The organism is Methanimicrococcus hacksteinii, from assembly GCF_032714515.1.
GTDB classification, from domain to species: Archaea; Halobacteriota; Methanosarcinia; order Methanosarcinales; family Methanosarcinaceae; genus Methanimicrococcus; species Methanimicrococcus hacksteinii.
Genome location: NZ_JAWDKC010000024.1, coordinates 1 through 50049, shown reverse-complemented (window position 1 = coordinate 50049; position 50049 = coordinate 1). Strand labels below are relative to the sequence as shown.

Genomic DNA, 50049 nt, shown 5'->3' with positions numbered 1-50049 from the left:
TGTTTCGCGACTGTTTTTAAAGGCGAAGCCTCTAAAAATCGCGAAGCGATTTTTCTGCAAACACTGTCCTCCGATTGCCCATTGAAAAATTGCGAACAAAGTGAGCAATTTTTAGGCAAACGATTATTCACAGTCCCGACAACGGCGACATTGTGGAAATTACCGGGCTTTCGAATTGTGTTGTGAAACACGAATGATTGGCGGCACGACTTTGCTTGGCCTTACCGTTCTGTTTCGCGACTGTTATGAGAAAAGCGGACTGCGTTTTTTAAAAAATGTTGAGAAATGCGGCTCACGCGCGCGGCGACCGGCGCAGCTTTGCCGTGCCCCCGAAGAGCGGAACAATAATCGGGGCGGCGAAGCTCGCCCCGACCGCTTTTCCGCCCTGCCAAGTTTTCATTCCGCGACTGTATTCATAAACATCCGCCCCAATCGACAACGATGCCGCTGAAAGTCGAAGAGGCAGACCGATTCATTTTTATATAATTTATTGAATGATAACTGGATATATGGAAATTAGTTTTGAACCGACTCAATACTTATCATTTATGATTCCTTTTTTGCTGGCTCTTTTTCCTCTTTATTATATTATCCGAAAAGCTGTTCAAAAAGCAATGAAAGAAGCAACTGCCGAATTAAAAATCGAAAAAGAAAAAGATGTGTAAAAATGTTAATGGGTATAACTGAAATTTTAGTAATTTTCGTAGTATTGCTTTTGTATTTGGTTCCTGCCGCAATTTTTCTGACTGCCCTTTATTATATCATTAAAGGCGCCGTTAAAAAAGGGATTTTGGAGGCGGAAGACGAAAAAAAGAAAAAACCGGTTGCTTTGGAAAAAGATGAGACCATTCAGGATTGAAATTAAAAATTAATTAAAAAACAACGGAAAAATAACAGGAGAAATGAAATTGATATTCGGAGGCTTAGGACCCATAGAAATTATATTAATTATCGTGGTACTGATATTAATTTTGGTTTTATTCACAGGCGTTTTTTATTTAATCAACAAAAATAAAAACAGATTGTTTTGAATTTTTTCCCCCCATTTTATTTATCACCCTCCCCTGCCCAAGTTCTATCCCTGACTGTTTTTGACAGCTCTGCTCCTGCTAAAATCTGCAATCTGCAACTGTTTTTGCACTCTGTTCCTGCTTAAATTTACAATCTGCAACTGTCTTTGCAGCTCCGATCCGATTCAAATGCGGCGGCTGCAACTGCCTTTGCAGCTCCGACCCGGCTCAAATGCGGTGGCCGCAACTGTTACACACCGGCGAAGCCGCAAAAAATGTGAGCGAAGCGAACATTTTTCAGTAAACACCCCCCCTCCCATCGACGGCGAAGCCATAAAAATGTGAGCGAAGCGAACATTTTTCTGCGAGCACCTCCCTCCCCCCGCCCCTGAAATTTTGTGAGCGAAGCTCACAAAATTTGTTTAATACTTTCACCGAACTTCGCTTTTTTCTTTATATTCTCGCGTTTTAAAGAATTCTGCCTCCCAAAAAACCTACTCAAATCTATCCGAAAATAACCGGAGGTCTAAAGGAATGACAGATATGAATGAAACAGGACTTGCCGATTCAGCCGAATCGATTCAGTTTAATGAGACAAAAATAAATGCGTCAAACGATCTGACCGATCGCGTCATGACGATACAAAAAATGCTGACCGAGAACGGGGCGGATGTGCCCGCGGCCGAAATTGAAGAAAAGCTCAAAAATTTAACGGAAATTTTCAAAGTTCCGGCCGCCGAAGCGCAGCGAAGCGTAACAAATGCGTATTTGAAAAAATTCAATATTGCAAAACCCAAAGTTTTTGCCGGCAAAGGAACGGCTGTCACCAAAAAAGTGGCCGACATTTCGGCGATGGCGGGTTTGCCCGACACTTGGGTGAATCTCACGGGAAAAGTGATTCAGGTTTGGGAAAACAGTCATGAAAGTATCGCTCAGGCCGGTTTGGTCGGCGATGAAACCGGAATCGTCAAGTTCACGATTTGGAACGGTTCTGAAATTGAGCCGCTTGAGCTTAACAAAACATATGATTTTAAAAATGTGATTGTCAAATCCTGGAACGGCAAAGCCGGCATTTCTTTGAACAAAGCCGCGGTTGTCACCGGTTCCGAAGAAGAGATCACGGTTGTCAAATCCGGCGATTATGCGGCCGGCGAAATGAAAGAACGGGTCAATGAGATGCGGACCGTTTCCGAACTTTCTCAAAACGGTTTGTGGACGGATTTGAAAGCAAATGTCGTTCAGATTTTTGAAAAAACGCATGAAAGCATTGCGTTTGCCGGCATTCTCGGCGATGAAACCGGAACGATGCGCTTTACGGTTTGGAAAACGTCCGAAGTGGAACAGCTTGAAGCGGAAAAATCATATTTGTTCAAAAACGTGCTCGTCAAAGAATGGAACGGCAGCTTCTTTATTGAAGTGAACCGCGCCGGAAAAATCGAAGAAATTGACGAAGAAATCATTGCAAAGCCTTCTGTTTTTGAAGTCTGCGGCTGCGCTGTTGACATCCAGGCCGGATCCGGACTGATCCGCAGATGCCCGGAATGCAGCAAAGTCATGGCCAAAGGCATGTGTTCCGAACACGGCCGGCTGAAAGGAAAATATGATCTTCGGATTAAAGCCGTTTTTGACGACGGCACGCAAGCGCATGAAACAATCATCAACTGCGAGCTGACGGAAAAGCTGCTCGGCATGTCTTTGGAAGACGCCGTGTTAACGGCAACGGAAACATTGGATCCCGAATGCATCAACGATATCATCAAGAACGAATTCATCGGGAAATATTACACCGTCAGCGGCGCAAAAACCGACCGCTACATTATTGCCGAAAACGTTGAGCGGGCAGAGTCTGCCGATTTGAGCAAAGCGGTTTGGCTGAAAAGTTTGATTGCCGAAGAATTAAGTCAATCGAGCCAACCCGGCCGATCTGAAGAAGAAGAATCCAATGCCGATTCGACCGAAATGGAAAAAATCGAAAATTTCAGCGCCGAAGAGCTGAATGACATTTCGGAATTGGCTGAAACGCAGGAATTTGAAACACCGTCAAATTCCGATTTTGAAAAGTTTGAAAAAATGCTGAATTCGATGGACTCCGACGCCGGCAATGCCGACGACACGACTGATGAGTCCGAAGACGAAATTGAAGAAATCAAGGTGATTTAAAATGCCCGGATATTTCAGAGAAATTGCCGTTCGTATGTTTGCGAAAGAATTGAAGGATTCCGATTTGGTTTATCGGGAAGAAGAAGAACAATATGCTCCTCAGTACGTTTTAACGCCGACGGGTGCAAAAGCCAACCGCATCTTAATTTCGGGCGTTTTAACGGAAGTTGAAAACATCGGAACGGCGTCGGAATATTACCGCGCAAGAATTGCCGATCCGACCGGAACGTTTACGGTTTACGCCGGCCAGTACCAAGCCGAAGCAATGCGCTTTTTGGCAGAGGCCGAAACGCCCGCTTTCGTGACGGTCGTCGGAAAAGTCACCGCGTTTAAAGCCGATGACGGCAACACCATTCTTTCAATCCGTCCCGAATATATTCAAAAAACGGACGAAAAAGACCGGAACCTCTGGACGCTGGAAACAGCTGAAAAAACATACGAAAGAATTTCCGCCGCCGAGAATTATTTGCAGACAAACGAAACGGAAAATGAAAACATTCAAAATGCGCTGACTCATTACACGCCCGAATTTTCGGGATACAAGAAAATGATTGTTCAGGCATTAGACGCTGTTTTGTCGAATTAATTTTGTTTAAAATGCCGGAAATTCCAAAACAACCGGAATTTTTCGGCGTTTCAGCATTTTCATTTTGTTTTTTTATTTTTTGATTTTTTTTTCTATTTTAGTTTTATTTTAGTTTTATTTTTGCTTTATTTTTGCTTTATTTTTGTTCTATTTTTGCTTTATTTTGTTTTATCGTTCGTATGTTTGCCCGCCCGCGCGCGAACAGCTCAATTTTTAAAAAATGCCCAAAACCGGATGCTTTTTTTCAAATAATAATTAAAAAGAGAGAATCGGGATAAGATAATAAATAAAGAAATTCAATAGAAAATCATGAAAACTTATCTGCAGATTTGGTACAACAGCGACGGAACCTGTTCTCCGCCTTCGGAAGTGAACAGCCGCCTGATGTCCCTGGGATTTAATCTTGTTCGCGGGCCGTATGACTATGTTTACGAATGGGATTCAAACATAACGCTCGATGATGTTTTGAGACTCGGCGACAAAGTGCATTTGACATTGGCCGGAACGGGTGTTTTGTTCAAGATTGAAACGGATTAATCCGAAAAAAGCACGCGAAACACGGAGATTTTTCATGACAAGATGTCAGGCATGCGGAAAGGAAGAGCCGGCGCAGGCGATTTGCAGCGTCTGCGGAAAAACGTATTGTTCCGAACACGTTTCAAGGCAAAATCACAATTGTTTTGTCGATCCGAGAGGGGTGAATATGGGAGAAGGACAGGCGCGCGTTTACACCAGAACTTACGGTTCGGGCGCGTCCAAAGAAACAAATCCGCCGAAAGCCGATTATTACGACAAAGACCGGTTTGAACAGCAGCACGGTTATACAGCCGCGCGGTCGCCGCCGCTTTGGAAGAAAATCTTAAGCAGCCCGACTTACATGATTATTTTAATTTGCGCCGTCATGCAAATTATCGAATTGGGTGCAGTTCTGTTCCAAAATCCGATTTGTTTGATTATTTATGACATGTGTATCCTGCGCTCAAGCATTGATTACATCATTGCCCGGCCATGGACGCTGATTACGCATATGTTTATGCACAGCCCGACGGATATTTTCCACATTTTGTTCAACATGATTGTGCTGTATTCGTTCGGCCGATACTTGGAAAAGTTGATCGGAAACAAATCGTTTGTATTCATGTATTTGGTGTCGGGCATTGTTGCCGCACTCGGATTCATTTTGATTGAAGGAAACACGGGTGTCGGCCTGGTCGGCGCAAGCGGTGCCATTTACGGCGTATTGGGTGCGGTTGCCGCAATTAATCCGAACCTCCAAATTTATATGTTTTTCGTCCCGATTCCGATTAAAATCAAATACATGGTCTTGGTTTACGCTTTTATCAGTGTTCTCTTCATGGGAGGCGGCAGCCTGATTGCGCATGCGGCTCATTTGAGCGGTCTGATTATCGGATTGGCGTTCGGGTATTATTACCGCAATCGCCTGAAAGATAAAATGCGGCAGCAGAATAGTTATTGACAATTATGATGTTGAAAATGGATGAATATTGATAAAACATCGATATTGAAACATCAATATTGAAACAGATGATTGACATAATCGAGATGTTTGGAGTTTGAAATGACCGATTCGCCGTTTATCGGAAGAAATTATTTGAAACCGCCGGAGAACGAGCGTGTTCCGATTGTGGTCATTGATTTTAAAAAGATGTATGCCTGCTGGCTTCCGGGCCTGCGGCATACGCTTTATTTTGATGCCGAGCCGCAGACGGAAGAGCTGAAACGGATTCGGGAAATTGTTCTGCTTGAAGTTTTCAGCACGGATTCCAAATATTTGATTGAGCTGACGGCCGAAGATTTTGAAGAATTTGAGACGGCTTACGCGCTGTTTTCAACGTACGGCGGAGAATTGTTTTTTCACCGGAGAAAAGAAGGGCGCCGGATGAAGAAATACTTTGATTTTAAGCCGAAACAAAAAGTTCGATCAGCGATTCGGAAATTCAGTCTTTTGGAAAAGATTTGAACGCAACAGAATGAATCTGACCGAAATCATGACAATTCAAACGGAACAATCAAATAAGAAAAATAACAATTATCTTTGTACCAATATTTAAAAAACAGACGAGTTTTGGATTTGTTTGTTTTTAAATAGCGGTTATGATCGTTGTGCGCTGCGTGTTTGCAGTATTTGAGTATGTAATTATCAATTCAAGTATTAATTCAGTATTTATTGTAATTATTATAATTATTAATCATGTGTTAAGGTTGTACGGCCTGTGCCGCGTCGGGCGAGACCGTCAAGGTAATCATTATACGGGTCTTGAAATTATGGCGAATACAAAATCCGGATTCGGATCTATTACAAAATATTTATCTTCCAAAAAAGAAAACGAGCGGAAGAGAATCGGCCTTTTGGTTGACGGGCCGAACGTTATCCGCAAGGAATTCAACGTTGACCTTTACGAAATCAAAAACGTTTTGAAGGAATACGGCAACGTCAAAATCGGAAAGGTGTTTATCAACCAATATGCGTCCAACAAGCTGATTGAAGCGATTGAAAATCACGGTTTGGAGCCGATTATTTGTTCCAGCGACGTGGATGTCCGCCTCGCCGTTGAAGGCATGGAATTGGTTTACAACGAAAATATCGATACGATCGCAATCGTTACGCGTGACGCTGATTTTAAACCGCTTCTCAACAAAGCCAATGAGAAAGGAAAAGAAACGATTATTTTCGGCATTCAGCCGGGCTTTTCGATTGCCTTGAAGAATTCCGCCGACTATGTGATTCTGCTCAAAGATGCAAAAATGACATACGAAGACGAAGAAGGTCAAACTCATCTTTTGGCAGTCGATGAAGAAGAAGAAGCCGAAGATGTCGAGATCGGCAAAAAGAGCGAGGATGACAATGACAATCCTCTTGATGAGGCGCCGAAACAAAGACGATTTGAAGTGATTAAAAGCAAGGATGACAATCTTCATTTGGAAGACGTTTAATCCTTTGTTTCTTTTTTTTGATTTTTTCTTCCGTTCAAATTTATTTTTGATTTATTTTGTTTTTGACTAACTTAGGGTATGCATTTTTGGCCTGCATTTTATGACGGTCGGCGCAACAAGAAAACAAATTGCTGCTTGGTCAGCTGAATCTTAATGTATCTCTTAATGCGGCCTCCTTTTTAAGCAGCCGTTCGCTTCGCGAACGGGTCGCTGCTGCCGCCGTTGCCGCTGCTGCCGCCGTTGCCGCTGCTGCCGCCGTTGCCGCTGCTGCCGCCGTTGCCGCTGCTGCCGCCGTTGCCGCTGCTGCCGCCGTTGCCGCTGCTGCCGCCGTTGCCGCTGCTGCCGGCCGCGCGCGAGCTGCATAAATTTTTAAAAAAATCAAAAACGAACCGGAGATTTCTGTACAATTTAAAATTCCGACTTAAGTTTTGCATTTTAAAGTTCAAGCCCGTATCCCTGCCGGATTTCCCAGGCTGTTAAATCGAAGTTGACGGGAATTCCGAAAATATCTTTTTCGCCGAAAATGACGGCGCGGGCGATTTCGGCGCACCCGATTGCCGCCGCTTTGCTGCCGACGGATTCGACGGGTTTTTGAAGCAGCCGGCTGATTTCGCGCCGGACGCCGATGTCTTCGCCGCCGCTTCCGGCAATTAAAATGTCGTAGTCGGCAGCGTTGTAATCTTTCATCAAAACGTCTAAAGCGGAAATTTCCATTGCGGCAAAAAAGGCAAGCGCTTTTTTGTCATCGCCGACACCGGCATTTGAAAACGCTTCGTTTGCCGTTTGAATGCCCGAATCAACTTTTCGGATGGCATTGACATCCAACGGTCCGTGATTTTTGCCGGGCGCAAAAACGGCGGCATCGACGGCGCCGAGGATTTGGTCATCCGAAACGGCCAGCGTGACGGTGTTTGAGCCGATGTCCGAAAGAATGAAGCGGCGGTGGCCGAGAGATTTAGCATGAAATGCAATGCCGATTTTTTCCGGGCTTGCCTGATGGGAAAAGTGTTGCATTCGCGCGTCCGTCACGGAATTATTCTGATGCAGTCCCGGCAGAAGAACGGCGGGACAGATGTCGTTTGCAAAAATGTCATAAACTTTTGTGCCGGCGTTTGTTTGGATTCCGGCGCCGGTTGTGTCCAAAACACCGCGGTTTTGAACAAAACGGAGATCTTCGATTTGAGAAATGCCGTCGCCCATGGAATAAGTCAGACATGCCAAGTCGATGTCGGAAAGCGGCATTCCGAGATGATCTTCAATGAAGTTCTGAAGTTCTCCGACATCCATTTTGCCGGCATCCGCCCTCGGGATTTCAAACAAACGAATCAAATCGTCCGATAAAACCGCAAAGCGGATTGCATTTGTTCCGTGATCAACGCCTAAATAAATCAAAATGTGGTCTCCGATTGTTGTTTATTTTATCTGTTTAGTTAATTTGTTTATTTTATCTGTTTATTTTATCTGTTTATTTTATTGTCTGTTTATGTTAATTTTATCATTCGCCCAATTCTTTTTCAATCAAAGCGTTCAATTCGTCCGAAACAGCTTCGCCTTCCGCTAAATCAGCGGCGGTTGTCACAAGAATAATTTCCTGAAAACTGGTGCCTTGGGTAAATAAAAGTCTGAGATTTCCGCGGGCGTCGGGACGCAGAACTTTGGCGCGGAAAGAACCGCCGGAAGGTCCTTTGCTTTGAATGATTCCGGGAACAATTTTTTTAACGGATTCGTGAGAAGAAACGAGAGACGCGATTTTTCGGCCTTTACGGTCACCGATAATCGTTGTGTGAATTCCGCCGCGTTTGCTTTTCCAAGAATCAGGCTGTGGAGACATAAAATAAAACCGAAGAATTCAATCAAAATATAATAAAATAAAAAGAAAAATGATGCTGTCATTTTTCATTTAAGCAAATCATTAATGTTATATTTCATTAATGCCGTCATTTTTCATTTAAACAAATCATTAATGTTGTATTTCATTAATGCCGTCATTTTTCATTTAAACAAATCATTAACGTTGTATTTCATTAATGCTGCATTTTTCGTTTAAAGCAAATCATTGATTTCCAAAAGGGAAACGCCTTTGTTTTTAAGGAAATCAAGAGCGCTGTCCAAATCGCTGACGCGGACAATCAAAACGGCTTTTTGGTTTCTGCCGATAAAAGCGTAGGCGTAGTCAATATTGATATTGCCTTCCGCGAAAAGTTCGGCGACATCTTTCATGCTTCCGGGAACGTCATCGATTTCAACGGCGATGACATCGGTTTCGGAAACGGTGAAGCCTTCTTTTTTCAGAACGTCGTGCGCTTGGTCGGGATGATCCACGACAAGGCGGACAATGCCGAAATCGCCGGATTCCGCAATCGTAAACGCGCGAATGTTGATTTTTTCTTTTCCCAAAACGTCGGCGATTTTTGCCAGCCGGCCGGGCTTGTTTTCGGAAAACAGAGAAATCTGTTTAATGGTTTTTGTCATGGAATCACTCCTTGATTTAATTTTTAAGTTTCAGATTTTGCTTCTGATTTTAATATAATTCGATAAATTCAATATATCGCAACTTCAATAAATATTCAATCATTCTTCAAAATTTTTAAAATTTTTTAAAATATTTTCAAATTTTTAAAATTTTTTCAAAGATTCTTCAAAATTTTCAATTTTTTAAATATTCTTCAAAATGTACGGTTGTCCGTCACTCTTTTAGCTTTTCCTTCCGATCTCGGAATTGTTCCGGGCGCAACAAATTCGACTTCGGCGTAAAGATTGAGGATGGATTTGAGCTCGTGTTCAATCCGGGATTTGAGTTTGTAATAATCGTCCAATTTGTCGGACACCATGTCGGTCAATTCGACCTGAACTTTCATGCTGTCCATTTCGCCGTCGCGGTCGAGAATAATCATGAAATGCGGAGACACTTCGGGGAATTTAACCAAAACATATTCCACCTGTCCCGGGAAAACGTTGATGCCGCGGACAATCACCATGTCATCAGACCGTCCTTTGAGTCTCATCAGGCGCGGGTGTGTCCGGCCGCACTTGCAGACGGAGGTGTCAAGCGATGCCAAATCGCCGACACGGTAGCGGATGAGCGGCAGCGCTTCTTTAACGAGCGTTGTCACGACCAGTTCGCCGACCTCGCCGTCGGGAACAGGCTCGTTCGTCTCGGGATCTAAGATTTCGAAGAGGAACATATCGCTCCAGATGTGCATGCCTTCCTGCATTTCGCACTCGATGAAAAGCGGTCCGCTGAGTTCGGATGTGCCGAAAACGTCGTACGCTTTGATTCCGGAGCGCTCTTCAATGCGTTTTCTGAGAGATTCCGACCACGGCTCGGCGCCGAAAATGCCGACGCGGAGTTTGGTGTCATTTTTGATGCTGCAGCCCATTTGCTCGGCCGCTTCAATCAGATAAGAGAAATAAGACGGCGTGCAGCAAATGGCGGTCACGTCCAAGTCTTTCATAAGCGTAATTTGGCGCTCGGTGTTTCCGGAACTTGTCGGCAGGGTTGTCGCGCCGAGTTTTTCGGAACCGTAGTGAACGCCGAGACCGCCGGTGAACAAGCCGTAGCCGTAGCTGACCTGAATAATATCGTCTTGGGTGAGTCCTGCAGCGGTCATTCCGCGCGCGAGTGATTCGGCCCAAGCGTCCAAGTCATTTTGCGTGTAGCCGACGACCGTGGGTTTTCCGGTTGTGCCGGAAGACGCGTGATAGCGAACGACGTCCGTGTTTTTCACACAGAACATGCCGTTTGGATAAGTGTCGCGAAGGTCCTGTTTTTTGGTAAACGGGAGTTTGCCGATATCATCGATTGATTTGATGTCTTCCGGTTTGACGCCGAACTCGTCAAAGCGCTTTTTGTAAAAAGGGGAGCGGTCATAAACGTATTTCACAAGCTTGACCAACTTTTCGCTTTGCATTTGACGCAGATCTTTGGGATCCATCGTCTCAATTTCGGGTTTCCAGTAAGGCATAAATTAAACTCCTTTGTTATCGGCAAATTGAATTTTCAAACAGATGACAAATTCAAATGCAAAAAAAGAATGAAAGAAGAGATATAAAAAACAAATGATTCCCGAACAGACAGAAAACAAAATTGGGAATTCTGAACATATAAATAATTGCAAATCATTACGATTAACATGAATGTTAAAGTCAAAACAGGATTAAATATCGGAGAAATGGAAACGCTCATGGCCGAAAAGTACAAAATTCATTTAATCGGCGCCGTTGTCATACCTTCGCTTTGTTTAATTCTCCCGGGAATAATATTCCTGCTTCTGTTTTACAACATCGGCACGGTCAGAAAAATGTCAATCTTGTTGATCGTTCTCGGAATTTTACTGATTCCTTTTTCATATCTTACAGCCCCGATGATTCAAAAAAATATGCGGAATCTTTTGATGAAAAAAGAAAACAAAGCCGTTATTGAATACGAAGTGACGGAAACCGAACTGATTCAAAATGTAACGCGGCAAAACGGTGCTCTTGAAACAAAAACGTACAAATATTCGATGCTTGACAGCGCCGAAGAAAAGAAAAATGAATTCATAATTTATGTGACGAAAATGCAGGTGTTTCTTTTGCCGAAAAAAGATATTATTGAAGGAACGCCCGAAGAATTAAGTGTTCTTTTAAGAAACGAATTCGGAAGCAAATTTAAAAAATTAAACTGAAAAACTCATTTGAGTTTTCGTTTTTTTATATTTTCAACTTTTAATATTTGAATTTTTAACTTTATTAACAGTAAGAAGAGCTTTAAAAGCTCTTCAAAAAACATAATTTATTCTAAAACTTCCTCTTTCTTTTCTTCAAATTCATTTCCTGTTTTTGCTTCAAACAAACCCTGCCGATAGAATTTCTTATTGAAAAGAACGGCAATTGAAACAATCACGATGCCGATGCCGCAGTAAACGACAATTGTCTGAACGGGAACATAATCTGCCAGCGGCCCGAAAAACAGCATGGCAAGCGGCATGAGTGAGGAGAAGAGAATCTGCATCAGCGAAAAAACGCGGCCTTGTTTGTCGGGCTCGACTTTTTCCTGAATCATGCTCATGATCGGTGAATTGGCAAACGGCATCGTTAATCCGACGAGACCCATCAGAATCAGATAAATCCAAAGCGTATCCGTGAGACCGAAACCGATTGTGAGAGCGCCGAAAGAAAACAAACCGACCCACATTGTTTTGACGCGATTTTTAAATCCGCCCCACGTTCCGATGATGAGTCCTCCGATGAGCATTCCGACAAAGAATGTCATTTCGTTCAGCGTCAGATACAAATAATCGCCGCCGAACACCTGCGTCACCATCAGAACATTTAAGAAAGATGCGGGAACGCACAAAATTGTGAAAAACGCGTAAATGATGAAAAGCGGTTTTAAAAACGGATGATGCATGCTGTATGTGAATCCTTCTTTAATGTCCGCCAAATAACCTGTTTTGACCGGCGTTTCCGCTCTTTTGTGTTTCGGAATTGAAATCAAAAGCAGAATCGAAATACCGATAATCGCAGTGATGACATCAATCATCATGAGATTGTAGATTTCACCGTAAATCATGATGGCGCCGGCTACGGCGGGTGTCGCCAAGTTGACAATCGACTGAAGCGACCCGTTGATGCCGTTGACTTTCACAAGCTTTTCGCCCGGAACGATTTGAGGAATGATTGCGTTAACGGCCGGCATTTGAATACCTGCGCCGACCGATCGGATTGCTGCAATAAACAGAAGCGCGGCAACGGATGTGTAGCCGGCCATCATGTAAACGATGAGCGCAAGTGTCGCAAGCGCGATTCCGCCGTCCGCGAGTATAATGAGTGTTTTCCGATTGTATTTGTCCGCCCAAACGCCTGAAAAGAATGAAATCAGAAACTGCGGGACAAAGGAACAAATAACAATCATCATCGTCATGACGCCTGACTCTGTTGTCAGCGTAATGTACCAAATAATTGCATAAAGAACGAGAGACGATCCGAAAAGCGTAATCGCCTGGCTCCCGAAGAAGAGAGCCGTTTTTTGTTTCCAGTTTGCAAACGGATTTTGATTTTCGATTGAATTTGAATTTTCGATAAATATTCCTCCTGTTTGCCGCCGACGGGAAATTGAGAGAATATTGCGAAACTAAAAATAGATTTCTGTATGCTAAAAAATGGCACGCGAATATAAAAGATGTATTGAAAAAAACAGGTCAGAAAACAGCTGATTGAAAATTGCTGCTGCAATTATTATTGGCGCCGATTTGGATTTTATTGCTGCCGTCGCTGCTGCCATCGTTGCTGCTTCCATTGTGACTGCCGTTGTTGCTAATGTTGCCATTGTTGGAACCGCATTTATTGCTGCTGCTGTTGCGGAGGCATACACCCACCGCTGCTGCCACCGTTGCTGTTACCGGTACTGCTGTTACCGGTACTGCTGCCACCGTTGCTGCTGCCACCACTGCTGCCACCGTCGCTGCTGCCACCGTTACTGCTTCCACTGCCGGCACTCCCATATGTATCATTTTATTTTTATCACATCCGTTCGCTCTCGCGAACGGGGGGCACAGCTATCGTCAGGTTTCTGTTTGCCGACACTGTCGCTGCTGCCACCACTGCTGCTGTCACCGCTGCTGTCTGCCGCCGTCTGCGCACGCGAGCTGCATCAGCATCAGCTTTAAAATTTTTAAAATGACCCTCGGCTTTTGAAATGACTTGAAAACGCAATCCGGATTTAAAATTGAAAATGGAAACAAAAAAATAAAGCTACTGCTTACCGTAAAAGAAAAAAAGAAAGATTAAATAAACAGCTTCAATCGCTTGCGCTGTTTAAATATTCCAATTCCTCGTCGGGCTGGTCGGCGGAAATTTTCCTGCACGGAAGCGAACTGCTTTCTCCTGCAAGAAGTTTCTTGGCATACTCTGTACAATCGCCCATCAGCGTTTCTAACGGACAGTCGGCATCAATGCCTGCAGCGCCGCTGTGGCCGCCGCCGGTTCCGTTGTACTTGTCGCCGACATCTTCCATCAGCTTCCCGAGATTCACGCCGGATAGGATCATATCTCTTTTTGCCCGGCCGCTGACGCGCACGCTGTTGTCGTCCTTGGAAGAACCGACAAAGGCGATGTCTGCGCCGATGTTGGTCAGCATGGACGCTGCCGCGCCGCCGTACGAACTGACATTCGTTGTTGCGATCAGACAGTCACCGACACGCTCGACCTGGCAGCGCATGGCCGCTTTGAGCATCGCGATGCGGATTGAAATGTCCTGCGGCGTTGCCGCCATCAATTCCAAAGCATCGAAATAATCAACGCCGCTCACTTCCATGATTCCCGAAAGCGTCTTGAATGTGCTCGCGTTGGCATGTTTCAGATGACCGGTGTCCGTGATAATTCCCGTAATCATGGCTAAACCCATTTTCGGGGAAATGTGGATACCCGCCGCGTTGAGAATTCTGAAAATAATCTCAACGGTTGACGTGGTTTCTTCGTGAATATAAAATTCAGCGTCATCCAAAAGCGCCGTTGTTGCGTGGTGGTCAATCAGACAAAACTCTTCGAGCTTTAAATCATTGAGCTGGCCGCGCGTTGATGTGTCAACGACGACTGTCATGTCGTAATCATTCGGATCGGGACAAAGAACGACCGGAATGCCTAATTTGTCGATGAGATTTGCAGCCACCCGGTTGCAGTCATCAACGATTCCGATGGTTCCGCCGACAGCTTCGGCCAGCGTATAAGCGCTGCCGATGGCGTCAGGGTCCGCGTTTCTGTGGCAAATGTAGAGTATGTTCCGATAATCCAGGAGGCGATTGAAGAATTCTAAATCGTTGACCCTCATAGATGTCACGGCTGAGATTAGTCTTCGTCCTCGCCGCCGCCGGAAGTTCCGAGCATGCTTTGAAGCTGTTCCTGAAGCTGCTTAAACCGGGAGTTTAAGCGCTCTTCCTGGCGTTCAATCGACTGAACCCTTAAAGAAAACGATTCCTGACGCTCTTTTAAAGAATTCAAAAGAGACGCTTTGTCGGATTTAATCATCAGTTCGCCGACGGATTTGTAAACGACGGCATCGTCAGCTGCTTTTTCCAGCTCTTCGACTGCCATTTCCGCCTCCTTAACCATCACGTCGATCTGAGATTTCTGCATTGCAAGCGCCTGCGCCTGCTGCTGTACTTGTTGAATTTGTGCAATTTGATTTTGAACTTGAGGGGATAATTCCGAACTCATAAGTATTTCACCTTGTCACTCATGAGGAGATAAAAAGATTAAAATGTTTCTGCCAAAATCAACGAAAAGAAAAATCAAAAAAACAAAACACAAAAAACAAAAAACAAAACACAAAAAACAAAAAACAAAAGCAAAAACAAAAGCAAAAGCAAAAGCAAAAACAAAAGCAAAAACAAAAGCAAAAACAAAAGCAAAAGCAAAAGCAAAAGCAAAAACAAAAGCAAAAACAAAAACAAAAACAAAAACAAAAGCAAAAGCAAAAACAAAAAAAGGAGCAGAAGAAACAGCAAATATAAAGATTTGTTTTTAAAACAATAAAAATGCAGAAAATTTATTCCTGCATCAATTTTTCAATGTCAAAATCCAAATATTTGGCATGACTTTTTTGAATCAGCGCGTTGCACACTTCAGCGGGTGCGCCGTCCATTGCGATTGCGCCTTTGTCAATCCAAATCGCTCTGTGGGAAACTTCTTTGACGAAATCCATGTGATGGCTGACCATAACGATTGTCGTTCCGAATTCTTTGTTGATGCGCTTGAGCGCGTTTGTCACATCACGGAGCGTGACGGGATCCAAGTCGCCGAACGGCTCGTCAAGGAATAAATAATCGGGAGACGTCACCAGACTGAGCGCGATAAACGCGCGGACATGTTCGCCGCCGCTGATCTGATCGGGTTTTTGATCCAAAATTTCAAGCGGCAAATCAAGCGCTTTGAAAATCGGCGCCGCGTATTCGTCGACATTTGAAGACGGGAAAACGGGGAAAAGCTGAGAGAAAATGTCCTCGGGAATTCCAAGCTCGCTCATGACCGTGTCTTTTTCTTCCGTCGTCATGTCGGGCAAACGATAAATAATGTCTAAAACCTGCGGCGGAATTCCGAATTCTGCGGCGCGTTCTTTTGCAGTGTCAATCGCATGTCTTGTTTTCATGCTCAGACGGAATCGAATCTGGTCGCGGACGGTGGAATTCACCGACATTGAAAATTCCTGATTCATGATGCTGATGACGCTGCGCAGATAGATGCGGTTTTCATTGTAAGCGCCGATGTCAATCCATTTGCCGTCTTCGGATTTGACAGGATTTTCTTTTTCATGTTCGCGGTACAAGATTTCAATCGTTCCCGATGTCGGCGGCACCATTCCTTCAAGCAATTTCATCACGGTGGTTTTGCCGGCGCCGGAGCTGCCGATAAAAGTCGTGATTTGTTTTTCATAAATGTCAAAATTCAAATTCTGAATGTTTAAAACTTCGCCGACGCGAATCAGGCTGTAGCGTTTGGAAACATCTTTTGCGCGGATGCACGGCATAAGTTCCGAAATGTCAAGCAAAGATTCTTTCGGCTGCATGTCTTTGAGGAAAGATTTGAGAACCGTTACGGGATCGCCTTCCATTGCGATTTTGCCGTTTTCTAAAAACAAAACGCGGTCGGCAAGATAAGCGTGCACTTCGGGAAGGTGAGAGACGACAAGAATCGGAATATTGAGCTTTTCTTTTAATTCCAAAATCACGTCTAAAATTTCCTGCTTCGTATCGGGGCCGGTCATCGTGACGGGCTCGTCCAGAAGCATAATTTTCGGGCGTGCGGCAATCTGGCGGGCCAGAACAAGACGCTGTTTTTCGCCGCCGCTGAGCTGGTCGGTGGAGTGGAGCGCTTTTTCTTCCAGGTGAACCATTTTCAAAATGGAAAGCGCCTCGTCATAAAGATCTTGATAAGTGTAATGATCGGTAAGCGGAAGCGCTTCAGTGCCGACAATGTGGAAATTCAATCTGCGGATAATATTTTCAATAGCAGGACCGCTCCAAAGGCCGAAATTGCGCTGAAGATGAATCGCGGTTGCCTGGCGAAGAATTTTCTCGCCCTCTTTTCCGGAATCCGGCGAAATGATTTGGCCGTCAATTTCAATTGCGCCGCCGTCAAAAGATTCAACGCCGCGCAGAATTTTTAAAAGAGTGGTTTTGCCTGCGCCGCTTTTTCCGGTAATTCCGACAATTTCGGCAGCGGATACTTCAAAAGACAAATCATTCAAAACACGTTTTTCTCCGTGAGCCGTCTGATATTCTTTAACGAGATGAGAGACCTTCAGCACACTAAAACCTCCGCAAAGGAAAAGTCAAAAGAAATAAGAATAAAAGTAAAAGAAAGCCGCAAAAAGCGGCGGAAATAATAAATTGTTTTTGTATTTTTCGGCAAATTAAGCTTTTTTGCCCATTTTGGCACCCATGACGATTTCGGCCGTTAAGGCTTTGACATCATCGGCTTTCTCAATCGCGGTTCCGGTCACGATGATATCGGCGCCGGCTTTCGCGCAGATTGCTGCCGCTTTACCGTCACGGATTCCGCCGCCGACGATTAAAACGCTGTCTTTTAAGACGTGCTTGACCGTTCCGATCATTTCGGGCGGAAGCGGTGAGTCTGCGCCGGATCCTGCTTCGAGATAGGTGTAGCGCATGCCGTAGTATTTGCCGGTTAAGGCGTAGGCTGCGGCGAGTTCCGGCTTGGCGCGCGGAAGAAGTTTCGCGTCTCCGACCCAGCCGACTGTTCCGCCGGGCTCGCAAACGAGATATGCCATCGGAATGGATTCCATGCCGGTTTTGTAAAGCGTTAAAGCGCCGAGCATCTGATTGCCGACGATATAATGCGGGTCGCGGGAGTTCAAAAGACTCATGAACAAAACGCAGTCCGCGTTGGTTGTAAAGCCGGACGTGCTGCCCGGGAAAAGAATGATGGGGACCGAGACGTTCTCTTTGATCATCTTGGCGGTAAGGTCCAAAAGCTGGCCGCCGGCATCTGTTGAGCCGCCGAGCATAATTGCGTTTGTTCCGCCGGCAACAGCTTCGGTTGCCAAGCGTACCGCCTCTTCGGGTTTCTGCGAGGCCGGGTCGATCAAAGTGACGTGAGCGACGCCTTCCTTTTGAATGATTTCCGAGAGGTACTCTTCCACCGTCATTACGGGATCACGCTCCGCTCTTGTCCTTTGCTTTCAATCTAAGGTTCGGATAGTTGCATTTTCTGCAGCGTGTTGCACGGATAGAGTTGCGTGCGTTACATTTCATACAAATCTTTTTCTTTAATAAGCGTTCGTCTGCTTCCGGAAATTTTCCCATATAATTCACCTGAATTAATTGAATGATTAATTGAATAATTGTAAAAATTATGAATTTAAGTTAAAATACATCAGCTGAACCGTAAAACAGGCTCATAAAATATCAATTAACTTGTTGTTCAAAGGAATGATAACTATCACTTAATACATATAAGAGTTTTGGATATTTTTCGTTGAACACATTAAATTTATATCTGTTTTAAACATCAAGACTATTTTCACATGAACCGATAAATTTGTTTCCCGTTTGTACGCCGTCTATAATATATGTCATGAAAAAAGTGCAAACCCGACAGATTTATTAAAATTTATTTAAAATCAAATGAATTCACAACGAAATTATTCAAATCACAATGAATTCACCTCAAATGAATTCAAAATACAATTGATTCACAACCAAATGAATTCAAAATACAATTGATTCACCTCAAATGAATTCAAAATACAATTGGTTCACACCAAATGAATTTACGATTTATTTTATCAAATGATTATCATAACGGAGCAAAAGAAATGCCTATCCACCCGATTGAATACCGTTACGGAACAAAGGAAATGAAAGATGTTTGGACTCAGGAAAGAAGACTTCAAACACTTATTGAAACAGAAATTGCGCTCTCCAGAGCCGAAGCCGACCTCGGAATGATCCCCAAAGACGCCGCGCTTGAAATCGGAAACTCTCTTCCGCTCGTCAAATGGGAACGTGTTGATGAAATCGAAAATGAAATCAACCACGACATGATGGCCGTTGTCAAAGCGATTGCCGAACAGTGTCAGGGCGATGCCGGCAAGTGGGTTCACTTCGGCGCAACGTCCAACGATATATTAGACACGGCAACCGCGCTTCAATTCAAGGAAGCTGTTGCTGTCATGGAAGAGAAACTCTATCGTTTGCTTGCCATTTTGATCAAGCAGTCGGAAGACCACAAGAACACAGTCTGCTGCGGCCGAACGCACGGACAGATCGGCGTCCCGACAACTTACGGCCTTCGCTTTGCGATTTGGGCGTCCGAAGTGGACCGCCACATCGACCGTCTCGGCGAGCTCAAGCCGCGCCTTTTGGTCGGTCAGATGAGCGGTGCCGTCGGAACACAGGCGGCTTTCGGTAAAAACGGCATTGAGCTCCAAAAGAAAACAATGGAATATTTGGGACTCGGCGCCGTCGATGTTTCCAACCAGCTGATCCAAAGAGACCGCCACGCGGAATTTGTGATGTGGATGGCCGGCGTTGTGACAACGCTCGACAAAATCGGAACCGAAATCCGCTCCATGCAGCGCAGTGAAATCGGCGAACTTGAAGAAGGATTCGGCAAGAAACAGGTCGGCTCTTCAACGATGCCGCACAAAAGAAATCCGATCAAATCCGAACAAATCTGCGGCCTTGCGCGCATTGTCCGCGGTTTTGTTGAGACGGAACTTTTGAACAATACGCTTTGGGACGAGCGTGACCTGACGAATTCGTCGGCTGAGAGAATCGTTTTCCCGGAAGGCTGCATTTTGGCGGACCACATTATCAATCTCGGCATCAATGTTTTGGAAAACTTGAGATTCAATCAGGCCAACATTGACAGAAATTTGAATCTTCTCAACGGTTTAAACATGGGCGAAGCCATTATGATCGAACTCACGCTTCGCGGCGTCGGCCGTCAGGAAGCGCACGAAATTGTCCGCTCGGCCGCAATGAGATCCGTTGAAGAAAATGTTCACTTCAAAGACGCGCTGCTTTCGGACAAAGAACTGGCCGCTGTTTTAACGGGCGAAGACATTGAAAATTTGGTCAACCCGTACAAATACATCGGAACGGCGGTCGAACAGGTTGACAATTTGAATCAAAAATTGAAAGCGAAATACGGAAATCAGATTTAATTTCCGTTTTTTCAATTTTCAACTTTTTCCAATTTCAACTTTTTCCAATTTCAACTCTTTCAATTTTCAACCTTTTTCAATTTTCAACCGTTTTCATTTCAACTTTTTTAATTTCGACTTTTTTAATTTTTCAGCCATTTCCAATTTCAGTTTTTTTCAATTAATGTCAATCATTTATAATTACCGATTTTTCGTTTGGCTCAACCTTTACATGTCCGCCCGAGTTTTATTTAATTTGTTTTCATGTTCAAATTTTTGAATATTTTCATTCTTTTTTTGTGTGTTGAAAGAGATTTGAAAATTATATAGAAACATATTTATTCTAATCAAAAGAATTTATTTTTGCAGTATTAAGATTCTGAAAAATCTGAAAAATTAAGAATTATAAAATTTGTAAGATTCAACAGAAACTATTATTAATAATAATTGCCAATAAGAAGTTAATCTGAAAATTGTGATTTTTGCACCATTCTTTTTAAAATGATTCAAGAACCGCACTCAGAAAACTGAATTGTAAAAACAGTTCGCTGAAAACAGCGCTAAAAACAAAATTAAAACAAAAATTAAATAAATAAAATAAAAACAAAAATTAAAAAGTGATATACATGACAGAAGAATATTGTGACTGCTGGGAATTTGAAGAAACTGCATCTCTTCCTTTAATCGGTGACGACGCGCCCGAATTTGAAGCTCAGACAACAACAGGATTCATGAAGTTTCCGGCAGACTACAAGGGCAAATGGGTCATCTTATTCAGCCACCCCGCCGACTTCACACCGGTCTGTACGACCGAATTCATCACCTTTGCAACCATGCAGGATGATTTCAAAAAATTAAACGCGGAACTGATCGGCTTGTCGATTGACAGCATCACCTCCCACATCGCATGGCTCAAAGACATCAAAGATCATGTCGAATACAAGGGTCTCAAAAACGTTGAAATTAAATTCCCTGTCATTGCCGATATTAAAATGGACGTTGCCAAAAAATACGGCATGCTTCAGCCCGGCGCATCCGACACAAAAGCGGTTCGCGCGGTTTTCATGATCAATCCGGAAGGCAAAATCAAAGCCATCCTTTACTACCCGCTTTCCGCAGGCAGAAACATGGAAGAAATCAAAAGACTTCTTCAGGCGCTTCAGGTCAATGAAAAGGACGGCGTTTCCACGCCCGCCAACTGGATGCCCGGAGACGATGTCGTGATGGGCGCCCCCGAAACATTTGCCGGCGCACAGGAAAGAGACACTTGGGGCAGCGACGGCGAAAAGACCGTTCACTCCTGGTTCCTTGTCACAAAGAAACAGAAATAATTCAGCTGATGTTTGCAGCCGCCGTGCCGTAAACAATACTCCATTAACAAAACGAAAAATAAAAACGAAATCATAACTTCATTAACCTAAGAACTTTATGCCGGATGACGAAAACTCATCCGGCTTTTTTTATGAAGTTTTACTTTTTATGTTTATGCCGGCTGCGCGCGCGAGCCGTCCGAATTTTTTAAAAGATTAAGAACAAAGCTGCTGCTCTTTTTTGAAATCCGTTACAAAAAGAGTCCGAGTACTTCAAAAATCTTCATGAAAAGAAGCATCAAAGCGCCGAAAACAAGCGGAATCACCAGATTGTCATCGATTTTGATTTGCTTGCTGTAAATTTCCGCGACGGCGACAAAAGGAATTGAAATCAGCGCGGCCGCGATAAAAGCCGAACCGATGTCCGGCAGGAAAAAAGCAAAACCTGCCAAAAACAAATAAGAAACAAAAATGAAGCCGAGCGTTCCTTCGAGTGATTTTCCGTTTTTGAATTTGTGTTTGCCGAACCGCATGCCGATGAGCGCGGCAAAAGCGTCGCCGAAAATTAAAACCGTAATTCCGAGCATTGCAATGTATTTCGGAAAAAGCAAAACGGAAAAGAAGCAGCCGAGTAAAAACCAATTGGAACTGATGTATCCGTATTTTTCATCATCACGCAGCAGGAATGAAAAATATTTGACTTTGATGTCGTTGACAACGCGGAATCCGGAAGACAAAAGGATTGTGTTGCCGATGAAAAGAAGCGCAAAAAGAGCGCCGATGACAATACAAGCCGTTTTTTTGTCAGCGAAATAAATGAAAATGACAATGATGAACGAGCACATATGCAGAAATTTGCGCGCCAGCTCATTGCGGTATTTTTCCGAAAAAGAAAGATCGTCTGACATTTTAAACTCCGGATTTAGAAATTTTCAGTAGAAATGCTAATTAAATTATTGATAATTATTGATAAATTATTGACAATTATTGATTTTGACAATTATTGATTTTGACAATTATTGATTTTGACAATTATCGATTTTAACAATTATCGATTTTTGAAAAGTATTCACATTTCAATGATATTAATTTCATTCACATTCAATGATAATAACTCATAGATAAAATCGGTTAATAAATTGTCGGAGTTTAAATAAATTCGGAAATAAAAATTTAACAAAATTCAAAGTTTTTTTTGAAAAATGAATCATTTTAGTTGCAAAAACAAATTTTAAAAAATGTGATGCGCGGAGCCAAAAACGCAATTAAAATTGCGTTCAAAACAACTAAAATGAACGAAACATTAAAATGAATTTACGCACATTTTCAATTTCATTCACAATTATATATGAGGGATTGTGAACAGCGTCTTTCAAGGAAAAAGGGAAAACGTTGTTAAAAACGGGTATTTATTGTAATTTTTATAAAATTTAATACAGGTGAATTTAAATGAATATGTTAGTCATGTTCGGTATCTGCCTTGCAATCTACATTCTTGTGCTGCTTGCAATCGGCTGGTACTACAGCAAAAAACAGAAATCTGTTGTTGATTTCTGGCTGGCCGGAAGAAAAATCGGCTACATCCCGATCGGTTTCTCCGCAGCGGCTTCCTGGATTACGGGCGGCGGCATTTTAGCGGTGACAGCATCTTATTTGCTCGGCGGTCTCGGCTCCATCTGGACCTTCGCAGCGCCCAACGTGATCGCTCTTTTCGTGATCGGTCTTTTGGTTTCCAAAATCAAAAGTTTGCCGGCAATTACCCAGCCCGAACTGCTCGAACAGAGATATGCGGGTTCCATCCGCTTGCCGGTCGCAATTATTGTTGCCATCGTCATGATGCTCTTCGCAGCAGCCGACGTTTCCGGTTTAATGCTTATCTTTAATGTTTTCTTCGGCCTGGACCCGATCTACGCCGCCATTTTGATTGTCGTTGCCGTCTCAGCCTACGTTTTACTTGGCGGTCTGTCCGCTGTCGTCTGGACCGACGTGATTCAGTACCTCCTTTTGGCAACCGTGACAATCTTCCTGACAATTGCCGTTTTGTTCACGGCATCCGACCTCAGCGCACTTTCCGTCGGCGATTTTATTTCGTCTTCTCAATCCGGAACCGGATGGTGGAATCCGTTCTCAATTGGTTTGCCGCTTGTGATCATTTTCTGTGTCGCGATTATTCCCGGCTGGATTTCCGAACACGACCAATGGCAGAAAGTTTGGGCCGCAAAAGATGAAAAGAATGCCAGAAACGGTTTTTTCTTCGGTTCACTTTTGATTTTCATCATTTTCGGCATTTGCTGCTGTCTCCTTGGTCTCGGCCTTCGCTATTTGTTCCCCGAAGTTTCAAACATGGGAGACGCTGAAATCGCCCTTTTGAGCTATTCTTTAAACAATTTCTCCGGAATCTTAATTGTGATGATCGCTCTCGGTTTGACGGCTGCCGCCATGTCTTGTATGGACACGTTTGCAACATCCGGCGGTTCGACAATTTCCCGTGACATCTACCAGAGATACATCAAACCCGACGCAACGATGAAAGAATTGAAAGTCATCAACAGAATTGCTGTTCTGATTATCATTTTCGGCGCGACTGCAATCGCGTTTACCAGCATCAACATCATTGAATACATCCACATCGCAACGTACATTGCCAGTGCCGCTTACTTCTTCCCGCTCATGGTGGGTCTTTACTGGAAGCGCGCAACCAAAGAAGGCGCCATCGCGTCCTTGGTTGTCGGCGGTGTTTGTCAGATCGGCATGGTTTTAATCGACATGTACATGGGCACAAACGCAGCCGGCGTTTACTACCTTGAAACGCTCAGCCCGATTCTGACCTGCCACGGTGTGATTGTCAGTATGGCGCTCAGTGCCGCCGCAATCATCATTGTTTCTTTGATGACCAAGAAATCTTCTGTTTACAATTTGGCTCCCTTCTTTGAAGACGAAGCCAAAACACTCGAAACCGACGAAGTTTCCCATGTCGACACGCTTTCCTCCGAATACGGCGGCTACAAAGATGTCCTCCAGGCAGAAGTCAACGGCGAACGCGAACACTTGCAATTGGACTTGAAAGCATCCACGCCTTTGAACTGGGACCGTTTCATTGACGAGCTCAGAGCAAAGAACACGGCCTGGTTTACATCCTCGGGATCAAACGCGGTTTACCGTCTCACCCACGCCGACCTGCTCTCCTGCCCGATGATTTCACGCGGCAACAATGAACAGGAAGTTTGGATTTCCGCCGAACCCCGCATTGAAAACACGGGAACTGCGCAAATTGAAATTTATTTGGCTTACAAAGAAATCATGGAAACACTTCAGTCCATGGGCATTTTGACCGATTTCATCAAGCCGGAAGAAAAGAAAGCCATCTGAATAAAACTCAAAGCAATTTAAAATTAAAACAGAAAATAGAACGAATGATTCGTTCTATTCTTTTTTATTTTTCAAAAATTTATTCGATTTTTGTTCCGATTTATTTTATTTTCGATTTGTTTTGTTTCAATTTGTTTTATCGTTTTGTTTCGATTTATTTTATCGATTTGTTTTGTTTTGATTTGTTTTGTTTTGATTTGTTTTGTTTTGATTTTTTTTCATCGTTTCAATCAGTCTTCGTCATCGTTCTTATGAACTGCTTTTTTAATCAGATAAACAATCGGTATTGCCAGAAAAGGAATGCCGACGAACAGCTGGAACAGGTTTTCCGAAAGCATGCCGTTTTCAATGGCTGCGCCGCCGTTCATGACGGAATAAACTGAAACGCCGATATTGAACAAACCCAAGACTGCAAAGAGAACAAGCGACCAGGTGTAACTGTTCATCCGGGCGGAGAAATAAGCGCCTTTCCAAACGGCTCGAATCAGGAAATAAGTCGTGGGAAGGCCGACGAGAATGATCATCTCAGTATTTGCCGCGGCCCACGGGCCGTAAACGATTTTATACATACCGCCGAAAAAAATCATGGCGAAAGTCAGCATTAATGTTTCAAATGAGATTTTGTACCGGTCTGTCAATTGTTTTTCATCATAGTGTTTTGAATTGTAAGAATTTGAATTGGCTGTCATTTTTATCACTTTTGTATTAAATTCATTAAGATTCAGCAGTAAGCGTCATATTAAGAGCCGACATTAAAATTCAATTTTAAGATGTAATTTTAAGATTGATTTTAAGATTCATTCAGGTTTTCCAAACCTGTTTTGTTTGTTTTGCTCCGGATCAGATAGGCAATTGCAATCGATAAAACCGGCAGGGAAAGAAGCAGATAATACCACTCTCCGGAAAGCATGCCGTTTTCAATCAAAGAAGCGCCTTTCATGAGACTCACCGAAAAAGTTACCAAACAAAGCAGCCCGGCAATCATTGCAAGACCGGCCACCAATTTTGGATTTTTCTCTTTCATGGAAAAATTAGCGCCTTTCAAAGTGGAACGCCCGAAGAAATAGGCCATCGGAATGAAAAGAAAAACAGATTCTTCCGTATAGCCTGCCGCCCACGGTCCGTGGATGATCTTAATAAAAATACTGATCATGAGCAAGACAAAAATCAGCATCATTGTTTCAAATGCAGTTTGGTTTCTGTCAATCAATTGCTTTTCGTCAAAATTTGATTTTGCTGCCATTTTTTATTCCTCCCAGAAGAGTTCGTCCAGTGTTTTGTCAAGTGCCTTGCAGATGGCAATGCACAGATTCAGCGACGGGTTGTAATCGCCCGCCTCAATCGCGTTCATTGTCTGCCTTGTCACGCCGACCGCTTCTGCCAGATCTTTTTGCGTCATGTCTTTGGCGGCGCGCGCGGCTTTGATTTTGAGATTTTTTGTCATGTTTTCACATTCTTTTCGAAATATTTCAATGAAAGTTGTGTCACATATACTACAATAAATGTCAAATATATAAGACTTTTTGTTTGAAAAAGAAGACATTTTGTCGGAACAGAAAAACAGCAATGACAATTATATAAACAACTGACGGCGATTTCAAATACTATTTATAAGGAGATGTAATACGTGAAAACATATGACACAGACCACACTCATGAAAGAATGTCAAAACGGTATCGTCGGCGAAACAATCAAAGCGGTTGCAGAAGCGGAAAAAATAGATCCTGAAAAACTCTGCTCTCTTGTTGCCAAAGGGCTCGTGACGATTCCGAAAAACGCAAATCGCGATACGCTTCCGACCGGCATCGGCAAATTCATGCGCACAAAAATTAACGCAAATATCGGCACATCCCGCGACTACATTGACGCCGAAGATGAAATCAGCAAAGCCAAAATTGCCGTTCAATACGGCGCCGGCGCAATCATGGATCTTTCAACCGGCGGCGATTTGGATGCGATTCGAAAACAAATTCTGTCTGAAATTTCCGTTCCCGTCGGAACGGTGCCGCTGTATGATGCCGCCGCAACCGCGCCGATGGTTGTCGAGATGACGGCTGACGACATGTTCAACGCAGTCCGCCGACACGCCGAACAGGGCGTTGATTTTGTGACGGTTCATGCCGGAATCAATCAAAATACAGTTGACAAGCTGATGAAAGCCGGCCGGATTACGGATGTCGTCAGCCGCGGCGGTTCTTTCACCGTTGCCTGGATGAGCCACAACGATGCCGAAAATCCGTTTTACGCCGAATTTGATTATTTGCTTGAAATCGCGCAGGAATACGACGTGACGCTCAGCCTCGGCGACGGCATGCGCCCCGGCTGCATTCACGATGCGGCCGACGCCCCGATGTTTGAAGAAATTCTCGTGCTTGGCGAACTCGTCAAACGCTCGCGCGAAGCGTTTGTTCAAACTTTTGTCGAAGGCCCGGGGCACGTTCCCTTGGATAAAATTGAAATGAGCGTCAAATTCATGAAAGAAACGTGTCATGACGCGCCGCTTTACCTGCTCGGCCCGATTGTGACGGACATCGCTCCCGGATTTGACCACATCACATCCGCAATCGGCGGCTCTGTCGCAGGCGCTGCCGGAACAGACTTTTTGTGCATGGTCAGCCCGTCCGAGCACTTGGCGCTGCCGACGGCAGATGACATCAAAGTCGGCATGCAGGTCGCACAGATTGCCGCGCACGCAACAGATTTGGTCAAAGAGGGCGTGAGAGACAGAGCCAAAGAGCGGGACGATGCGATGGGTTTTGCACGCAAAAATCTGGATTGGGAAATGCAGTACAGTTTGGCAATCGATCCCGAGCATGCCCGCGCCGTCAGAGAAGCGCGAAGCTCGGGATCGGATACGGAAGCGTGTTCTATGTGCGGCGATTTGTGCGCGATGAAAATTGTTGAAAGAGAGCTTGAAAAAGGAAGGCAGAAAGCGGCAATCAAGAAGAATGATTTATAAAATTTTGCATTTTGAAAAAAACGATTCACTTATTTTTTAAAAAGAAAATTCTGCTGTATGAAACAGCAAACTGAAAAATTCATTTATTCCGGCGAAAACGATTTTAGAAATCTGTACGGGAATATTGTTGCTGAAAAACGTTCCGTTTACAACAGCAGCAAATTTCTGACACCTTATTTTGAAAGAGAAGATTTGTCTTCAAAAGAAAAAGTATGCATCGGCAATTATCAGGACTTTTTAAGCCGGAATTTGCAAAAGAATGACTGGAATTTTGAAATTCCTGAGAATTGGATGCAAAAATCATGGTGCTATGTCATTAATTCTTATTGCAGAGATGAAAAATTCAAAGAAAAAATGACACCGTTTGAAATTAATCTGGTTGAAGAAACCATTCAAGGCATTGACAGCGCCATTGAAAAAAGCAAAACGGATAAGGAATACATTTTGTACAGAGGCGTCAGCGATTTACGATGGCTGAGCCGGCCTTATGAAGGCGAAACGTTCTGTGAAAAAGCATTTGGGAGTTTTAGCTCGGATATTGAACAAATTCAGAATTACATAAACCCGAAAAATTCGATTATTTTTCAATTGGAACTGCTGCCGAATACAAATGTGTTATATCTTGATTCACATGAAAAAGAATTTTTGAGGCCGAGAAACAAAACTTATGAAATAACAAAAATTGAAAAAAGATTTATACAGGTAAAACAAACCGATAAAGTAGAAACAATTGTATATCGTATCACAGAAAAGGAAGATTGAAAATGTAGAGTGAATCCTTTGAGGAAATTTTTACTTATGTCGGTCGGGCACCTGAACGAACGCCTGAAGAAAAAGTCGAACTTGAAATTCAATCCGAAAGAATGCGCAAAGCATTCGATTTACAAATTGAAAGAATTCAAAAAGGATTGAGCGGAGACGGAATCGAATATAGTGAAGAAGAAATTAAAAAATCCGATGAAAGAGCTCGCGAAATTATGACAAAGCTTAGAGCCGAAGTCGATATTGAAGGCGAACTTAAAAGGAAAATGATGGAAAATAAACTTAGAGACGAATGATGAAAATCATTTAAAATTTTACAATTTCATCTGCCATCAAAATTTTAAAAATATTTTCTGATTTTAACTGAAAATAAATCACAAGTTAATTTCATTTTTCAAAAACGAAACCGTTTCGTTCAAACTTTCATCTTCCGGCTTCAATTTCTGAAGTTCTTCAAAAACCGCAAGCGCTTCTTCAAATTTGCCGATATTTTGAAGCGATGTGCCGTAAAAATCCAAGACTTTGGGGTAAGAAATGCCGTTATCTTCTGCGTCTGCTTCCCGAATTTGAGACAAAGCGGCGGCGGCTTCTTCGAAGCGTTCTTCTTTCATGAAGATGAGCGCTTTGTTGTAATGCGCTTTCGGATTGGCGGGGTCCAGCATTTCGGCGCGGACCAGGCATTTGAGCGCAAATTCGTTGTCGCCTTTCTTGGAGTAAATCACGCCGGTTAAGTTCATGACTTCGTAGTTGAACGGATCTTTGATTTGAGCGTCGAATAAGAAAGAAAGCGCCGCTTCGTAATCGCCGGCGTTGAATTTCATCTTTGCCAAATGTTCGAAGACCGGAACAAATCCGGAATCTAAGCGAAGAACTTCGTTGAAAGCGTTTTCAGCGTCTTTCAGGTCGCCGAGCGTCAAATAAATTTTGCCGGTTTCATAAAGAACGCTTAAATTTTCAGGCTCGGCGGTTAAAACGTCATTCAAAGGCGCAAGTGATTTCTTGAACAATTCGTTTGCGTGTTCGGTGACTTTGCCCGCGGTTCTGACTTCGGTTTCGGCGGCTTTGGCGTAAACCAATCCCAAATTGACACGGGCGGACATAAAGCCGGGTTCGTATTCCAGAGACATGGTGTAAGAAGACGCTGCCTGCTCGTATTTGCCGAGCGCATTTTGAACCAGGCCGAGATAATAATAAACGCGGGATTTTTCGTAATCGAACTCAAGCTCTTTTTGCAAAACATCTTCCGCCTGGCGGAAAGCGCCGAGCTTCATGTATGAAAAAGAAAGGTAACTGTAAAGATGCCAAATGTCCTCTTTTTTAATCATTTCAGATTCTTTACCGAAAAGCTCGCCGCCGCGTTCGCTGTGGTCAAGTTCGGCTGCCGCGTGGTCGGCGAAGTCTTTGAATCTGTCGATGTATTCCGAACAGGACAAAATAAGTTCATCATAAATGCCGAGCGTCATCAAGCACAAACATTTGTAATCGGCCGCGGCGAAAAAGAACGGATCCAGTTCAAGCGCCTTGTCAAACCAACCGATGGCTTCGTTCAATCTTTTTTTGCGGTAAAGAACAAAACCTTTGGAATAAAGATATTCCGCGTTTTCCGGTTCAAATTTGAGCGCTTTTTCAATGGATTCAAACGCTTTGTCCAATTGGCCCGCTTTTTCTTCAAGAACGGATTTTTGGTACAGCGCAAAAGCATCTTTCGGATAGCGGATTAAAATTTCATCATAACAGCGTGCGGCATCTTCCATTCGGCCCGCATTGATATAAGAATAAGCCAATTTTTCCCATGCCTTCTTAAACTTCGGCATGTCTTGTGTCAGTGATTCAAAAATCGTGACGGCTTCATCATTTCTGCCTTCGGCAAGAAGAGCTTTCCCTTGTTCGTAACGCTTATCTGTATGATTCATTTTTGAGAAACCTGCAAATCTTAAAAACGAAATAATTCCGCCGAAATCCGATATGAAAGTCAGGTTCAATCAAAATCGATAAGAAATTGTCGAAATCAATCGGTGTCAATCGAAAAATGCGGCGTATTGAATATTTTTCAACTGATTAGAGACCTGCAAGATTGATAAGTTTTTTTGTCCGTGAATCTCTGTTCAACCGAATGTTTTTGTTCAAAAGGTATTTATTTTTCAAACAGCTCTTTAACGGGGTTTAATCCAAAATAGAATAATAAGATTTATAATAAATTCAAAATGAATTTGAAACGACGACGGTTCTGAATTTTAAAAGCGCGTTTTAAAAATTAATTTTAAAATAAACTTAAAATTTAAAATAAACTTTAAAATGTGTTTTAAAATAAGCTTTAAAATGAGTATTAAAAACAAACTTTAAAATGAGTTTTAAAACAAACTTTAAAATGAGTTTTAAAACAAACTTTAAAATAAAATTTAAAACGAGCTTTGAAGATTTATTTTAAGAATGAACTCTAAAAGATGATTTTAGAAGGATTTTCTAAAAATCAATGTGAACCGAACAAAATTCAAATTTCAAAATTTTAAGGTGATTTTTTTTGACCAAAAGAGCACTGATCAGTGTTTCCGACAAAACAGGCATTACAGAATTTGCAAAAACGCTTATCAAAAACGGTTTTGAGATTATTTCAACAGGCGGCACTTCCGCACTTTTGAAAAAAGAAGGAATTGATGTTAAAGATGTGTCCGACATCACCGGTTTTCCCGAAATGATGGACGGCCGTGTCAAAACACTGCACCCGAAAGTGCACGGCGGACTGCTTTATCTGCGCGAAAATCCCGGCCATGTCAAACAGGCCGAAGAAAACGGCATTACTGCAATCGATATCGTTGCCGTCAACCTTTATCCGTTCAGAGAAACGGTGGCAAATCCGAATGTCACGCTGGAAGATGCGATTGAAAACATTGACATCGGCGGCCCCACGCTTCTCCGGTCCGCGGCTAAAAACTTCGCCTCCGTTACCGTCATTTGCAATCCGGCCGACTACGCCGCTGTTGCAGACGAACTGAATGAAACCGGCGACATTTCTTATGATTTAAAGAAAAAATTAGCCGTCAAAGCGTTCCGTCACACCGCCGATTACGACAGCGCGGTTGACACATTTCTCAGCAAAGCGCTTTTGGATGAAAAAGTGAAGCGCCTTTCTTTTGTCGGCGGCGAAAAATTGCGCTACGGTGAAAACTGGCATCAGGAAGCAACATTTTACAAAGACTTGAACGGCAGCGGCCCGAACATTTCAAATGCCAAGCAGCTCCACGGCAAAGAACTTTCCTATAACAATTATATTGATATGGATAATGCGCTGCTGACGCTGAAAGATTTAAACAGCGAAAATCCGGCGGTTGTTATTGTTAAACACAACAATCCGTGCGGTCTTGCAACCGGAAAAACGCTTAAAGAAGCATTCCTCGCCGCCTGGGACGGCGATCCGATTTCGGCATACGGCAGCATTGTCTGCGTCAACCGCGCTTTTGATGTCGAAACAGCCAAACTGTTGGATAAAAAATTCATTGAAATCATCGTTGCGCCGAGCTTTGAGCTTGAAGCGCTTGAAATGCTCAAAAAGAAAAGTGAAACGCTGAGAATTATGGAATTGAAAAATTTCGACCAGCCGTTTGACAGCGAATACGTTTACAAGCACGTTACCGGCGGTCTTTTGGAACAAACCCGCGATGTCGGCCTTTTCGAGAAATGGGAAGTCGTAACAAATGCGCCGTTCCCCGATTCCAAGAAAGGGCTATCCGAATTCGCGATGAGCGCCTGCAAGTGCATCAAATCCAATTCAATTTCCATTGCTTACGAGTATGAATCCGGCTGTTATATGCTTCTCGGCATGGGCGCGGGCCAGCCCAACCGTGTCGACTCCATCGGCAAATTGGCGGCGCCGAAAGCCCGAAACAATTTAAAAGAAATGTATGACAGAAACGAAGAACTTCAAAAAGCGATGACATACGAAGAATATGTCAAACAAGTCTTTTCCGAATGTGTCATGGCGTCCGATGCGTTCTTCCCGTTCGATGACAGCGTTGTTTACGCAAACGAATTCGGCCTTCGGTACATTTTGTCCCCCGGCGGCTCGATCCGTGACGCGGAAGTTATTGAGACGGCAAACCGGCTCGGTGTTTCTTTGGTGTTTACGGGAATGCGTCATTTCCTGCATTAATTGAACAATCGATGAGACATCTTAACAATAATCTTTGAACTTGATGAAAAGTGGTTGTTTCCATTTTGGAAATAACCACCGTATATGTTTACCAATCAAATAAAACTAAATTCAAATTCGCTCACGAGCAATATTTATTTGATTTTCTATTTTTAGATATTCCCGGAACAGTGACTACAAAACATGGCTGACAAACACGCCTTGATGGGCAGCGGCAGTATCAACAAAGCTTTGGCTTGGCTGGCGGCGCCGGCAATTATCGGCCTCGTCATTCAGACACTTTACGGTTTGATTGATTCTGTTTTTGTCGGACGCGGACTCGGCGACGACGGTGTTTTGGGGCTCGCTGCGCTTGCGGTCGCGTTTCCGGTGTCGCACTTGCTGCTGTCAGCGGCGGCAGGCGTCGGCGTCGGCGGCTCGTCTTTTATCTCCCGCGGATTCGGCGCGGCAGATTCCGAACGCGTCAAAAAAGGCGTCGGCAACATGCTGATTATGGCGTTTGTCGTCGGAATCATTTGTACCGTCCTCGGCCTTGTCTTTTTAAAACCGATTTTGATCGTCTTCGGTGCAACGGAATCGAATCTCCCGTTTGCTTACGATTATATGTACTGGATTATTCTCGGCTGCACTTTTCAAATTTTGACGGTCACCATTAACGCAATTGTGATGGCTGAAGGCAATTCGTTCTACTCTATGGGCATGTACACCGTTTCCAGTATCACAAACATCATTTTAGACTACGTTTTCATTTTTGAATTCGGCTGGGGCATTCAGGGCGCTGCAATTGCAACAATTATGTCCCAAATACTGAGCGTTGTCATTCTGATCTTTTATCTTTACAAAATCAGCAAACTTGACTTCGGCCTGAAATGGCTGAAATTTGACAAATCCGCCTTTTTCGGAATCGGAAAAGTCGGCATATCGGAATTCCTCCGCGAAGGATCGCTTGCGATTATGTTTATCATCGTCATTTTCAATGTCAACCTTTACGGCGATGACTCTTCCGTTGCGATTTACGGTTTAATCAACCGCATTTTCGGATTCGTGATTATTCCCGCAATGGGCGTTGTTCAGGGAATGATTCCGCTGACCGGTTACAATTACGGCGCGAAAAATTATGAACGTGTCCGGAAAATTTTGAAAACCGCATCGATTTGGGCAATTACAATTTCGTTCATCCTCGGCGCGCTGACCTATATTTTCACGGCCGAACTCTTCTCCCTGTTCATCACCGACGCTTCCCTGATTGATGAAGCCGTCATCGCCTACTGGATTGCCGACATCAGCATTCCGGTTGTCGCGTTTCAAATCGTCGGCTCCGCTTTCATGCAGGCGCTCGGCCAAGCCCGCGCTTCTTTCATTTTAGCGCTCATCCGGCAGTTTTCAATCATTCCGGTGCTGGCAATCATTCCGTATTTCATGGGACTGATGGGCGTCTGGGTCGCATTCCCGATTGCAGATGTTATTGCAACCGCAATTACATTCTGGTTTGTCCGGCGGCAGCTGAAATCGCTGAAAAAAGAAGAAAAACTTCATGAGAAATATGAACATGAAAAAGCAGCAGCCTGCTGAAAAAACAAAAAAATGCCAAATAAGAGAGCAGAAAATGCCAAATTAATTAAAGAGCGGAAAATGTCAAATAAGAGAGAGGAGCGAAATGTCTGATAAACACAATCTGATGGGGACCGAAAGCATCAACAAAGCTTTGGCCCGGCTGGCGGCGCCCGCAATTATCAGTTTGGTGATTCAGACGCTTTACGGTCTTGTGGATTCCGCATTTGTCGGCCGCGGTCTCGGTGATGACGGCGTTGTCGCCCTTGCGGCGCTCGCCATTGCATTCCCGGTCTTCCATCTTTTGATTTGCGCCGGATCAGGCGTTGCCGTCGGCGGTTCCTCTTACATTTCGCGCGGTTTCGGCTCGGGCAATAAAGAACTGGTCAAAAAAGGCGTCGGCAACATGATTTCAATGGCAATTGCCGTCAGCATTATTTGTACGATTTTAGGTTTGGTCTTTTTGGACCCGATTTTAATGATATTCGGCGCAACCGAAACGACGCTTCCGTTCGCGCACGACTATATGTTTTGGATTATTCTCTGCTGTGTTTTTCAGATTGTGACGATTACGATTAATGCCATTGTGATGGCGGAAGGCAATTCCGTTTATTCGATGTGCATGTATATTTTCTCAAGCCTGACAAATGTTGTTTTAGATTATATTTTCATTTTTGAATTCGGATGGGGTGTTCAGGGAGCTGCGATTGCAACAGTCATCTCTCAAATGCTGAATGTCTTGATATTGATTTTCTATCTGTACAAAGTCAGCAAACTCAATTTCAGCATTCGTTGGATCAGTGCAAAACTTTCCGTTTACAAAGAAATCGGAAAAATCGGCATTTCCGAATTTTTGCGCGAGGGAGCGCTCGTATTTACGCTGATTGTAATGGTTTGGAATTTGAATATTTACGGCACCGATTCCGATGTTGCCGTTTACGGGCTGATTAACCGCATTTACGGTTTTGCAATCATTCCGATGCTCGGCATTGTTCAGGGAATGATTCCTTTAACCGGCTACAATTACGGCGCTAAAAATTATGACCGCGTCCGCAAAATTCTCAAAACCGCACTCATATGGGCAACGGCGATTACAACTTTTTTAATGATTGTCACATATGTTTTTGCAGGACAGATTTTCACGTTCTTTATTCCGAACGATCCCGAACTCGTGAAAGGCGCGGTCATTGCCTATTGGATTGCCGACATCTGTCTGCCGGTCGTTTCGCTGCAGATGATCGGATCGGCCTTTATGCAGGCACTCGGAAAAGCACGCGCTTCTTTCATATTGGCAATCGCCCGCCAAGTGGTCATGCTGCCGATCATTATGATTATTCCGTATTTCTTGGGACTGATCGGCGTTTGGATTGCGTATCCGCTGCCGGACTTTATCGTCAGCGCCGTTGCCGCCTGGATCATTTACAAACAATTGAAAGCGTTGAAAGTTGAAGAAAAAATGAATGAAAAATATACGGCGGCTTCAGTTTAACGAAAGGCAAAACTTGCAGAAGAAAATATAGATAAACAAATCAAAATACTTGAAAAATATCTCAGAGAACAAAATTTAAAAGAACAAAAAGCTCAAGAAGATGCCGAATCGGAAAAATCCGAGGATTCGGAAGACGTTTCTCTGTTCCGAATCAAATCCCCATGACTAAGCAAAAATATTAATCATTTCTTTTCTTTTTACCTTTCATGAACAATGAACAAAAAACAAATTTTTCTAAAAAACCTCTTCTTTTAATGATTTTAGACGGGTGGGGCTGGAATCCCGACACTTGCGGAAATGCTGTTTTTGAAGCCGGCACGCCGAATCTGGACCGTCTTGAAAAAACTTATCCGACGGCGCTCGGCGCAACTTCGGGAACGGATGTCGGGCTTCCCGACGGACAGATGGGAAATTCCGAAGTCGGGCATTTGAATATGGGCGCCGGCCGGATTGTGTATCAGGATTTGACGCTGATTAACAAAGAAATCGAAGATGAAACGTTTTATCAGAATCCGGCGCTTCTTCAGGCGGTAACGGCGGCAAAGGAAAGCGGGAAAGCACTTCATTTAATGGGATTGGTTTCTTACGGCGGCGTTCACAGTCATATGAATCATTTGAAAGCGCTGTTGATGCTGGCAAAAAAAGAAGGTTTGGACCGCATTTATGTTCATGCTTTTTTGGACGGCAGGGATGTTCCGCCGAAGTCGGCGATGAATGATCTCAAAGATCTTGAAGCGTTTATGAACGAAGAAAAGGCCGGAAAACTTGCGGCCGTCATCGGCCGATATTATGCCATGGACCGTGACAAACGGTGGGACCGGACTGAAAAAGCATATGATGCTTTAACGCTTGAAAATCCGGATGATTTGAAAAAAGAGTTGGATGAGTCGGTTGATTCGGATATTACTTTAACAAACTCTTGGGAAAAGGCGCTTTCGGCTTCTTTTGAAAAAGGCGAGACGGACGAATTTGTCAAACCGATTGTCTTAACGGACGATTCGGGAAAAAGAATCGGATTTGTCGGAGACGGCGACTCTGTTATTTTCTTTAATTTCCGGCCGGACCGCGCGCGCCAGCTGACTTACGCGTTTACCGAAACTGATTCAAAGGTCGGATTTCAAAGAAAAGTTTTCCCGAAAACGTATTTTGTCTGCATGACGCAGTACGATGAAGAATCGGATGTTCCGATTGCATATCCCCCGAAAGATTTGAAAAACACAATCGGCGAATATTTGGCGGCAAACGGCAAAAACCAGCTTCGGATTGCCGAAACCGAAAAATACGCACATGTGACGTTTTTCTTTAACGGCGGTGTTGAAGAACCGAACAGGAATGAAGACCGCGTTTTAATTCCGTCCCCGAAAGTTGCGACGTACGATTTAAAACCCGAAATGAGTGCTTATGAAGTGACCGACGCCTTAATTGAGAAAATTGACGAAGACAAATATGATTTTATTGTTCTCAACTTCGCCAACATGGACATGGTCGGACACACCGGCGATCTGAGCGCTGCAAAAGCGGCTGTCGAAGCGGTGGACGTTTGTGTCGGAAAGCTGTCGGAAAAAGTGCTTGCTGCGGGAGGCGCTTTGTTCATTACGGCCGACCACGGAAATGCGGAACAGATGGAAGAAGCGGACGGCTCGCCCTGCACGGCGCATACCACCAATCCCGTAAAAATGATTTACGTCGACAATAATAATTTGGATGAGAACGGAAAGCCGAAAATGATCTTAAGAGACGGCGGACGACTTTGTGATATTGCGCCGACGCTTCTTCAAATCATGGGAATGAAAATTCCGGAAGAGATGACGGGGGAAACACTTCTTGTCAAAAATGAATAAAGCGGGTGAATTAACATGTTTAAAAGAAAAAATAAAAACACTGTTGAAACTTCTCAAGAAAATAAAGAAATTAAACGGAATGCAACGGGAATTGACTATTCTGAAAAAAGCCCGAGCATGACTGTGTTCAGTCCGTTTACAGGCAGAAAACCGCTGGACGAATAATTCAGATATGCGTTCAAACAAGCGCAATTAATCCTTTATCCGGCCGATAAATTTCACCGGCCGCAATTAATTTTTCAAGAATTTTATGAAAAGTGTCGCCGTCAACGCCGCGCTCGGCACAGTAAAATTCACAATCGGCAACAATCATTGTGCCGTTTTCTTTGAGAATGTCGAGAATTATCTGCTGCGGCTTTTTAACTTTCGGCGGATTCATCAAAACTTCTTTGTCAACGGGAACGGCCAATGCGGATTCTGAAAACGAACCGGGCGTTTGGCTGAGTTCGGCCTGAAGAGAAGAGCGTTTTTCAACCGCTTCGGCGTGCGTTTCAAAAGGTCCGAAAACGCGCAGACTGTCCGTTTGGAGCTTGGCATTGCATTTTTGACAGGCGGCCGTCTTTGATCCGGGCTGCCACAGCTGAGCCTGAGACTGACATTTGGGACAGACAAAAACATAATAAGACATGATAATCACCGTTTACAATTCCCGTTTACAATTCACCATTTACAATTCACCGTTCACAAATCACAATTCGCCGTTGCCGTTCACAATTCACCGTTCACTTAAACACCGTAGCGGCGTTCTCTTTTATAAAAACTGTCAAAAGCTTTTTTAAAATCCGCGTCCGTCAGGCGCCGAATATCTTTTTCAAAGAAATAATATTCGGAATAAACGGTCTGCCAAAGCATGAAATCCGTCAGCGTATTTTTGGTGTGTGATATTACAAAATCCGGTTCAGACGGCAGCTTCAATTGATTTGAAAGATATTCGGAAGTCATTTCATCGGAACCGGCTTCGTTTTTTCGGCATTTTTCAACAAAATCGGAAAGAATCAATTTCAATTCATCCCGCCCGCCGAGTCCTAAAACAAAAAGAGCCGAGAATCGGCCGGATTTCAAAAATGATTCTGAATCGGGAAATGAATCGGAATCCGGAAATGAACCGGGATTCGGAAATGTATTGGAATCGTCATAATTTTCAATGACGGCAAAACGATTTGGATCAAATTGGAAATCTTTTGATTTTGAAACAGCCAGAATTCGTTCTTTTAAATTTCGGATTAAAGACGCTTTTTTGCCGGTATCCATTGTTTTTAAGAAATCGATGTAAACAATCAAATTCAAAACGCCTTCGTTTTCAATAACGGAAAAACGGGAAAACAAATTTTCAATGCTTCCGTTGTCAAGGAGATCGCTTTCATTCAAGATCAGCAGAAGCGTTTTAAGAGGGGTTTCATTTTCCGTTTTCATGATTGATCGCCGAAATCATTGTTGCTGAAATTCGCCGGCTGCCGGAATTATTTTGCCGTTGAAACGATTTTAATCACATCGCCGTTCTGAAGTTCATGCTTTTCCGCAAGGCGCATTTTGGTCCGCGCGTCAACGGCGTACAGGAAATGATCGCCGATGTCGGAGTGAATTTTGTAAGCCAAATCTTTGCAGGTTGAGCCGCGCTTCATCAGATAAGCGTCCGGCAGCATGTCGCCGGTTTTGTTCGTCCACTTGCCTTCGTCTTCGACCGGATAGACCACAATCATATCCAAAAGTTCGAAAACCGCGCGGTTAACGCACTCCTGAACGCCTGTGCTTCCGTGCGCGTCAAGCAAATGCTTCACGGCGTTGAGACCTTTTTCCTGCGCGGGACTGATTTCGCCTGCGACTTCAAAGCCGCCGTCTCCCGGCGTATATTGAATAACGCCCGCTTTGGAGGCGGATTTCAGCGCAAGTTCTGCCGCGGCGCTTGTCGGAATAATTGTTTTGTCGTCTGCTTCGACCAATGAGATGCCGGATCCTTCAAGCGCGTCAAACTTGTTTGCCGCAATAATCATCGGCTTGCTTTCTTTTCGGATGCTTCTGCACAAGCGAATCATCTCGTCTTCCGTCCATTTGGCCGGATCGCTTGAATACAAATCGGTGTCGTGCAGGGCATAGTTGGCATGCTCGATTGTGACGCCCGCGCCGCTGAGCTGATCGGCGACAGCTTCTTCCGTTTTAAGGCCTTCCGCGCGGATTTTCCGGGAAAGTTTTGACCAATTGCGGTTTAGAATTTCAAACATCCACATTTCAAGTTCGTAATCCAAAAACTCAATGTCCGCCGCCGGATTTCCGGATCCGGGGTCAATCGGATTGCCTTCCGCGTCGGTTGAAGCGGAGGCGTCCACCACGTGAATGATGGCCTGCGCCTGCCTTAAGTCGTCCAGGAACGAATTGCCGAGGCCTTTTCCTTTGTGCGCGTCCGGCACCAATCCGGCCACATCAATGATGTCGATCGGAACGTAACGGATGCCGTCTTTGCATTTGCCGCAGCGTGTTTCCCTTTCCGTGCACGGGCACGGCGTTTGAATGTACGCGACACCGTGATTGGCATGAATGGTCGTAAAAGGATAATTCGCGATCTCAACGTCCGCCATGGTGACGGATTTAAAAAATGTAGATTTGCCGGCGTTTGGTTTTCCCGCAAGCCCTAAAGTCATTGACATAAGAGATGAATAGGGACTGCAATGATTTAAAGTTTTTACGGGAAAACAGAGCAAAACATAAAAAAATGAAAATGAACCGGAAAATATCAGCAAAAACAAATAAATCGAACAAAATGAGTGAAAATTATAAATGGAATTGAATGAAAACTATAATAAGAAAAACAACCTACTCGCATTAAATTAACAAAACGGAAAATGAGCAAAACGGATAATTAACAAAACGGAAAATGAATAAAAACAGATAATTGATAATTATTACAGGCCGGAGATTCAAATGGGATTGTCAATAAATAAAAAAGTGTGGCAGTATATGGCTGTTGTCACTGCGCTTCTTTTTATAGTGATTGCGTTTCTCTTTTACATTAAGCCTGTTTTTATCGCGCTGGTGCTGGGTGTTTTAGTGACGGTTTCGCTGAGCAAAATCGTCGACATGTTTTCGAAGGCAACTCAAAAGTATTCGGCAAAAGAACGAAAAGTGATTGCCGTAATCAGTTCCGTATCAGTGATTCTTATTGCGGTACTGCTGCTTTTTTCAGGAGCGGTTCATCTTGTAAACAATGTCAGCACGGTCATTGAAACATTGGAAGATTTTACCGGACAATACAACGAAACAGCCGAAGACATGGCAGAAAATTTGACAAACATTTCATTCAATGAAACTTTCCTGGACAGGGAATTTCAGGAAAACGGAATAAATAATTCCGGCAGCGGATCAGACACGGGAGCCGGACCGCCGCCGACGCCGGCAAATGACTCACAGAATAATACAACAAACACTTCCGATGCTTCGAACAGTTCTGTGCCGCTTTTGTTTTCATTTGACTTAAGCGCGACAAATCTGATCCAATCCGTACTGACGGCCGGAAGCGGTCTGATGAGTTCGACCACCGAGACGTTATCTTTTATCGGATCAACAATATTTGCGGCCTGTTTGATTATTCCGATTATGGCGGGCTATTATTTCAAAGACAGAGGAAATATACGCAGCAAATTCATTGCGATGGTTCCCGAAAAATACAAAGAGACCGTCGGATTTGCAATGCAGAATATCGTTAATGACATGGGTGCTTTTACGATTATGAAAGTGATTGAAATTGTCATCATCACATTCCTTTACTGCGCCGGATTCTATGTGATCGGTCTTCCGCATTGGCTGCTTGCAGGCGTTTTAATCGGCCTGTTCAACTTCGTCCCGTATGTCGGATTTGCGCTCCCGGCAATTCCCGTGACTGTTTACGCCTATACGCTCGGAACGGAAATCATGTTTTCCGCAATCGGCATAATCACCGTGATTCAGCTCTTTGATTACTTCTTCATCTTGCCGAACATGGTCATGAAAACCGTAAAGGTGAGCTCGTTTACGGCCGTTATTTTAACGCTTGCCGGCCTGAAACTTGCCGGCGTTTTCGGATTGATTTTCGCCGTCCCGATATACATTTTCTGCAAAATTATTCTCAAATCCTGCTACAAGATGCTGGTCAAAATGTATCCCGACCCGAGCGATCCGGCAGAAATTATTTTGGACGAAGGGTAAATTCAATCCTTTGCAGTCATTTTTATTTTTCGGCGAAAACATTCATTTTTCAATTTTCGGCGAAAATCATTCAATTTTTGATTTGATTATTTTATTTTCGGCTCGATTTATTCAATTTTCAGTTTCAATTAATTCAATATTCAGTTTCAATCAATTCAATTTTCAGTTTCAATTAATTCAATCTTCAACTCAATGATTTCATTCTTTCAGTTTCAATTAATTCAATCTTCAACTCAATGATTTCATTCTTTCAGTTCAATCATTCGGGTTTGACGCGTTGAGTTTGTTCCGATAATAAGGTTTATATTCCAGATGACCTATTCATACTTCTCAGCGTGTCCTGATAGGGTAGTGGATATCCTGGAAGCCTGCGGAGCTTTCGACCTGAGTTCGAGTCTCAGTCGGGACGCTGAAAAAAAGACGGCGGTCGTTTTTAAAAAATGACCGCCTTTTTTGTTTTATGTGAATGTGTTATTTAAATAAACGAAAATTAAAAACTGAAAGTCAAGACTGAAGTCAAATTAAAAACGGAAAACTTTCGAACACAGTCCGTAAAACAATAAATAAAAAAAGCGCATTTTTGTTCGTATTATCGAATTATCGATAAATAATTAAAAATAAATAAAACAAAAAGCCCCGATAGGGTAGCGGATATCCTGAGAGCCTCCGGAGCTTTCGACCTGAGTTCGAATCTCAGTCGGGGCGTACTTATTTTAACAGTTTTTTGTTTTGAACAATAAAAACGAAAATAATTTAATTTCTCGTTTTATGAGATTAGTTTATAATTTATGAGTTCTTTTAAGTTTCAAATTCAAAAGAAACAAATTGAGAATTATGGCGCAAAATTATTTCAGAAACGGTTGACAGATTCAGGGCGGCTGATCAGAGGACCGATCAAAAAAGGATCGGAAAACGGATCAAAGAGCTGATCAAAGAATTGATTGGAGAATTGATCGGCGGAAGCTGCCAAAGGAAAATTGAATCGAATGACAACTGTTGATTATTTTATTTTTATTCTTTTAAAAATTATTGAATTATCGGAGTATATTTATTATGGCAGAAACGTCAGCACATGACAAATACGAATTTAAAAAAACGCTTGAGATCCTCCGCGACAAAAAAGGCAGAAGCACGGAACTGGTCTCACTTTACATTCCCCCCGACAAACAAATATCGGATGTCGCGGCAGACTTAAGAGAAGAGCACAGCCAAGCCTCAAACATCAAATCCAAATTGACAAAAACAAATGTTCAAGGCGCGATTGACTCGCTTCTTGCAAAACTCAGATATTTGGACAAAGTGCCTGCAAACGGCATCGTGTATTTTACGGGTGCCGTTGACATCGGCGCCAACAAAACCAGCATGGAAAGTTACGTGATTAATCCGCCCGAACCGATTATCACATACAAATACCACTGCAATTCCGAATTTTTCTTAGAGCCTTTGGAATATATGCTCAAAGAAAAAGGAACGTTCGGCCTTCTTGTGATGGACAGAAGAGAAGCCACAATCGGAACGCTTGTCGGCAAAAAAATCGAATCACACCGAAGACTGACATCCACCGTTCCCGGCAAACAGCGCAAAGGCGGTCAAAGTGCCCAGCGTTTCCAAAGTTTGAGATTGATTGCGATTCACGATTTCTACAAAAGAATCGGCGACGCGGCCAGTGAAATTTTTCTGACGGTTGAGCCGAAGGAACTCAAAGGCATCTTAATCGGCGGCCCGTCCCCGACAAAAGAAGAGTTTTATGACGGGGAATTTTTCCACCACGAACTCACGAAAAAGATTATCGGTCTTTTCGATGTCGCTTACACGGATGAATCCGGCCTTCACGAACTTGTGAATGCCGCTGCCGATAAGCTCACGGATTTGGAGCTGATGGAGCAGAAAAACATCATGAAGCAATTCTTCAAAGAATTGATTGCCGAATCCGGACGCGCGTCCTACGGTGAAAAAAGCGTTCGCGCGAACTTGGAAATCAACGCCGTTGAAATGCTGATTCTTTCCGAAGACTTAAGAGCGGAAAGAATGACGGCGACCTGTCAGAACTGCGGCGAACTGAACCAAAAAACACGCACCTGGCGTCCCGGCGAACACATCCCGAATTTGGGCAATTGTTCCAAATGCGGCGCGGAATTGGCCGATGTTGAAATTCGAGACGTTGTTGACGAGCTGTCGGAAATGGCCGACAAATCCAATGCCGTCGTTCACTTTATTTCAACAGACTTTGATGAAGGCAACCAGCTGATGTCCGCTTTCGGCGGCATTGTTGCCGTTTTAAGATACGGTACCGGCCTTTAAGCCGGTAAATTCTTTTTTTGGCGGGATTTTATGCCGGAAACCGAAGTGTATTCTTTGGAAGATTTTGAGACGGCCGTCACTGCGGCAGCCGACGCTTTGAAATCCGGAAAAACCGCCGCGTTTCCGACGGAAACAGTTTACGGACTGGGCGCCTGTATTTCAGACGAAAATGCTGTGTTAAGCATCTATCGGGCAAAAGGCAGGCCTTCCGATAAACCGCTCAGCATATTGATTTCATCGGCGGAAGAAATGGAAAAAATTGCAGAAGACATCCCGAAAGAAGCGCAATTGCTTGCCGCCCGGTTTTGGCCGGGGCCGCTGACAATTATTTTAAAGAAAAGAAAAGACATTCCGGACAGCGTGACGGGCGGAAAGCAAACGGTCGGACTGCGCGTCCCGGCACATCCGGCAGCGCTTGAAATCGTCAGGCGGGCCGGGCCGCTGGCATGTCCGAGCGCGAATTTGTCGGACAGCAGAGAGCCGAAAAGCGCGGAGGACGTGTTTTCGGATTTGAACGGAAAAATTGATGTTCTCGTTGACGGCGGCGAAACAAAATTTCAAAAACCGTCAACAATTATTGACTTAACAATGACACCGCCGAAAATTTTAAGAGAAGGCGGGCTGGATATATCAGCTATTAAAGAATGTTTGGGGGAAATAGAATGAATGCCGAAAAAAAAGCAAGAGTAAAAAGCAGATCGCAAGGAAAACAAATCAATGAGACGGTTAAGACAATTAATATCATCAATTTGGTGATTGTTGTCGGCGGTTTTCTTTTGATGATTTTGGACCTCAGCCCGTTGATGACAAAAATCGGCCAGGGTTTGGTTTTTGCCGGCGCTTTTATCATTGTTCTGACCATCGTTTTCCAGCTTATGATGGCCAACAAGATGAGAAAAGCTTAAAATTAAATTTTTAAACTTTAAGTTTTAATTTTCAATTCATTTTTCAATAATTTTTTAATTCATTTTTCAATTTATCTTTATTATGTCTTGATTTTCAAGATGATTTTTCATTGAAATGACGGGTCAAAAGAATGGAAAAAAAACCGGCGCAAAGCGACTTCATGCAGAAATATTTCGCAGGACTTGAGGAAAAGCTGCACAAAGAAATGGAGATTGCAAATATTGCCCGCGCCCGCGGAGAAGACCCGCACCCGAATGTGGAAATTCCGCTTGCCAAAGACTTGGCGGACCGTGTCGAAAATTTAATCGGCGTCAAAGGTGTTGCCGCCCGTATAAGAGAAATCGAAGAGGAAGGCAAAAATCGTGAAGAAGCCGCGCTTCAGATCGGCAAGGAAATTGCGGACGGAAAAGTCGGCAATTTCAAAAACAGGGAAGCAGCTGTCGATGCCGCAATCCGCGTGTCGATGGCGGTCATTACGGAAGGCGTCGTTGCGGCGCCCATTGAAGGGATTGCCGAAGTCAAGATTGATAAAAACAATGACGGAACGGAATATTTGAGAATTTATTATTCGGGCCCGATTCGAAGCGCCGGCGGAACCGCGCAGGCACTTTCTGTTTTGGTCGGCGACTATGTGCGCCGCAGCATGGGACTGGACCGTTTTAAGCCGCGCAAAGAGCTGGTGGAGCGCTATGCCGAAGAGATTCGGATTTACAAGCGGACCGCATCGCTTCAGTATTCGCCGACGGACGATGAAATCCGTCTTATCGTCGAGAATTGTCCGGTCTGCGTTGACGGCGACGCGACGGAAGAAGCGGAAGTGGAAGGGTACAGAAACATGCCTGAAATTCCCGGAAACCGTCTTCGCGGCGGTATGGCGCTTGTGATTGCCGAAGGCATGATTTTGAAAGCGCCGAAGGTGAAGAAGCACGTTGACAATTTGAAAATGGACGGATGGGAATTTTTAGACAAGCTGATTGCCGGAACGAAGACGGAAGAGAAGAAAGGCGGCGACGACACGCCTGCCGCTGCCGGCCGCCCCGGATCCGTGACGCTGAAGATTAAGCCCAAAACCAAATACATTCAGGATTTGATTGCCGGCCGGCCGCTTTTTTCACACCCGTCAAGAGAAGGCGGATTTCGTTTAAGATACGGCCGTTCTCGGAACACATCGTTTGCCGCGGCCGGCATTAACCCGTCTTCTATGTTTATTCTCGGCGATTTCATTACGAACGGAACGCAGCTGAAAGTGGAAAGACCCGGAAAAGCCGCGGGAATGGCTGCCGTCGACTCGATTGAAGGGCCGACCGTCCGCCTGAAAAACGGCGACGTGATTCGCGCCGACGATGAAAAAACAGCACTTTTGATTAAACCCGATATTGATTATATCATTGATGTCGGCGAAATTTTGTTCAACTTCGGCGACTTTTTGGAAAACAATCACCAGCTGATGCCGTCGCCTTATTGTTTTGAATGGTGGCTTTACGATTACGAAAACGAGTACAATCGTTTAAAGAACGAGAAAAAGCTTGACGAAAAGCATTTCCAAAATCCCGCCGACATTAAAAAACTGGAGCATATTTCTGAAGAAGATGCGCTTCGGTTTGCCGAAAACGGCATTCCGCTTCACCCTGATTTCAATTATTTATGGCATGATCTGTATATCGAAGAACTGGATGAGCTGGCGGCATTTATTGCCGAAAGCGGTAAACTGATCAATTATACGGACACGGAAAAAGACAGCGAAGAGAACCAAGGCGATGAGAACCAAGGCGATGAGAACCAAGGCGATGAGAACCAAATCGAAGAAAAGCAGTATTTGGCGCTCCCGTACGAAACGGCGCTGAAGAACGGAATGAAAAGCCGTCTTGAAAATATTTTAATTCTGCATATTGTTCGGGAAATCGGCGATGAAAAAATGATTTTAATCGCCCCGCCGACTCATATTCTGAAATCGCTCGGCTTAACGGTCGGGGCGGGCGGCGCGATTCAGAAATTCTGGACGGCGGAAGAAATCAAATCGGCCGGTATTGAAACGGCGGTTGATGCGGTGTGCCGGATTTCAAAAATGACTGTCAAACCCCGCGCGCCTTCGAGAATCGGCGCGCGTATGGGACGGCCCGAGAAATCGGCGCTTCGAAAAATGTCGCCGGCGGCTCAAGTTTTGTTCCCGATCGGCGAGCATGGCGGAAAGACGAGAAACCTGGTGAACGCTTCCGAATATCGGGAAGATATGAACGCCAAAACCGGCAAATTTGAAATTAAAATCGGGATGCGCGTCTGTCCGCGCTGCGGGCGCGAAACGCACAAATGGCGCTGCGGCTGCGGCGAATTTACGATTGAGCGGCTGTTCTGCCCGCGCTGTTCGATTGAAACGTCCGATTCGAAATGCCCGAAATGTGAAAAGCCGACGATGGGCGGCCGCAAGATTGCAATCGAATTCCGGTCGGTCTATAAGGAAGCGATTGAGCGTTTGGGCGTGCGCGACAATTTTGATTTGATTAAAGGCGTCAAAGAACTGATGAGCCGGGCCAAAACGCCCGAGCCGCTTGAAAAAGGCATTTTGCGCGCGCTTCATGAAGTTTATATTTTCAAGGACGGAACGGTCCGCTACGATATGTCGGACATTCCGCTCACACACATCCGCGCCGACGAGCTCGGGATTACGGCGGAAGATTTGAAAAAGCTGGGTTATGAAAAAGATATTTACGGCAAGAATTTGGTTTCGGACGATCAGGTTGTCTGCTTATTTGTTCAGGATTTGATTGTTTCCGTTGACTGTGCCGAATATCTGTTAAAGACGACGCAGTATGTCGACGACCTTCTGAAACGGTATTACGGGGTTGAGCCGTATTATAATTGCAAAACGGTCAATGATATGCTGGGCGTGATGGTCATCGGCCTTGCGCCGCACACGTCCGCCGGTGTTTTGGGCCGTCTGGTCGGTTTTACAAAGGCATCTGTCGGCTTTGCACACCCGTACTTCCACGCTTCAAAGCGCCGGAACTGTGACGGGGACGAAGACTGTGTGATGCTGCTCTTGGACGGAATGCTGAATTTTTCGCGCGAATACTTGCCGGACAAGCGCGGCGGCCAAATGGATGCGCCGCTCGTTCTGACAATTCGGATCGATCCGAATGAAATTGATAAGGAAGCGCATAACATCGACATGTGTGCCCGCTACCCGCACGAGTTTTATTTGGCGACGGAAGAGTACAAAAATCCGGCGGAAATTTCAAAGAAAATGGATTTGGTCAGCGGCCGTTTGAAGACGCCGGACCAGTATGAGAATTTCATGTTTACGCATGACACAACGGATATTGCGAAAGGCCCCGCGTTTTCGGCGTACAAGACGCTTGATTCGATGACGGACAAGATGGAAGCGCAGCTTCAGCTGGCCGAAAAGATTCGCGCGGTGGATGAGTCAAATGTCGCGGAACTTGTTTTAAAATCGCATTTCCTGCCGGACATTATGGGCAATCTGCGCGCTTTTTCCAAACAGACTTTCCGCTGCATTAAATGTGAGGCAAAATACCGGCGTCCGCCTTTGACGGGAACGTGCCCGAAATGCGGCGGCGGAAACATTATTTTAACGGTCCACGAGGGCGCGGTCCGGAAATATGTGGAAGTTTCCAAAGAAGTCGCGATTAAGTATCATGTGTCGGAATACACGCTGGAACGGATTGAGCTTTTGGAGCAGGACATTATTCAGACGTTTGAGAATCATAAGATTAAGAAGACGTCATTGACAGATTTCATGTAAAGGAATCTGAAATTTTTTTACTTTTTTAAATTTGTGCGGCTCGCGCGCGGGCAGCAGCCTCGAAAAATGCGGCCGGGGAATTTTCAAAAACGAGGATTGTTTGAATGAATGATTTGAAAAATTTGCTGCCGACTGATTCGTTTTTAAAAAATTAAAGGAAATGAAATCCGTTATTCAACGGACTTACATTTCTTCTGCATTTTCTGTATTTTCTGCAAAGTCTTTGTCAATTTCGTCTTCTCTTCTGTAAAGGAAGACAAAGACTGCGGCTGCAATGAGATAAATCAGGTAAATCATTGCTTTGTTCGGCTCGGCCGGCGGTTCGGGTTCCGGACCGGGGCCGGGCTCAGGTTCGGGATCAGGGCCGGGACCGGGCGAAGGTGTCGGGTCAACGACTGTTGCGCCGCCGGTTCCGGAACCGCTGCCTCCGCCGGAACTTTCTGCTTTGTGCCATTGGGCGTAAAGCGTTGTGTCTTCAGTGATTCTGAAAGTGTCGCCGGCTTTGTAAGATGTTCCGGTTCCGTCTGCTTTGGTGTTCCAGTTTTTGAAGGTGTAACCTTCGTAATCCATTCCGTGTGAAGATTTGACAATGACTTTTTCTTTGTATACGTAATCGTCCAAATCTTCGGGAATGTCAAAACCGGTGTAGCCGTTGCCGTCGTATTCGACATAATACGGACCGTTATCTTCAGTCCATTGAGCTGTTAATGTGACATCGCTGGCAGGCATATAGAAGAATTCTGTGCCGTCGCCGATAAATGTATCAGTCAACAAATCACCTTCAACTTCAACAGGCTTATTAGATTTCCAACCTGCAAATTTGTAGCTTTCAACAATCATTCCGGATCCGTCAGGAACATCAACATGGCCGTCTTCATCGAATTTGCTTGATTGGGGAAGTTGATCTCCGTCGGATTCAATCGTTTTGCCGCCGGCATCATAAGTTACGGTGTGATCGCCTTCTGTTTTGACGCCCCAAACGGCATAAAGCTTCAAAGAAGGTGTCGCAGGGCTCACAGAAGCTGTTGTATCATAACCAATCTGACCATTTTCAGTACCAGCCCAGCCTGCAATTACATAACCTGCTTTTTCAAATCCTAATTCTGACGGAAGTTTAAGTGAAACTCCGTTGCCATTTTCGAAATATTCAATTGCCGGTGTGCCGGGTTTTCCGGAGGGGGTATCGGCGCCGTTGGGATAGTATTCAATTGAATAGGTGTAGGTTGCGGCTCCCCAGACGGCGTAGAGATCTACGTTGTTTGCGGGCATTATGAAGATGCTGCCTATGAGGTGATCTACTTGTGCTGCAAGCAAGTCAGTTGACCAGCCGATTAAGATGTGGTTGGGATTTGAGAAACCGACATCGAATTCGTTGAGAAGTTGGTGTTTTTGGTTTTCTGTTAACGGAGAAACTGTCCATGTTTCTTCCGGAGCTCCCAAACCTGAATGGTAAATGAGTTCGTAATTGTCGGAATCGAGAGTCCAAACGGCGTACAAATCAACAGTTGCGGAAGTTAAAGCAACAGGATCGTTTTCAGCGTAAGAGGAACCGCTGCCGTCAGAGGCGGTGTTCCAGCCGACGAAAGTGTAACCGTAACGGGAAATGCCGGCACTGGAAT

Annotated in this window: 46 protein-coding genes, 2 tRNA genes and 1 pseudogene; 30 read left to right on the top strand and 19 right to left on the bottom strand. The window is 44.2% G+C overall.

All coding sequences use genetic code 11. The features are described from left to right. From MmiAt1_RS07645 to MmiAt1_RS07600, 10 genes and pseudogenes are all read left to right on the top strand, one after another. Nucleotides 1-186: hypothetical protein (locus MmiAt1_RS07645; RefSeq protein ID WP_318786295.1), on the top strand; the 186-nt coding region annotated here is incomplete at its 5' end. A 323-nt stretch (nucleotides 187-509) separates the two neighbouring features. Further along, nucleotides 510-665 carry a hypothetical protein gene (locus MmiAt1_RS07640; RefSeq protein ID WP_318786294.1) on the top strand — a complete coding sequence of 52 codons (156 nt, stop codon included), beginning with the start codon at nucleotides 510-512 and terminating at the stop codon, nucleotides 663-665. Between the two features lie 2 nt (nucleotides 666-667). Then, nucleotides 668-859 (top strand): DUF6019 family protein, encoded by a 192-nt coding sequence (locus MmiAt1_RS07635; protein WP_318786293.1) that lies wholly within the window; start codon nucleotides 668-670, stop codon nucleotides 857-859. A gap of 685 nt (nucleotides 860-1544) precedes the next feature. Further along, nucleotides 1545-3170 carry a replication protein A gene (locus MmiAt1_RS07630; RefSeq protein ID WP_318786292.1) on the top strand — a complete coding sequence of 542 codons (1626 nt, stop codon included), beginning with the start codon at nucleotides 1545-1547 and terminating at the stop codon, nucleotides 3168-3170. A gap of 1 nt (nucleotide 3171) precedes the next feature. Next, nucleotides 3172-3756, top strand: a complete 585-nt coding sequence (locus MmiAt1_RS07625) for a DNA-binding protein (protein ID WP_318786291.1) — start codon at nucleotides 3172-3174, stop codon at nucleotides 3754-3756. A gap of 309 nt (nucleotides 3757-4065) precedes the next feature. After that, the gene (locus MmiAt1_RS07620; RefSeq protein ID WP_318786290.1) at nucleotides 4066-4293 is read left to right on the top strand and encodes a hypothetical protein; all 228 of its coding nucleotides are present in this window, start codon (nucleotides 4066-4068) and stop codon (nucleotides 4291-4293) included. A 34-nt stretch (nucleotides 4294-4327) separates the two neighbouring features. Beyond that, on the top strand, nucleotides 4328-5233 hold the full coding sequence (locus tag MmiAt1_RS07615) for a rhomboid family intramembrane serine protease (RefSeq protein WP_318786289.1): 906 nt from the start codon (nucleotides 4328-4330) through the stop codon (nucleotides 5231-5233). Between the two features lie 102 nt (nucleotides 5234-5335). After that, entirely contained in the window at nucleotides 5336-5737 is a 402-nt protein-coding gene (locus MmiAt1_RS07610) for a hypothetical protein (RefSeq protein WP_318786288.1), read from the top strand. Nucleotides 5738-6042: 305 nt separating this feature from the next. Further along, nucleotides 6043-6525 (top strand): annotated as a pseudogene (locus MmiAt1_RS07605) (TIGR00288 family NYN domain-containing protein); the annotation flags it as partial. 314 nt (nucleotides 6526-6839) lie between these two features. Continuing rightward, the gene (locus MmiAt1_RS07600; RefSeq protein WP_318786287.1) at nucleotides 6840-7076 is read left to right on the top strand and encodes a hypothetical protein; all 237 of its coding nucleotides are present in this window, start codon (nucleotides 6840-6842) and stop codon (nucleotides 7074-7076) included. A 70-nt stretch (nucleotides 7077-7146) separates the two neighbouring features. Here the strand turns inward: MmiAt1_RS07600 and MmiAt1_RS07595 are convergent, their stop codons facing one another. The 4 genes from MmiAt1_RS07595 to MmiAt1_RS07580 form a co-directional block, all read right to left on the bottom strand. After that, nucleotides 7147-8103 carry a methanogenesis marker 12 protein gene (locus tag MmiAt1_RS07595; RefSeq protein ID WP_318786286.1) on the bottom strand — a complete coding sequence of 319 codons (957 nt, stop codon included), beginning with the start codon at nucleotides 8101-8103 and terminating at the stop codon, nucleotides 7147-7149. Between the two features lie 103 nt (nucleotides 8104-8206). Continuing rightward, nucleotides 8207-8542, bottom strand: a complete 336-nt coding sequence (locus tag MmiAt1_RS07590; RefSeq protein ID WP_318786285.1) for a DUF2103 domain-containing protein — start codon at nucleotides 8540-8542, stop codon at nucleotides 8207-8209. Between the two features lie 212 nt (nucleotides 8543-8754). After that, nucleotides 8755-9183, bottom strand: a complete 429-nt coding sequence (locus MmiAt1_RS07585; protein ID WP_318786284.1) for an ACT domain-containing protein — start codon at nucleotides 9181-9183, stop codon at nucleotides 8755-8757. A 194-nt stretch (nucleotides 9184-9377) separates the two neighbouring features. After that, nucleotides 9378-10676, bottom strand: coding sequence for a phenylacetate--CoA ligase family protein (locus tag MmiAt1_RS07580; RefSeq protein ID WP_318786283.1), 1299 nt, complete (start codon nucleotides 10674-10676; stop codon nucleotides 9378-9380). A gap of 207 nt (nucleotides 10677-10883) precedes the next feature. Here MmiAt1_RS07580 and MmiAt1_RS07575 point away from each other — a divergent pair, with 207 nt between their 5' ends. Beyond that, entirely contained in the window at nucleotides 10884-11378 is a 495-nt protein-coding gene (locus MmiAt1_RS07575; protein ID WP_318786282.1) for a YcxB family protein, read from the top strand. 107 nt (nucleotides 11379-11485) lie between these two features. Here MmiAt1_RS07575 and MmiAt1_RS07570 read toward each other — a convergent pair whose 3' ends face one another. After that, complete coding sequence (locus MmiAt1_RS07570; protein ID WP_318786296.1) at nucleotides 11486-12757, bottom strand: MFS transporter; 1272 nt, start codon at nucleotides 12755-12757, stop codon at nucleotides 11486-11488. A 151-nt stretch (nucleotides 12758-12908) separates the two neighbouring features. Between MmiAt1_RS07570 and MmiAt1_RS07565 the strand changes: the two genes are divergently transcribed. Further along, nucleotides 12909-13361 carry a hypothetical protein gene (locus MmiAt1_RS07565; RefSeq protein WP_318786281.1) on the top strand — a complete coding sequence of 151 codons (453 nt, stop codon included), beginning with the start codon at nucleotides 12909-12911 and terminating at the stop codon, nucleotides 13359-13361. 131 nt (nucleotides 13362-13492) lie between these two features. On the opposite strand, the gene MmiAt1_RS07560 is transcribed toward MmiAt1_RS07565, so the two are convergent. The 5 genes from MmiAt1_RS07560 to MmiAt1_RS07540 all read right to left on the bottom strand — a co-directional run bounded on the left by MmiAt1_RS07560 (nucleotide 13493) and on the right by MmiAt1_RS07540 (nucleotide 18014). Further along, nucleotides 13493-14521, bottom strand: a complete 1029-nt coding sequence (locus MmiAt1_RS07560; RefSeq protein WP_318786280.1) for a DHH family phosphoesterase — start codon at nucleotides 14519-14521, stop codon at nucleotides 13493-13495. A 17-nt stretch (nucleotides 14522-14538) separates the two neighbouring features. Further along, complete coding sequence (locus MmiAt1_RS07555; protein ID WP_318786279.1) at nucleotides 14539-14907, bottom strand: prefoldin subunit beta; 369 nt, start codon at nucleotides 14905-14907, stop codon at nucleotides 14539-14541. A gap of 331 nt (nucleotides 14908-15238) precedes the next feature. After that, nucleotides 15239-16996 carry an ATP-binding cassette domain-containing protein gene (locus MmiAt1_RS07550; RefSeq protein WP_318786278.1) on the bottom strand — a complete coding sequence of 586 codons (1758 nt, stop codon included), beginning with the start codon at nucleotides 16994-16996 and terminating at the stop codon, nucleotides 15239-15241. A 105-nt stretch (nucleotides 16997-17101) separates the two neighbouring features. Continuing rightward, on the bottom strand, nucleotides 17102-17857 hold the full coding sequence (locus MmiAt1_RS07545; protein ID WP_318786277.1) for a phosphoglycerol geranylgeranyltransferase: 756 nt from the start codon (nucleotides 17855-17857) through the stop codon (nucleotides 17102-17104). 7 nt (nucleotides 17858-17864) lie between these two features. Next, nucleotides 17865-18014 (bottom strand): 50S ribosomal protein L40e, encoded by a 150-nt coding sequence (locus MmiAt1_RS07540; RefSeq protein WP_316559076.1) that lies wholly within the window; start codon nucleotides 18012-18014, stop codon nucleotides 17865-17867. A gap of 512 nt (nucleotides 18015-18526) precedes the next feature. Here MmiAt1_RS07540 and purB point away from each other — a divergent pair. Continuing rightward, nucleotides 18527-19879 (top strand): adenylosuccinate lyase, encoded by a 1353-nt coding sequence (gene purB, locus MmiAt1_RS07535; RefSeq protein WP_318786276.1) that lies wholly within the window; start codon nucleotides 18527-18529, stop codon nucleotides 19877-19879. A gap of 605 nt (nucleotides 19880-20484) precedes the next feature. Then, nucleotides 20485-21189 carry a peroxiredoxin gene (locus tag MmiAt1_RS07530; protein WP_318786275.1) on the top strand — a complete coding sequence of 235 codons (705 nt, stop codon included), beginning with the start codon at nucleotides 20485-20487 and terminating at the stop codon, nucleotides 21187-21189. Nucleotides 21190-21419: 230 nt separating this feature from the next. Here the strand turns inward: MmiAt1_RS07530 and MmiAt1_RS07525 are convergent, their stop codons facing one another. Then, the gene (locus tag MmiAt1_RS07525) at nucleotides 21420-22076 is read right to left on the bottom strand and encodes a diacylglycerol/polyprenol kinase family protein (protein ID WP_318786274.1); all 657 of its coding nucleotides are present in this window, start codon (nucleotides 22074-22076) and stop codon (nucleotides 21420-21422) included. Between the two features lie 541 nt (nucleotides 22077-22617). Here MmiAt1_RS07525 and MmiAt1_RS07520 point away from each other — a divergent pair. After that, entirely contained in the window at nucleotides 22618-24537 is a 1920-nt protein-coding gene (locus MmiAt1_RS07520; protein WP_318786273.1) for a sodium:solute symporter family protein, read from the top strand. 230 nt (nucleotides 24538-24767) lie between these two features. On the opposite strand, the gene MmiAt1_RS07515 is transcribed toward MmiAt1_RS07520, so the two are convergent. The 3 genes from MmiAt1_RS07515 to MmiAt1_RS07505 form a co-directional block, all read right to left on the bottom strand. Next, nucleotides 24768-25226: a DUF6773 family protein gene (locus MmiAt1_RS07515; RefSeq protein WP_318786272.1), complete on the bottom strand. Its 459-nt coding sequence runs from the start codon at nucleotides 25224-25226 to the stop codon at nucleotides 24768-24770. Nucleotides 25227-25327: 101 nt separating this feature from the next. Then, the gene (locus MmiAt1_RS07510; RefSeq protein WP_318786271.1) at nucleotides 25328-25780 is read right to left on the bottom strand and encodes a DUF6773 family protein; all 453 of its coding nucleotides are present in this window, start codon (nucleotides 25778-25780) and stop codon (nucleotides 25328-25330) included. A 3-nt stretch (nucleotides 25781-25783) separates the two neighbouring features. Further along, nucleotides 25784-25981, bottom strand: a complete 198-nt coding sequence (locus MmiAt1_RS07505) for a helix-turn-helix transcriptional regulator (protein WP_318786270.1) — start codon at nucleotides 25979-25981, stop codon at nucleotides 25784-25786. A gap of 193 nt (nucleotides 25982-26174) precedes the next feature. Between MmiAt1_RS07505 and thiC the strand changes: the two genes are divergently transcribed. The 3 genes from thiC to MmiAt1_RS07490 all read left to right on the top strand — a co-directional run bounded on the left by thiC (nucleotide 26175) and on the right by MmiAt1_RS07490 (nucleotide 28555). After that, nucleotides 26175-27497 carry a phosphomethylpyrimidine synthase ThiC gene (gene thiC / locus MmiAt1_RS07500; RefSeq protein WP_318786269.1) on the top strand — a complete coding sequence of 441 codons (1323 nt, stop codon included), beginning with the start codon at nucleotides 26175-26177 and terminating at the stop codon, nucleotides 27495-27497. Between the two features lie 57 nt (nucleotides 27498-27554). Further along, the gene (locus tag MmiAt1_RS07495; protein WP_318786268.1) at nucleotides 27555-28259 is read left to right on the top strand and encodes an ADP-ribosyltransferase; all 705 of its coding nucleotides are present in this window, start codon (nucleotides 27555-27557) and stop codon (nucleotides 28257-28259) included. A gap of 101 nt (nucleotides 28260-28360) precedes the next feature. Continuing rightward, nucleotides 28361-28555, top strand: coding sequence for a hypothetical protein (locus MmiAt1_RS07490; RefSeq protein WP_318786267.1), 195 nt, complete (start codon nucleotides 28361-28363; stop codon nucleotides 28553-28555). 78 nt (nucleotides 28556-28633) lie between these two features. On the opposite strand, the gene MmiAt1_RS07485 is transcribed toward MmiAt1_RS07490, so the two are convergent. After that, complete coding sequence (locus tag MmiAt1_RS07485) at nucleotides 28634-30172, bottom strand: tetratricopeptide repeat protein (protein WP_318786266.1); 1539 nt, start codon at nucleotides 30170-30172, stop codon at nucleotides 28634-28636. 608 nt (nucleotides 30173-30780) lie between these two features. On the opposite strand from MmiAt1_RS07485, the gene purH reads away from it, so the two are divergent. The 5 genes from purH (at nucleotide 30781) to MmiAt1_RS07460 (ending at nucleotide 37452) form a co-directional block, all read left to right on the top strand. Then, the gene (gene purH / locus MmiAt1_RS07480; protein ID WP_318786265.1) at nucleotides 30781-32406 is read left to right on the top strand and encodes a bifunctional phosphoribosylaminoimidazolecarboxamide formyltransferase/IMP cyclohydrolase; all 1626 of its coding nucleotides are present in this window, start codon (nucleotides 30781-30783) and stop codon (nucleotides 32404-32406) included. A gap of 183 nt (nucleotides 32407-32589) precedes the next feature. Next, nucleotides 32590-33978 (top strand): MATE family efflux transporter, encoded by a 1389-nt coding sequence (locus MmiAt1_RS07475; RefSeq protein ID WP_318786264.1) that lies wholly within the window; start codon nucleotides 32590-32592, stop codon nucleotides 33976-33978. A gap of 85 nt (nucleotides 33979-34063) precedes the next feature. After that, on the top strand, nucleotides 34064-35446 hold the full coding sequence (locus MmiAt1_RS07470) for an MATE family efflux transporter (protein ID WP_318786263.1): 1383 nt from the start codon (nucleotides 34064-34066) through the stop codon (nucleotides 35444-35446). Nucleotides 35447-35652: 206 nt separating this feature from the next. Beyond that, the gene (gene gpmI / locus MmiAt1_RS07465; protein ID WP_318786262.1) at nucleotides 35653-37287 is read left to right on the top strand and encodes a 2,3-bisphosphoglycerate-independent phosphoglycerate mutase; all 1635 of its coding nucleotides are present in this window, start codon (nucleotides 35653-35655) and stop codon (nucleotides 37285-37287) included. A 15-nt stretch (nucleotides 37288-37302) separates the two neighbouring features. Then, on the top strand, nucleotides 37303-37452 hold the full coding sequence (locus MmiAt1_RS07460) for a hypothetical protein (protein WP_318786261.1): 150 nt from the start codon (nucleotides 37303-37305) through the stop codon (nucleotides 37450-37452). A gap of 13 nt (nucleotides 37453-37465) precedes the next feature. On the opposite strand, the gene MmiAt1_RS07455 is transcribed toward MmiAt1_RS07460, so the two are convergent. The 3 genes from MmiAt1_RS07455 to MmiAt1_RS07445 form a co-directional block, all read right to left on the bottom strand. Beyond that, the gene (locus MmiAt1_RS07455; RefSeq protein WP_318786260.1) at nucleotides 37466-37915 is read right to left on the bottom strand and encodes a DUF5817 domain-containing protein; all 450 of its coding nucleotides are present in this window, start codon (nucleotides 37913-37915) and stop codon (nucleotides 37466-37468) included. Nucleotides 37916-38013: 98 nt separating this feature from the next. Continuing rightward, a complete protein-coding gene (locus tag MmiAt1_RS07450; RefSeq protein WP_318786259.1) occupies nucleotides 38014-38700 on the bottom strand; it encodes an undecaprenyl diphosphate synthase family protein in 687 nt (228 codons plus the stop codon). 47 nt (nucleotides 38701-38747) lie between these two features. Next, nucleotides 38748-39929: a redox-regulated ATPase YchF gene (locus MmiAt1_RS07445; protein WP_318786258.1), complete on the bottom strand. Its 1182-nt coding sequence runs from the start codon at nucleotides 39927-39929 to the stop codon at nucleotides 38748-38750. A 274-nt stretch (nucleotides 39930-40203) separates the two neighbouring features. Here MmiAt1_RS07445 and MmiAt1_RS07440 point away from each other — a divergent pair, with 274 nt between their 5' ends. The 7 genes from MmiAt1_RS07440 to MmiAt1_RS07410 all read left to right on the top strand — a co-directional run bounded on the left by MmiAt1_RS07440 (nucleotide 40204) and on the right by MmiAt1_RS07410 (nucleotide 48430). Continuing rightward, nucleotides 40204-41463 carry an AI-2E family transporter gene (locus MmiAt1_RS07440; RefSeq protein ID WP_318786257.1) on the top strand — a complete coding sequence of 420 codons (1260 nt, stop codon included), beginning with the start codon at nucleotides 40204-40206 and terminating at the stop codon, nucleotides 41461-41463. 337 nt (nucleotides 41464-41800) lie between these two features. Next, nucleotides 41801-41872 (top strand) — tRNA-Arg (locus MmiAt1_RS07435). 224 nt (nucleotides 41873-42096) lie between these two features. Next, nucleotides 42097-42168: transfer RNA gene (locus MmiAt1_RS07430), tRNA-Arg, on the top strand. A 348-nt stretch (nucleotides 42169-42516) separates the two neighbouring features. Next, nucleotides 42517-43764: a peptide chain release factor aRF-1 gene (gene prf1, locus MmiAt1_RS07425; RefSeq protein ID WP_318786256.1), complete on the top strand. Its 1248-nt coding sequence runs from the start codon at nucleotides 42517-42519 to the stop codon at nucleotides 43762-43764. A gap of 30 nt (nucleotides 43765-43794) precedes the next feature. Then, nucleotides 43795-44430: an L-threonylcarbamoyladenylate synthase gene (locus tag MmiAt1_RS07420; RefSeq protein ID WP_318786255.1), complete on the top strand. Its 636-nt coding sequence runs from the start codon at nucleotides 43795-43797 to the stop codon at nucleotides 44428-44430. Next, entirely contained in the window at nucleotides 44427-44669 is a 243-nt protein-coding gene (locus MmiAt1_RS07415; protein WP_318786254.1) for a hypothetical protein, read from the top strand. Before MmiAt1_RS07420 ends, MmiAt1_RS07415 begins: the two co-directional genes overlap by 4 nt. Nucleotides 44670-44800: 131 nt before the next feature. After that, nucleotides 44801-48430, top strand: coding sequence for a DNA polymerase II large subunit (locus tag MmiAt1_RS07410; protein ID WP_318786253.1), 3630 nt, complete (start codon nucleotides 44801-44803; stop codon nucleotides 48428-48430). A gap of 183 nt (nucleotides 48431-48613) precedes the next feature. Here the strand turns inward: MmiAt1_RS07410 and MmiAt1_RS07405 are convergent. Then, the coding region (locus MmiAt1_RS07405; protein ID WP_318786252.1) for an InlB B-repeat-containing protein at nucleotides 48614-50049 on the bottom strand (1436 nt) is incomplete at its 5' end.

What these genes read in the sequence shown, in the direction of transcription:
- MmiAt1_RS07640 (WP_318786294.1), top strand. Translation starts at nt 510, where the DNA reads ATGGAAATTAGTTTTGAACCGACTCAATACTTATCATTTATGATTCCT.
- MmiAt1_RS07635 (WP_318786293.1), top strand. Translation starts at nt 668, where the DNA reads ATGTTAATGGGTATAACTGAAATTTTAGTAATTTTCGTAGTATTGCTT.
- MmiAt1_RS07630 (WP_318786292.1), top strand. Translation starts at nt 1,545, where the DNA reads ATGACAGATATGAATGAAACAGGACTTGCCGATTCAGCCGAATCGATT.
- MmiAt1_RS07625 (WP_318786291.1), top strand. Translation starts at nt 3,172, where the DNA reads ATGCCCGGATATTTCAGAGAAATTGCCGTTCGTATGTTTGCGAAAGAA.
- MmiAt1_RS07620 (WP_318786290.1), top strand. Translation starts at nt 4,066, where the DNA reads ATGAAAACTTATCTGCAGATTTGGTACAACAGCGACGGAACCTGTTCT.
- MmiAt1_RS07615 (WP_318786289.1), top strand. Translation starts at nt 4,328, where the DNA reads ATGACAAGATGTCAGGCATGCGGAAAGGAAGAGCCGGCGCAGGCGATT.
- MmiAt1_RS07610 (WP_318786288.1), top strand. Translation starts at nt 5,336, where the DNA reads ATGACCGATTCGCCGTTTATCGGAAGAAATTATTTGAAACCGCCGGAG.
- MmiAt1_RS07590 (WP_318786285.1), bottom strand. Translation starts at nt 8,542, where the DNA reads ATGTCTCCACAGCCTGATTCTTGGAAAAGCAAACGCGGCGGAATTCAC.
- MmiAt1_RS07585 (WP_318786284.1), bottom strand. Translation starts at nt 9,183, where the DNA reads ATGACAAAAACCATTAAACAGATTTCTCTGTTTTCCGAAAACAAGCCC.
- MmiAt1_RS07580 (WP_318786283.1), bottom strand. Translation starts at nt 10,676, where the DNA reads ATGCCTTACTGGAAACCCGAAATTGAGACGATGGATCCCAAAGATCTG.
- MmiAt1_RS07575 (WP_318786282.1), top strand. Translation starts at nt 10,884, where the DNA reads ATGGAAACGCTCATGGCCGAAAAGTACAAAATTCATTTAATCGGCGCC.
- MmiAt1_RS07560 (WP_318786280.1), bottom strand. Translation starts at nt 14,521, where the DNA reads ATGAGGGTCAACGATTTAGAATTCTTCAATCGCCTCCTGGATTATCGG.
- MmiAt1_RS07555 (WP_318786279.1), bottom strand. Translation starts at nt 14,907, where the DNA reads ATGAGTTCGGAATTATCCCCTCAAGTTCAAAATCAAATTGCACAAATT.
- MmiAt1_RS07545 (WP_318786277.1), bottom strand. Translation starts at nt 17,857, where the DNA reads ATGACGGTGGAAGAGTACCTCTCGGAAATCATTCAAAAGGAAGGCGTC.
- MmiAt1_RS07540 (WP_316559076.1), bottom strand. Translation starts at nt 18,014, where the DNA reads ATGGGAAAATTTCCGGAAGCAGACGAACGCTTATTAAAGAAAAAGATT.
- purB (WP_318786276.1), top strand. Translation starts at nt 18,527, where the DNA reads ATGCCTATCCACCCGATTGAATACCGTTACGGAACAAAGGAAATGAAA.
- MmiAt1_RS07530 (WP_318786275.1), top strand. Translation starts at nt 20,485, where the DNA reads ATGACAGAAGAATATTGTGACTGCTGGGAATTTGAAGAAACTGCATCT.
- MmiAt1_RS07525 (WP_318786274.1), bottom strand. Translation starts at nt 22,076, where the DNA reads ATGTCAGACGATCTTTCTTTTTCGGAAAAATACCGCAATGAGCTGGCG.
- MmiAt1_RS07520 (WP_318786273.1), top strand. Translation starts at nt 22,618, where the DNA reads ATGAATATGTTAGTCATGTTCGGTATCTGCCTTGCAATCTACATTCTT.
- MmiAt1_RS07515 (WP_318786272.1), bottom strand. Translation starts at nt 25,226, where the DNA reads ATGACAGCCAATTCAAATTCTTACAATTCAAAACACTATGATGAAAAA.
- MmiAt1_RS07510 (WP_318786271.1), bottom strand. Translation starts at nt 25,780, where the DNA reads ATGGCAGCAAAATCAAATTTTGACGAAAAGCAATTGATTGACAGAAAC.
- MmiAt1_RS07505 (WP_318786270.1), bottom strand. Translation starts at nt 25,981, where the DNA reads ATGACAAAAAATCTCAAAATCAAAGCCGCGCGCGCCGCCAAAGACATG.
- thiC (WP_318786269.1), top strand. Translation starts at nt 26,175, where the DNA reads ATGACACAGACCACACTCATGAAAGAATGTCAAAACGGTATCGTCGGC.
- MmiAt1_RS07495 (WP_318786268.1), top strand. Translation starts at nt 27,555, where the DNA reads ATGAAACAGCAAACTGAAAAATTCATTTATTCCGGCGAAAACGATTTT.
- MmiAt1_RS07490 (WP_318786267.1), top strand. Translation starts at nt 28,361, where the DNA reads ATGCGCAAAGCATTCGATTTACAAATTGAAAGAATTCAAAAAGGATTG.
- MmiAt1_RS07485 (WP_318786266.1), bottom strand. Translation starts at nt 30,172, where the DNA reads ATGAATCATACAGATAAGCGTTACGAACAAGGGAAAGCTCTTCTTGCC.
- MmiAt1_RS07475 (WP_318786264.1), top strand. Translation starts at nt 32,590, where the DNA reads ATGGCTGACAAACACGCCTTGATGGGCAGCGGCAGTATCAACAAAGCT.
- MmiAt1_RS07470 (WP_318786263.1), top strand. Translation starts at nt 34,064, where the DNA reads ATGTCTGATAAACACAATCTGATGGGGACCGAAAGCATCAACAAAGCT.
- gpmI (WP_318786262.1), top strand. Translation starts at nt 35,653, where the DNA reads ATGAACAATGAACAAAAAACAAATTTTTCTAAAAAACCTCTTCTTTTA.
- MmiAt1_RS07460 (WP_318786261.1), top strand. Translation starts at nt 37,303, where the DNA reads ATGTTTAAAAGAAAAAATAAAAACACTGTTGAAACTTCTCAAGAAAAT.
- MmiAt1_RS07455 (WP_318786260.1), bottom strand. Translation starts at nt 37,915, where the DNA reads ATGTCTTATTATGTTTTTGTCTGTCCCAAATGTCAGTCTCAGGCTCAG.
- MmiAt1_RS07450 (WP_318786259.1), bottom strand. Translation starts at nt 38,700, where the DNA reads ATGAAAACGGAAAATGAAACCCCTCTTAAAACGCTTCTGCTGATCTTG.
- MmiAt1_RS07445 (WP_318786258.1), bottom strand. Translation starts at nt 39,929, where the DNA reads ATGTCAATGACTTTAGGGCTTGCGGGAAAACCAAACGCCGGCAAATCT.
- MmiAt1_RS07440 (WP_318786257.1), top strand. Translation starts at nt 40,204, where the DNA reads ATGGGATTGTCAATAAATAAAAAAGTGTGGCAGTATATGGCTGTTGTC.
- prf1 (WP_318786256.1), top strand. Translation starts at nt 42,517, where the DNA reads ATGGCAGAAACGTCAGCACATGACAAATACGAATTTAAAAAAACGCTT.
- MmiAt1_RS07420 (WP_318786255.1), top strand. Translation starts at nt 43,795, where the DNA reads ATGCCGGAAACCGAAGTGTATTCTTTGGAAGATTTTGAGACGGCCGTC.
- MmiAt1_RS07415 (WP_318786254.1), top strand. Translation starts at nt 44,427, where the DNA reads ATGAATGCCGAAAAAAAAGCAAGAGTAAAAAGCAGATCGCAAGGAAAA.
- MmiAt1_RS07410 (WP_318786253.1), top strand. Translation starts at nt 44,801, where the DNA reads ATGGAAAAAAAACCGGCGCAAAGCGACTTCATGCAGAAATATTTCGCA.